53 protein-coding genes, 1 pseudogene and 1 riboswitch (1 of these 55 running past the window's edge) are annotated in these 55586 nt (G+C 68.2%); of the genes and pseudogenes, 18 read left to right on the forward strand and 36 right to left on the reverse strand.

From position 1 onward, the window contains the following. Positions 1-104: 104 nt before the first annotated feature. From mobF to ACSU1G_RS19515, 4 genes are all read right to left on the reverse strand, one after another. On the reverse strand, positions 105-3395 hold the full coding sequence (gene mobF, locus ACSU1G_RS19500) for a MobF family relaxase (protein WP_439281647.1): 3291 nt from the start codon (positions 3393-3395) through the stop codon (positions 105-107). A gap of 17 nt (positions 3396-3412) precedes the next feature. Continuing rightward, positions 3413-4261 (reverse strand): hypothetical protein, encoded by an 849-nt coding sequence (locus ACSU1G_RS19505; protein ID WP_439281648.1) that lies wholly within the window; start codon positions 4259-4261, stop codon positions 3413-3415. A 534-nt stretch (positions 4262-4795) separates the two neighbouring features. After that, complete coding sequence (locus ACSU1G_RS19510; RefSeq protein ID WP_439281649.1) at positions 4796-5209, reverse strand: TnpV protein; 414 nt, start codon at positions 5207-5209, stop codon at positions 4796-4798. Continuing rightward, positions 5206-5877, reverse strand: coding sequence for a recombinase family protein (locus ACSU1G_RS19515; protein ID WP_439281650.1), 672 nt, complete (start codon positions 5875-5877; stop codon positions 5206-5208). Before ACSU1G_RS19515 ends, ACSU1G_RS19510 begins: the two co-directional genes overlap by 4 nt. 263 nt (positions 5878-6140) lie before the next feature. Between ACSU1G_RS19515 and ACSU1G_RS19520 the strand changes: the two genes are divergently transcribed. Together ACSU1G_RS19520 and ACSU1G_RS19525 are read left to right on the forward strand one after the other, a co-directional pair. Then, positions 6141-6725 (forward strand): hypothetical protein, encoded by a 585-nt coding sequence (locus tag ACSU1G_RS19520; protein ID WP_439281651.1) that lies wholly within the window; start codon positions 6141-6143, stop codon positions 6723-6725. A gap of 297 nt (positions 6726-7022) precedes the next feature. Further along, entirely contained in the window at positions 7023-7937 is a 915-nt protein-coding gene (locus ACSU1G_RS19525; RefSeq protein WP_439281652.1) for a hypothetical protein, read from the forward strand. A gap of 96 nt (positions 7938-8033) precedes the next feature. Here ACSU1G_RS19525 and ACSU1G_RS19530 read toward each other — a convergent pair whose 3' ends face one another. After that, positions 8034-8576 carry a hypothetical protein gene (locus ACSU1G_RS19530; protein WP_439281653.1) on the reverse strand — a complete coding sequence of 181 codons (543 nt, stop codon included), beginning with the start codon at positions 8574-8576 and terminating at the stop codon, positions 8034-8036. A gap of 210 nt (positions 8577-8786) precedes the next feature. Between ACSU1G_RS19530 and ACSU1G_RS19535 the strand changes: the two genes are divergently transcribed. Then, on the forward strand, positions 8787-8960 hold the full coding sequence (locus ACSU1G_RS19535) for a hypothetical protein (protein WP_439281654.1): 174 nt from the start codon (positions 8787-8789) through the stop codon (positions 8958-8960). Positions 8961-9765: 805 nt separating this feature from the next. Then, positions 9766-9897: a hypothetical protein gene (locus ACSU1G_RS19540; protein WP_439281656.1), complete on the forward strand. Its 132-nt coding sequence runs from the start codon at positions 9766-9768 to the stop codon at positions 9895-9897. Between the two features lie 541 nt (positions 9898-10438). On the opposite strand, the gene ACSU1G_RS19545 is transcribed toward ACSU1G_RS19540, so the two are convergent. The 9 genes from ACSU1G_RS19545 to ACSU1G_RS19585 all read right to left on the reverse strand — a co-directional run bounded on the left by ACSU1G_RS19545 (position 10439) and on the right by ACSU1G_RS19585 (position 17439). Then, positions 10439-11113 carry a hypothetical protein gene (locus tag ACSU1G_RS19545; RefSeq protein WP_439281657.1) on the reverse strand — a complete coding sequence of 225 codons (675 nt, stop codon included), beginning with the start codon at positions 11111-11113 and terminating at the stop codon, positions 10439-10441. A gap of 31 nt (positions 11114-11144) precedes the next feature. Then, positions 11145-11798 carry a hypothetical protein gene (locus ACSU1G_RS19550; protein ID WP_439281658.1) on the reverse strand — a complete coding sequence of 218 codons (654 nt, stop codon included), beginning with the start codon at positions 11796-11798 and terminating at the stop codon, positions 11145-11147. A 7-nt stretch (positions 11799-11805) separates the two neighbouring features. Then, the gene (locus ACSU1G_RS19555; protein WP_439281659.1) at positions 11806-12885 is read right to left on the reverse strand and encodes a transglycosylase SLT domain-containing protein; all 1080 of its coding nucleotides are present in this window, start codon (positions 12883-12885) and stop codon (positions 11806-11808) included. 5 nt (positions 12886-12890) lie between these two features. Then, complete coding sequence (locus ACSU1G_RS19560) at positions 12891-14348, reverse strand: MinD/ParA family ATP-binding protein (RefSeq protein ID WP_439281660.1); 1458 nt, start codon at positions 14346-14348, stop codon at positions 12891-12893. A gap of 140 nt (positions 14349-14488) precedes the next feature. Continuing rightward, complete coding sequence (locus ACSU1G_RS19565; RefSeq protein WP_439281661.1) at positions 14489-14812, reverse strand: glutaredoxin domain-containing protein; 324 nt, start codon at positions 14810-14812, stop codon at positions 14489-14491. Between the two features lie 7 nt (positions 14813-14819). Beyond that, a complete protein-coding gene (locus ACSU1G_RS19570) occupies positions 14820-15305 on the reverse strand; it encodes a hypothetical protein (protein ID WP_439281662.1) in 486 nt (161 codons plus the stop codon). Positions 15306-15386: 81 nt separating this feature from the next. Further along, the gene (locus ACSU1G_RS19575) at positions 15387-16235 is read right to left on the reverse strand and encodes a tyrosine-type recombinase/integrase (RefSeq protein WP_439281663.1); all 849 of its coding nucleotides are present in this window, start codon (positions 16233-16235) and stop codon (positions 15387-15389) included. A 92-nt stretch (positions 16236-16327) separates the two neighbouring features. Then, positions 16328-16585: a hypothetical protein gene (locus tag ACSU1G_RS19580; RefSeq protein ID WP_439281664.1), complete on the reverse strand. Its 258-nt coding sequence runs from the start codon at positions 16583-16585 to the stop codon at positions 16328-16330. A gap of 104 nt (positions 16586-16689) precedes the next feature. Beyond that, positions 16690-17439: a hypothetical protein gene (locus tag ACSU1G_RS19585; RefSeq protein ID WP_439281665.1), complete on the reverse strand. Its 750-nt coding sequence runs from the start codon at positions 17437-17439 to the stop codon at positions 16690-16692. Positions 17440-17766: 327 nt separating this feature from the next. Between ACSU1G_RS19585 and ACSU1G_RS19590 the strand changes: the two genes are divergently transcribed. Continuing rightward, positions 17767-18609: a hypothetical protein gene (locus tag ACSU1G_RS19590; RefSeq protein ID WP_439281666.1), complete on the forward strand. Its 843-nt coding sequence runs from the start codon at positions 17767-17769 to the stop codon at positions 18607-18609. Between the two features lie 28 nt (positions 18610-18637). On the opposite strand, the gene ACSU1G_RS19595 is transcribed toward ACSU1G_RS19590, so the two are convergent. From ACSU1G_RS19595 to ACSU1G_RS19625, 7 genes are read right to left on the reverse strand one after another with little or no spacing between them, the layout of a single operon-like run. Next, complete coding sequence (locus ACSU1G_RS19595) at positions 18638-19942, reverse strand: patatin-like phospholipase family protein (RefSeq protein ID WP_439281667.1); 1305 nt, start codon at positions 19940-19942, stop codon at positions 18638-18640. Between the two features lie 5 nt (positions 19943-19947). Next, entirely contained in the window at positions 19948-20415 is a 468-nt protein-coding gene (locus ACSU1G_RS19600; RefSeq protein WP_439281668.1) for a hypothetical protein, read from the reverse strand. Beyond that, positions 20412-20906, reverse strand: a complete 495-nt coding sequence (locus ACSU1G_RS19605; RefSeq protein WP_439281669.1) for a hypothetical protein — start codon at positions 20904-20906, stop codon at positions 20412-20414. The genes ACSU1G_RS19600 and ACSU1G_RS19605 overlap by 4 nt, the downstream gene beginning before the upstream one ends. Beyond that, on the reverse strand, positions 20903-21856 hold the full coding sequence (locus ACSU1G_RS19610) for an acetoacetate decarboxylase family protein (protein ID WP_439281670.1): 954 nt from the start codon (positions 21854-21856) through the stop codon (positions 20903-20905). Before ACSU1G_RS19610 ends, ACSU1G_RS19605 begins: the two co-directional genes overlap by 4 nt. Beyond that, positions 21853-22929: an alpha/beta fold hydrolase gene (locus ACSU1G_RS19615; RefSeq protein WP_439281671.1), complete on the reverse strand. Its 1077-nt coding sequence runs from the start codon at positions 22927-22929 to the stop codon at positions 21853-21855. Before ACSU1G_RS19615 ends, ACSU1G_RS19610 begins: the two co-directional genes overlap by 4 nt. Further along, positions 22929-24812, reverse strand: coding sequence for a hypothetical protein (locus tag ACSU1G_RS19620; RefSeq protein ID WP_439281672.1), 1884 nt, complete (start codon positions 24810-24812; stop codon positions 22929-22931). Before ACSU1G_RS19620 ends, ACSU1G_RS19615 begins: the two co-directional genes overlap by 1 nt. Continuing rightward, entirely contained in the window at positions 24809-27280 is a 2472-nt protein-coding gene (locus ACSU1G_RS19625) for a GMC oxidoreductase (RefSeq protein ID WP_439281673.1), read from the reverse strand. Before ACSU1G_RS19625 ends, ACSU1G_RS19620 begins: the two co-directional genes overlap by 4 nt. Before the next feature lie 247 nt (positions 27281-27527). On the opposite strand from ACSU1G_RS19625, the gene ACSU1G_RS19630 reads away from it, so the two are divergent. Further along, entirely contained in the window at positions 27528-28187 is a 660-nt protein-coding gene (locus ACSU1G_RS19630) for a PepSY domain-containing protein (RefSeq protein WP_439281674.1), read from the forward strand. A gap of 4 nt (positions 28188-28191) precedes the next feature. Here the strand turns inward: ACSU1G_RS19630 and dnaG are convergent, their stop codons facing one another. Both dnaG and ACSU1G_RS19640 read right to left on the reverse strand, forming a co-directional pair. Continuing rightward, entirely contained in the window at positions 28192-30078 is a 1887-nt protein-coding gene (gene dnaG / locus ACSU1G_RS19635; protein WP_439281675.1) for a DNA primase, read from the reverse strand. 76 nt (positions 30079-30154) lie between these two features. Next, positions 30155-31624 (reverse strand): MFS transporter, encoded by a 1470-nt coding sequence (locus ACSU1G_RS19640; protein WP_439281676.1) that lies wholly within the window; start codon positions 31622-31624, stop codon positions 30155-30157. 329 nt (positions 31625-31953) lie between these two features. On the opposite strand from ACSU1G_RS19640, the gene ACSU1G_RS19645 reads away from it, so the two are divergent. Then, on the forward strand, positions 31954-32853 hold the full coding sequence (locus ACSU1G_RS19645) for an NAD-dependent deacylase (RefSeq protein ID WP_439281677.1): 900 nt from the start codon (positions 31954-31956) through the stop codon (positions 32851-32853). Beyond that, positions 32837-33562, forward strand: coding sequence for a DNA alkylation repair protein (locus ACSU1G_RS19650; protein WP_439281678.1), 726 nt, complete (start codon positions 32837-32839; stop codon positions 33560-33562). The genes ACSU1G_RS19645 and ACSU1G_RS19650 overlap by 17 nt, the downstream gene beginning before the upstream one ends. A gap of 14 nt (positions 33563-33576) precedes the next feature. Here the strand turns inward: ACSU1G_RS19650 and ACSU1G_RS19655 are convergent, their stop codons facing one another. From ACSU1G_RS19655 to dusB, 4 genes are read right to left on the reverse strand one after another with little or no spacing between them, the layout of a single operon-like run. Continuing rightward, positions 33577-33903, reverse strand: a complete 327-nt coding sequence (locus ACSU1G_RS19655; protein WP_439281679.1) for a type II toxin-antitoxin system PemK/MazF family toxin — start codon at positions 33901-33903, stop codon at positions 33577-33579. 2 nt (positions 33904-33905) lie between these two features. After that, positions 33906-34145, reverse strand: coding sequence for an antitoxin MazE5 (locus ACSU1G_RS19660; RefSeq protein ID WP_439281680.1), 240 nt, complete (start codon positions 34143-34145; stop codon positions 33906-33908). A 55-nt stretch (positions 34146-34200) separates the two neighbouring features. Further along, positions 34201-35523, reverse strand: a complete 1323-nt coding sequence (locus ACSU1G_RS19665) for a deoxyguanosinetriphosphate triphosphohydrolase (protein ID WP_439281991.1) — start codon at positions 35521-35523, stop codon at positions 34201-34203. Between the two features lie 58 nt (positions 35524-35581). Further along, positions 35582-36799: a tRNA dihydrouridine synthase DusB gene (gene dusB / locus ACSU1G_RS19670; RefSeq protein ID WP_439281681.1), complete on the reverse strand. Its 1218-nt coding sequence runs from the start codon at positions 36797-36799 to the stop codon at positions 35582-35584. A 122-nt stretch (positions 36800-36921) separates the two neighbouring features. On the opposite strand from dusB, the gene ACSU1G_RS19675 reads away from it, so the two are divergent. The 3 genes from ACSU1G_RS19675 to ACSU1G_RS19685 all read left to right on the forward strand — a co-directional run bounded on the left by ACSU1G_RS19675 (position 36922) and on the right by ACSU1G_RS19685 (position 40122). After that, positions 36922-37941: an LLM class flavin-dependent oxidoreductase gene (locus ACSU1G_RS19675; RefSeq protein WP_439281682.1), complete on the forward strand. Its 1020-nt coding sequence runs from the start codon at positions 36922-36924 to the stop codon at positions 37939-37941. Between the two features lie 196 nt (positions 37942-38137). Further along, positions 38138-38662, forward strand: coding sequence for a nucleotidyltransferase family protein (locus ACSU1G_RS19680; protein ID WP_439281683.1), 525 nt, complete (start codon positions 38138-38140; stop codon positions 38660-38662). Positions 38663-38934: 272 nt separating this feature from the next. Beyond that, the gene (locus tag ACSU1G_RS19685) at positions 38935-40122 is read left to right on the forward strand and encodes a hypothetical protein (RefSeq protein ID WP_439281684.1); all 1188 of its coding nucleotides are present in this window, start codon (positions 38935-38937) and stop codon (positions 40120-40122) included. 27 nt (positions 40123-40149) lie between these two features. Here the strand turns inward: ACSU1G_RS19685 and ACSU1G_RS19690 are convergent, their stop codons facing one another. The 4 genes from ACSU1G_RS19690 to ACSU1G_RS19705 form a co-directional block, all read right to left on the reverse strand. Continuing rightward, on the reverse strand, positions 40150-41562 hold the full coding sequence (locus ACSU1G_RS19690; protein ID WP_439281686.1) for a YibE/F family protein: 1413 nt from the start codon (positions 41560-41562) through the stop codon (positions 40150-40152). Next, a complete protein-coding gene (locus tag ACSU1G_RS19695) occupies positions 41562-42599 on the reverse strand; it encodes a GNAT family N-acetyltransferase (protein ID WP_439281687.1) in 1038 nt (345 codons plus the stop codon). Before ACSU1G_RS19695 ends, ACSU1G_RS19690 begins: the two co-directional genes overlap by 1 nt. Before the next feature lie 42 nt (positions 42600-42641). Next, the gene (locus ACSU1G_RS19700; RefSeq protein ID WP_439281688.1) at positions 42642-44033 is read right to left on the reverse strand and encodes a glycine--tRNA ligase; all 1392 of its coding nucleotides are present in this window, start codon (positions 44031-44033) and stop codon (positions 42642-42644) included. Positions 44034-44115: 82 nt separating this feature from the next. Continuing rightward, on the reverse strand, positions 44116-45315 hold the full coding sequence (locus ACSU1G_RS19705) for an alpha/beta hydrolase (RefSeq protein ID WP_439281689.1): 1200 nt from the start codon (positions 45313-45315) through the stop codon (positions 44116-44118). Between the two features lie 156 nt (positions 45316-45471). On the opposite strand from ACSU1G_RS19705, the gene ACSU1G_RS19710 reads away from it, so the two are divergent. Then, complete coding sequence (locus tag ACSU1G_RS19710; protein WP_439281690.1) at positions 45472-45759, forward strand: RNA-binding S4 domain-containing protein; 288 nt, start codon at positions 45472-45474, stop codon at positions 45757-45759. A gap of 34 nt (positions 45760-45793) precedes the next feature. Here ACSU1G_RS19710 and ACSU1G_RS19715 read toward each other — a convergent pair whose 3' ends face one another. Then, positions 45794-46516, reverse strand: a complete 723-nt coding sequence (locus ACSU1G_RS19715; protein WP_439281691.1) for an alpha/beta hydrolase — start codon at positions 46514-46516, stop codon at positions 45794-45796. A gap of 62 nt (positions 46517-46578) precedes the next feature. Between ACSU1G_RS19715 and ACSU1G_RS19720 the strand changes: the two are divergent. After that, a pseudogene (locus ACSU1G_RS19720) lies at positions 46579-47435 on the forward strand (SGNH/GDSL hydrolase family protein). A gap of 115 nt (positions 47436-47550) precedes the next feature. Beyond that, positions 47551-48111, forward strand: a complete 561-nt coding sequence (locus ACSU1G_RS19725) for a DUF2231 domain-containing protein (RefSeq protein WP_439281693.1) — start codon at positions 47551-47553, stop codon at positions 48109-48111. A gap of 267 nt (positions 48112-48378) precedes the next feature. On the opposite strand, the gene metX is transcribed toward ACSU1G_RS19725, so the two are convergent. Both metX and ACSU1G_RS19735 read right to left on the reverse strand, forming a co-directional pair. After that, positions 48379-49500, reverse strand: coding sequence for a homoserine O-acetyltransferase MetX (gene metX, locus ACSU1G_RS19730; protein WP_439281694.1), 1122 nt, complete (start codon positions 49498-49500; stop codon positions 48379-48381). Between the two features lie 16 nt (positions 49501-49516). Further along, positions 49517-50875 (reverse strand): O-acetylhomoserine aminocarboxypropyltransferase/cysteine synthase family protein, encoded by a 1359-nt coding sequence (locus tag ACSU1G_RS19735; protein ID WP_439281695.1) that lies wholly within the window; start codon positions 50873-50875, stop codon positions 49517-49519. A gap of 73 nt (positions 50876-50948) precedes the next feature. After that, a riboswitch (SAM riboswitch) is annotated at positions 50949-51063 on the reverse strand. Positions 51064-51233: 170 nt separating this feature from the next. Between ACSU1G_RS19735 and ACSU1G_RS19740 the strand changes: the two genes are divergently transcribed. Then, entirely contained in the window at positions 51234-51890 is a 657-nt protein-coding gene (locus ACSU1G_RS19740; RefSeq protein WP_439281696.1) for a VOC family protein, read from the forward strand. A gap of 96 nt (positions 51891-51986) precedes the next feature. Here ACSU1G_RS19740 and ACSU1G_RS19745 read toward each other — a convergent pair whose 3' ends face one another. Beyond that, entirely contained in the window at positions 51987-52880 is an 894-nt protein-coding gene (locus ACSU1G_RS19745) for a CPBP family intramembrane glutamic endopeptidase (protein WP_439281697.1), read from the reverse strand. A gap of 61 nt (positions 52881-52941) precedes the next feature. On the opposite strand from ACSU1G_RS19745, the gene zapE reads away from it, so the two are divergent. Further along, complete coding sequence (gene zapE / locus ACSU1G_RS19750; RefSeq protein WP_439281698.1) at positions 52942-54042, forward strand: cell division protein ZapE; 1101 nt, start codon at positions 52942-52944, stop codon at positions 54040-54042. Between the two features lie 8 nt (positions 54043-54050). On the opposite strand, the gene ACSU1G_RS19755 is transcribed toward zapE, so the two are convergent. Beyond that, positions 54051-54359 (reverse strand): hypothetical protein, encoded by a 309-nt coding sequence (locus ACSU1G_RS19755; protein ID WP_439281699.1) that lies wholly within the window; start codon positions 54357-54359, stop codon positions 54051-54053. Between the two features lie 233 nt (positions 54360-54592). Between ACSU1G_RS19755 and ACSU1G_RS19760 the strand changes: the two genes are divergently transcribed. Together ACSU1G_RS19760 and ACSU1G_RS19765 are read left to right on the forward strand one after the other, a co-directional pair. Beyond that, positions 54593-55057: a MarR family winged helix-turn-helix transcriptional regulator gene (locus ACSU1G_RS19760; protein WP_439281700.1), complete on the forward strand. Its 465-nt coding sequence runs from the start codon at positions 54593-54595 to the stop codon at positions 55055-55057. Continuing rightward, positions 55050-55586, forward strand: the 5' end (the start) of a protein-coding gene (locus ACSU1G_RS19765; RefSeq protein ID WP_439281701.1) for an MFS transporter. It continues 840 nt past the right edge of the window; only the first 537 of its 1377 coding nucleotides appear in the window; it begins with the start codon at positions 55050-55052; the stop codon falls past the right edge of the window. The genes ACSU1G_RS19760 and ACSU1G_RS19765 overlap by 8 nt, the downstream gene beginning before the upstream one ends.

Consider the following 55586-nt stretch of genomic DNA (forward strand, 5'->3'; position numbering starts at 1 on the left):
TGCTGTAGATGAAAGACATCCTCCGAAGAACCCCACCCGGTGCGCTACCGGATCCCTACCCGACTGCTACCCGATCGCTACACACCCGCTACCGAGAACCCCGTCTATACATCGATCCGATCCAGTCGGCCGTCGAGCTCCCGGTGAATCCGGGCCACCAGGTCTGCGGTGACCTCTCGCTGACTGGCGGGCGGATGCTCAGGCGCGGCCAGGGCTGGTTCCTCGGTGCGTGAGGTGCAGCGAGCCAGGATCTCCGGCACGGCATCCTCGGCACGGGTCTCGCCCTGGTGGTGGAGGGAAGGGTCGGCCCTGACCAGCTGCGGCCAGGTCGCGGCTTCGCTCAACCGGGCCACCGTCTCCGGGTCGTCCCCGTAGGCGTCCTGCACCCATTCGTGGGTGCGGGCCGAGCGGGCGGCCCACTTGAGGTAATCCAGTTCGTGGACCATCCGGCCCAGGTCATTGGACCAGGCCCGTTGGGCGTCGCGGACCTCGTGGGCGGTGTGCTCGGCGGATTCCCGTTTGAGCACGCCCTCGAGGACAGTCACCGGACGCTCGGCCGGTGGGGTCTCGGTGAGCAGGCCCCACTCGTCCGGAGAGTGCGCCTCGTGGTCGGCCCCGAAGTCGACGTAGGCGTGGTTGGCCTGGCGGCCGCGGGTCATGGCCACGTAGAACAACTCGCGGGACAGTCCGGCGCTGACCACGGCGTGGGCAGAATACACGGTGACGCCCTGGGAACGGTGCGCAGTGGTCGCGTACCCGAGTTCGGTGGAACTGGCGAGGTAGTCCGGGTCCAGGGTGAGCACTCCCCCGGTGGTCTCGTTGCGTGCGGTCGCGGATCCGTCCGGGTTGATCCCGGTCAGGGTCAGCCGGGTGCCGTTGGCGATGAACGCCCCGGTCTCATCGCGCAGGGACCGGTCGTTGCGCCGGGCCAGCACCAAATCCCCGGCCCCGGCGGTGGCCTCCCCACGCAGGGTGACGGTCTGCTCGACGTCCACGTCGCCACTGGTCACGAGGTCGGCCTGGGCGCGGGTGTTCAGATCGGCCACGGTGGCGTTGTCCGAGGCGATGAGGATGGTGGAGAGCCCGGCCCGTTTGTCGGCCAACCACGCCGAATAGGCGGAGTCGGCAGCGTCCTCCCCGGGTGCCCCGTGGATCCGGTCGTTGGCGGCGTACTCGTTGAGCACGGTGGGGTCTCCGGTGCGCAGGCGTAGGGAGGCCTCCCGTTCCCACTCGTTCCGGAATCGCCACACCATGTCCAAGCGCTCCGATGCGGCCTTGCGGTCCATCCAGCCCAAGAATCCGCCGGCGTCCACGGCTTCCAGCTGGGCCGGGTCCCCCACCAGCAGGACCTTGGCCCCAGTGGCCTCGGCCTGGCGGGCCAGTTCGGCCAGCTGGGCGGTGGAGACCATGGAGGCCTCGTCCACGATCAGCAGCTGGTTCTCGGCCAGGGTGTAGCGGGCCTGGGCGGCGTGCTGTTCGGCCAGCTTCGCAGCCAGGCGTTCAATGCTGGCGGCGGTGCGGTCGCTGGTGCGGCGGGCCTGGAGTTGGTGCAGCCGATTGGAAAGTTGCTGGACGCGCTGGGCGCGGCGGGCGGCCCCATCCCCGACGGACTCGTATAGCCACTTGGTGGTGTTCTCGGTGACCACCCCGAGCTCGTCCCCGAGAACCCCAGCGGCCACCGCCGAGGGGGCCAAACCCACCACGGAGGACGGCCCGTGGGTTTCCGACCACAGCTGGGCGACGGCGGCCATGGTGGTGGTCTTGCCGGTTCCGGCCGGGCCGATGATTGCCTGCACCGCCCTCGGGGAGGACAGCACGGCTGCGGTGGCTTCGGCTTGGTCTCGGCTCAGCGGGTGGCTGGCGCTGGTGGTCACCTGCGCGACCTGTTCGGTGATGGTGTCCGGGTCCAGGTGCGGTCCGGCCGCCTCGGTGGCCCGACCGATGAGGTAGGCCTCGTCGTCGATGACCTGCCGTGTGGTCCACAGTCCGGCTTTGCGTTGATGGTCGAACACGGATTGGCCGTGGTGGGCGACGGCCGGGTCCTCGGTGTCCGGGGCGATGGAGCGGGTCGGGGTCAGCTGCACGGCCTGGGCAACGGCGGAGTCCACGAGCCGGTCGGTGGCCGCGTGCCGGTCGGCGGCGGTGCGGTAGCGGACCAGGCGGGTGATGCGTTCGGCCGAGGCGGTCACGTTGGCCCGGGTGAAGGTGGCCCGCCGGGTGGCCGCGTCGGCCAACGTCCAACCGGCCAGCTGATGGATCACGTCGTCCGTGAGCTGGTCGCCGGTGATGGTGGTGTCGGAGTGGCCGACGGCGTTGGCCACCACGGTCGCCGGGTCGTGGCCGGTGGCCAGGGACCGTTCCCGCCAGCCGACCATCTTCTCCGCCAGCGACAGGGACTGGTCCTGCTTCGGAGTGCGGGTTTCCAGGGTGGCCTGCTGGCGCAGTTGCAGCAGAATGGCGGCCGGGGGTCGCTGGCCGTGGGTAGTGGTCCAGTCAGCCACGAGTTCGTCGGTGCGAGCCTCAATGGCCCTGCTCCGGGTGGAGAACTCCTCGATCAGGCTGTCCGGGACCCCGGCCAGCTCGACCCGGTGGCCGATGGTGTCCGGCTGGGCGGACACCTCCTCGGCGGTGGCCATGGACAGGGCATCGGCCAGTTGCTGGCCGTCCTCGGAGTGGGACTCAGGCAGGGCGCCGATCTGCTGGTGGAGCCGGTCGAACAGCAGCGAGTTATAGGTCTCGGAGATGGCCACCACGTGCCGGTGCAAGGTATAGCTGTCCAGGGTGGCCCACTGGCCGTCCAGGACCCGTTGGACCCGGTTGGAGATCACGGTGTGGGTGTGCAGTTGCGGGTCTCCGGCCCGGGAGTCCCAGTGGTCGAACTGGCTGGCCACCAGCCCGGCCACCGGCACATGCGCAACCCCACCGTGTCCGGCCCGGGATTGCAGGACGTTGGCCTCGACCCAGGCCAAGGTCTCGTTCATCGCCTGCTCGTGGGTCTGCTGGATCTGGCCCTGCAGCGCCGGTCCGGCCACGGCCCACAGGGCGGACACGGACTTGGGTACAGAGAAGGTCAGGTCGAAACCGGCCACCGCCTCCCGGGTGGCCTTGGCCGCCCGCCCAATGGGGGTCTTCGCATCCGCCGGGGTCATCTGGCTGGCTATCGGGGCCCGGCCCAGCAGATGCCCGGTGTCCGGGTCGCGGGCTTGTTCGTAGAGCATCACCGCATCCACGCGGGTGACCTCTTGGCCAGCCGTCAGGGAGGTGCCAGCCAGCCCGGAGCCGACCCAGCGTCCAGCCGGGGCCTTGGCCTCGGTGTAATAGGCGGTCAGGTCTTGGCGTCCGTGGTGGCGGTGGTCGCCGGTGGCCACAGAGTCTAGGTAATAGGCGATGGACATCTTTGAAATCGAAACAGTCACCGGACACCCCCGACCGTGGCCGCCTGTCCGGTCACCGGGGCTCGGCCACGGTTGCCGGTCGGGGTGGTCACGGCCTGCCGGAACCGGGTCCAGGTGGCCAGGATGTCCCTGTCAACGGCGGCGGCCGGCTGGCTACCAGTGGCCTTGTAGAGCCGCTTGCACAAGGTGTCCCACTGACGGACCAGGCCTTGGAGTTGCTGGCGTTCGGTTGCGGCCAGCTCGGCGGCCTCGGACAGCTCCTGGTACCGGGCGGCCAGCTGGCCGTATTCGTCTTGCAGGGTGGCCAGCTGTTGGCGCAGGCCGGTCACCTCTGCCGTGGCCATCCGAGCCTCGGCCGTGGCCGACCAGTTCCGGCGCAGCGCGGACAACTCCCTACTGACCGTGGCCAACCGTTCCCGGACACCGGCCGAGTCGTTGGCTTGGCTAACCAGGGCCCTGGTCGCTGACCGCCGCGCCTTTGCCAACTCGGCGCGCAGCCGGGCGATCTCGCGGTCACGAGCCCAGAGGCGGCCACGGCTCTGGGCCAGTGCCGTCTCGGTCTGGACCAGCTGGGCGGACACGACGGCCAACAGGTCCCGTGCGGTCGCCCTCTTGCTGGTGGTCGCAGCCGGACGGGTCCGGCAACGGGAGCCGGCCTTCTGGCAGGCCGCATCGCAGAACCGCTTGTTCTTCCGGCTGCCCTTCGGCAGCCGCTTCCCGCAGCTCTCGCACCGCCGCCCAACCGGCGCAGCGGGCTGGCCGTAAGCCTGGCGGCGGCAGTCCTCGTCGCAATAGCGACGGTTCGCCCGGGCGCCCCCAGGCAGCGGTTGGGTGCAGTTCTGGCACCGGCGCACGGTGTTTTCCATGCCCCGAGTTCGTCGCCGGCTGGGGTTCGCGTATGTCAGAAACCCGGACACAATGTCTGAGAGTGCACCTTGGTGCCAGAGGTGTGATGACTGAATGACCGATCTGCTCGTCGAGCAGATCGGTGGGCGGGTCAGTAATGACGGGCTTCGGGCAGGGCAGGGGTGCTGCCATGTCCGCGCCAATCGACTTGAAGGCGCAAGTCGCGTTCAGCACTCAGTCGGAGACGGTGATTGCTGTGCATTCCTGCGCAGACTTTGCCTCGACTGGGGAGACACGCGAACCGGTAGACCTATCTCGGTGGAGTGCGGACTGACTTCTGGACAACCCCGGACACTCCCCTGGCTGGTGCACCTGATCCATTTGGATCACCTGAGCCTAGAAACACCCATGCAACCCGAGGTGCCAGATCACGACTCAAAGCCGAGCTAAGGGGTGCCCGGTCCGGCCTCGAAGGTTCGGCATTCCCTTCCTTCCGAGACGGGCACCGGAGGGCAGGGACGTCTCACCAGATTCTGCGGGCGTCACTGCCTCGACTACCGGGACAGGTCCGGCCGATCGCGGTCCAACTCGATCTGGTTCAGCTCCTCCACCAACTCCCGGTGCAGCGGCCGAAACTCCCGCATGAACTTTAGGTCGATGCTGATCGGGCTGGGCTCGTCCTCCGAGTCCTCGTCCTCGTCCGTTGAGTCCTGATCCTGAGGTGTCAGCATCTCGGCCCCAACGATCTCCTCTGCCTGCGCCCTCGCCGCGTTCAGCCGCCCGACCTCCTGAAGGCAGGTCTCGCCCTTCGGGTCCGGGCCGGCGATCTGGACCAAAAGATCCCCCACGCTGGTCTCTGCGTCCTCCCCCAGCGTCGTGAAGTACGCCTCAGGGTCCGGGATCTGGGCGTACTGGGTCGGGGCGAGTATCTTCCAGGTCTCCTGTGCGTGCTTGCCGTACTTGTTCATTGCGAACCTCCGCGAGTTCCGGATGAGGAATCAGGGTTGTCGTCGGCGTATCCATCCCCGGCCAGGCCATCCTGGCGCAGGGCGCGGATCACGGTGGACCGACTGACTTTGAACTTGGTGGCGATCCGGTCCAGTGACCACTGTTTGTCTTCGCGGAGCCGTCGCGCCTCGCGCACATCATGAGGTTGCAGACGCATGGGCCGGCCGCCCTTGCCTGAAGCTGCGGCCAGTCCGGCCATGGTGCGTTCGCGGATCAGCTCCCGCTCCATTTCCGCTACCGAGGCGATGATGTTGAACATCAGCCGGCCCTGTGGGGTCGTGGTGTCGACGCCCTCGGACAAGGAGCGGAATGCGACGCCGCGCTCCTTGAGCGAGTCCAGCAGTTCCACCAGGCCGCGCACGGTCCTGCCTAAGCGGTCGAGCTTGGTGACCACCAGAGTGTTTCCCGGCTGCAGCGCCCGTAGGCACTGCTCCAACTCCGGGCGAACCATCGTCGCCCCGGACTTGCCCTGATCCGCGTACACCTCATAGCAACCAGCGGCCAGCAATTGCTGTCGCTGGGACACCAGGCTCTGCTCCGCGGTCGACACCCTGGCGTACCCCAGGGACACACCCTCGGGAACAAGAATCGGTTCCTCGGCGTCCACCAGTCGTTCCGGCCGGTTCATGCGCCCTCCTATCGGGTCAGAATCCGTCTCAGACCCTCGGGGCGAGCATACATATTTCGTACTTGGTTTGTGACCACATCAGGGGCTCACAGCCGCGTGTCAAAACAATGCGTCGACAAACGGTCGTTTATGGACGCCTTGACAACGAGACGCTGCCCTAGTCGCTTGAGCGGTGCCTCAAAGACCACAACAGCCCCCGTCATCGAGGACTGCCGATATGACCGTGGAGCACGCCCAACAAGCGCGCGTGGCATCCTGAGCAAATGAATCAATCAAGAGCAGTCGCCGAAACGGAGCGGCCGGATACCGATCCTCCCAAGGATCAAGCCGCGGCGCCGTCTGCCGGAACGCTCAAAGCGAAAGAAATGGCTTCGGCCGGCGGGCGGAAAATCAGACACAAGGCCTCGGGTGTCCTCGTGGTATGCGTCGTAGTTGTGGCGGCCCTGCTCTGCGTTGCGCCGACGGTAGTCCTCGCCGTGTGGCCCCCCGGATGGAGCGACTTCACGGTGTTCATTGTCGATCTAACCCTCGCTGTAATTGGCCTGGGAATTGCCTACCGGGCTCCGGACGGCAAACCTAGACACGACCTCCGATCCCTGCTCACCCTGCGCTTCGCTTCGGTACTCCTGGGCTTTGCAGCCCTCGGCCGAGCAGGTGCAGCCATCCTTGATCCAACCGCCCAATTACTGGAGTCGGCTCCTGAAGGCCTCGTGACATGGGGGCCCTCATTAGCACTCTTCCTCGTTCTCGCAATCATCGCTGGAATGAAGATCAATAAGGATCTTCAGAAACTACTAGAGGAGCGGGAAGCCGATAGCCGGCAGGTAATTGACGAATCACTGCCCTGAGAATGCCACCGGGTTTGAAGCGACGACTAGAGCGATATCAAACGGATGTCACTTCGCTATCCGTTGACTATCACCCTCGGGGGACACGGGTGATCGATGGGCGTCATGTGGTGTCGCTAGGACGCGACCGACACCACCCGCAGGGCAACCGCTATTGCAACGGTTTTCGCCTATGCGCCATTGCCGTGCCGGTCGACATAGTGGCTGCTTTGGTCTGCGGTCAACCGACCGTCCCCAAACATATCGGGCGTTTTCGTGATGTATCTAGTCAGAACAGCATCTCGTGTCATTATTAGAGTGTTCAAGCAACTTCAAACAGGAGCCATGGCCTTGTCCAGAATCCCCTCTATAACGCTGACCGTGGCTGCTGCAATGGTCCTCCTTCTCACGGGATGCGCCGCCGATGTGAGGTCCGCAGGGACGTCGGATTCCTCCCCTGCGACATCTGCGACTGCACAGAACACCGAAGTTCTGCGAGACGACGCCGACATTGAATTGGATGCGCTGGTTGCTTCCTGGGAGGAAGCGACCAGCGAAACATGCTTGATGGACCTCAGGACAGAGCTGCTATCTCATATTCGTAGTGCTGTTTACTGCGGTGCTGAAGAGACTGAGCTGTTTTTAACGTTCGATAATTCTGTTGACCATCAAGTCTTCCTGAACGGATACGAGGAAGACGTTCAGGAAGCGGAAGGAAGCGCAGCGGTACTCGACGGTGGAAGTTGGGTCTTTGGCCAGTCAGATTATGACCTAGAGAACTTGCAGCCTGTGATCGGTGGAGCGATTCTCCATCTTGGTGACACGGAAAGCGAAACACCAGAACCAGAAGAAAGTGCCGAAGGTGACGCCGGCGAGAGCGAGGAGGTGTCACGGCCGGCATGTCAGTCGGTCGAGCACGCTGGAGCCTTCGTCAGTTTTTGGGATGACTATGTCAACGGCGCCACGGAAGATGAGCGCTCTATGGCATACGGACTCCTCAAGATGGTTCTCGAAAGTGAGAGCGACGAGGATTCAGCTCAGCAGCACAAGAGCCCAGTGGGGTGCTCGGGAAGCGTGGAAATCGCAGCCCTTGAGGCGTGGGTGGGCATGCTAGAACTGGCCAACCTGACGCCAGACGGCGTAAACGCTGAGGACCTCACTCAGGTCGCGGATGCCGGAGATGAATACTTGAAAGCTGTCGGCAGAGAAGACCTCGAATTTGCGCGCCCTTGACGTCAAGAGGCAAGAGGGCAGATCAAGCTAGAAGACGCGGCTTTCTGGGATCATCTCTCCGAATCTGGCAAAGAGCAGTTCTTGGCCTTCGAATACCTACCCCAAGCGTTCGTCCGTCATCACGAAGGGCTTAATGGTTTTGTTCACCAGCACCCAGACCTTACGTTTTTCGTTCTCAGTCAACTCATGCCGCTGGTTGAACCCATCAAGAAGGAACTTGTAGTCATTGTCTCCGTTCGCCCGATTGAACTTGTTCGCAGGAAATGCTCCGTTCTCCCACAGGTAGGCGAGCACCCCTCGTGAGAAGTACTCGCTCGTGAGATCAACGCGATCGCCGGCGGCGTATGCAGCTCGCAGCTTCAAGAGCTGCTCGAGCACGTTAACGCTGGTGTTTAGCTCATCGACCTCAAATAGGCGGATGCACTGACTTCCGATCGGAACCAGAGACTGCTGAGTTTGCCGGTTAAAAATTGTGTAGAGATAGAGAAGTCCGGTCTTGCCGCAGACGCAGATTCCGGTCCGGCGCTGGTCTTCCTCAACGCCGACTACTTGCCACTCTTCGACGGCGTCCGACCAGTTATCCGATAGCGATGCGTCGATGACAGCGCCGCGCAACGTTCCGAAGTTGTGTGTATTCATTCGCACCTCATAGAAGGAATCTAGCCTAGGCACCTGCTCCAAGTACGGGCGTTAGTAGTCGACCTATCCCTCCCCTCTGATGGTTACTGCTCGGAGCGCGCGGCAATCATGATGACAGGTTTCCCTCAAGAGGATGATTCTCTTTTCTGTGACGACTGGGTCGACGAGCCACGACGGGATCTTCCACTCAGGGCAACATATGCTGGCGGGGTGAAGATCATCGGCCACATCGAACAGCTCCCGGAGGACATGTCCGGAAGCGCGCCATCCCAGGTCCGGGAGCTATCCATGGAAGCCGAGACCTACGAGAAGGCCGTAGCCGGCCTGCGCGATCAAGTCCCCGACGGCTGGCGTCTCATGAACCTGCGTCGGGGTAGCGATTAGCGGTCTCGGCGCACGTCCCACCAACCGAGGGCTTCTTGTCGCTTCTCGGTGTCGATCGCGCTCCGAGGCGTTTCACCGCTGCCTCATAGGCGCGAGCGTGACGCTCGGACCGGGGCTTGTAGCTCGCGCGGCCGCGGCGATCGAGCACTCTAACCAGGACTTCCATGGCCAGTTCGAGCCCACCGTCGTTCACTGACCAGAACCCGCCCAAAATTCCTCGGGAGCTCGCAAGCAAGGCCGTTCCCCGATCACGGTCCACCCAAAGGCGCCAGCTAGGAAGGACCAGTGCGCTGATTATGGGGAGGGGAATAGACACGACTGTCAGCCACACTCCCCCCAGCGATCGGCCATTCGCCCTCGAGAAACAGGCCGACTCCGAGCAACACAGCACCGGCCAGTATCCCCAGGGTTCAGTTGCCGAGAAAAGTCCGGGCCGCCCGCCCTCCGCGCTCAGGCCTGCGGATCTTTGCCCACTCTGCTCGGTAGATGGTGGGCAGTAGGCAAGGCGCTAGCCACCAGGGGAGGCGCTGTGCGGAGCCCGTGTTGTTCGACATGTTGAGTCCTTCGGGTTATAGGCGGTCTCTGGCCGCCCCGGATTCACTCCCGGGACTTCCACACCATGTCTGCAACTGGGCTCCTACGGCATCTGCGAGTTCACCAACATCAAAACCCTATGGGTCGGCCCCGTCGCCGAACCGACCAGCTGACCGGCACACCGAACCCCAGGTCCGGTGTCCCTTCTCCCAGGGAGGCCACTGGACCTGGCTTCTCCCGCTCCTTTCCCCTTCCGTCACAAGAGACCCCGATGACCAAGATCCAGGCCCAGACCAACTCCGTGGACGCGGTGATCCTGCGCCCGGCTCAACTGCCGACCAAGGACCGCGGCAGCATCATTCCAATTTCTTCAACGACTCATCCCAGATCGTCCTCGTCATGAAGATCCCCTTGCTCTCGCTTATCCCGTCGGTGGCACCCCATAGGTTCAGCCATGGTGCTACCCACCACTCACCGGCTTATCCCTTCTTCCCAGAAAGCGGGGATAGCACCGTACACATCAACCAGAGCAGGAAGAATGGGAACAACAACAAGATCGATCGCAGTCCGGTTGGCCACCGATGGGACCCCGCTCCGCATAGAGTTGGACGGCTGCACCTTCTCGGTGGCCGCCCAGCCTGTTCGCTGGTTTGAGAGGCGCAAATGGTGGATCGAGGAACACCGCATCGAACGAGGTAGAGGCGCCGGCATTGTGGATCACGAAGTGTGGCGACTTCAGGTGCAGCTGGCTCCTCGGACACCCCTGCACACAATCGACGTACAGCACTATGAATACTCCGGGCGCTGGGAACTCATCCGGATCCACGACCACGGACAGTACCGGGCCAGGGCCTGATGGATCGGACTGTGGCCCTTCCGACCCAGCCATCACCGACGGTGTGATGACCATGCCCTCATTCGTGGCGATCGCCCCTGTCTTGGAATTAGAAGTCGACCGGTAGCGGCATGTTGCACCATGTCCAACCGAAGTAAACACCGTCGGGATTGGTAGCAGCTGACGCGTCGAGGGGCGCTTGCGTTCCGCAGACAGGCTCGGGAGGAAGTCCGCCAAAGATGTCTGCGATGTCGACGATCACGGTGGGGGCGTGCTCGGAGCATACGTACAGGGCGTTGATTGCGCAGTGAATGGTGCCGGGCTCCCGGCCTGGCTCCAAGTAGGCGTGGGTGATGACTTCTGCAGCCTTCGACCAAGCTAGGACCGTGGCCTCACGCATCATCGTCGGCGTGATCAGTTGGGTGTAGGGGTTGCCCACGGTCAGTTCTGGGTGTTTGTCGGCTAGAGCGAACCAGTCGATGCGATGGTCGATGCTGGTGGCCCAGCGGGGTACCGGGTCGGATCCTGGGTGTATGAACCAGGTCCGGTTGAGTTCGCTGCGCAACCACTCAGGCACGACGGCAGTTGGGTTGAGGTAGTCACCAGTGTGGGAGCCCGAGAGTGGAGGTCTGGCTACGGCATTGCGAACTTCTATGACGGAATGCCACTGGTCACGTGACCATTGCTCGAAGAATTGCTGCGGGGTGTCGCCGACATCGTTGACGGTCAGTAGCCACGACAAATGTTGAGCGAGGTCGTTTGCGCGATGCTGGTCGTTTGTCATGGTGGTCCTTCGGCCGGTGTGGGTAAGGGTGCTATTGAAGCTGTTGGTCCGTCCAGTTCTGGATGACGTAGCCGGTTTTGTCCTTGGTGACTTGGAAGGTCATGTACTTCGGTTCAGGGGTCAGTGTCCATCCGTGATCGTTCTGCCAGGTCCAGGAGGCGACGACATAGTAGGTCGTGGTGTCGCCCTGGGGGTAGGTGTCGGTGACCTGCACTTCGGGTCTGCTGGTCGCGTCGTGTTCGGCGGCTTCCCACCAGTCTTCGGGCAGAACGGGTTTGGCGGGGGTGACGAAGATGCTCTTGTACTCGTCCACGAACAGTGGCAACGCTCGGCGGTATCCGTCGGTGGGTGAGATATCGGTGGTGGTGTCCCAGGTGGTCATCACCTCGGCCGCCGTGTTCACCAGCTCATCGGCACTGAGCCCTTTACGCTTCAGCGCTGCGGTCGGGGCTGCCGTAGGCGTTGCCGGCGGCGCGGTCGTCGCTGGGGTGGCGGCTTGCCACGCTGAGCTTGTTTCGGTGGTGGACGGGGAGGACGAGGGGGCCGCTGTTGTCACGGACGCGTCGGTGGGGCCTGCGACATGGGGGGCCAGCGGTCGGCTGAAGAGGGCGACGATCCCCACGATCAAGATGGTGACGACGGTGATGACGGCGACGAGGGCGATGGTGAAGCGGGCTGAGCGCATGAGTGGATTAGTCCTGGGTGGTGGCGGGTAGGCGGATGTATCCAGGGACCTCGCTGATGGGCGTTCGGGTCACCGAGTAGGTGTTGGGGGTGTCGAGGTTGTAGTGCTCGATGATGGCGTTGTCGCCTTGGACGGCTGCGACGAAGCCGACGTGTCCGTAGCCGCCTCCGATGTCGACGTAGCCCCACCAGGCGATGTCTCCGGGGCGGGGATCGCTGGTGTGGACGCTTACTCCGTCGACTTGGGTGAGGATGTCTTTCCAGGATCCAGCCCCGGATTGGCCGGGCCCGTAGCCGACGCCAAGGCTAGCGAAGGTGAACGGGGGTTGGCCGCCCTGATCGGGGGGCCATCCCATGGCCTGGTTGATGCGCCACATCACGAAGTCGGTGCACTGTCGCTGGGTGTGGCCGAAGGCGCTGCGGGCATGGCCCCAGCCGTCGACTCCGACTGGCTCTCGGTACGGGTAGTCGTCTTCGCCCACCCCGTCGATGCTGATTTCGCCAAGACTGTTACAGGCATCGGCCCCACCGGTCCCCCCGGCAGCAGTAGTGATCGTCTGGACGTACTGCTGAGTCTCCTGGAACGGGGGAATGCCGTTGTGCGCCAGGACGGCTCCGGGTCCGGCGTTGTACGCCGCCAGGGTCAGACGGATCGCCTCGTTCCCATCACCGGACAACGAAGACATCTGGTCGTAGAGATGCTTCATGTACCGGCCCTGGGCTTCGATGGCGGCGTGGGGGTCGAAGGGGTCTGCCCCGTTACCCCATTGAGCCCACGTGGCGGGCATGAACTGCGCGATGCCTTGTGCGCCGGCCGGCGAGACCGCCTCCGGGTTCCACCCTGATTCCTGATCGATCTGAGCGGCCAGGACACTGGAGGGGATCCCGGAATGGGCCGAGGCCTCCGCGATGGCCTGTCGATACTCCCCCGGTATGGACTCGTCGCCGGTTTCCGGTCGGCAGACCCCGCCGGCTGAAGCCGGGCCTTCAAACATCGAGAGCGTCAGTAGCAGCAGGACGGTGCTGAGGACCAGGCCCAGCAGGGCTGCCCCCAGGCATCCGGCACCGGCGGCGGTCTTGTACGGCATTGGAGCTACATTCCCTCGATGACGTGGGCGGTGGCCTGCAGGTAGGCCTGTCGGGTGGAGTTTGAGAGTGATTCCCAGACGATCTGGCCGCCGTCGTCCAGGGCCCGGTCGAAGGGAATGACCGTAACGGCCCGCACTAGGCCCTCGAGGGTGTCGGTGATGTCCTTCAGCCGCTGCGGTGATGCGGTGCGTGGCTGGGTGATGATCGCCACCGCGTTGTCCAGTTTGTCCCCGTGCCCCTGGTTGCGCAGGGCATCGATGGTGGTGAAAGCCCGCCGGGCGGCATCTTCCTTGTTGGCAATCGCAATGACCAGCACATCCGCGACGTCGATGGCGGCCTGCCAGGTGGGTGCCGTGGAGGCGTTCCCGGTGTCCACGAGGGCCAGGCCGTAGAACTGGCGCAGAGCGGCGTGCATGGTACGGAAGGCTTCGGCGTCGATGACTTCGGTGTTGCCGGCTTCGTTTTGGGATGCCAGGACGTGGAACTTGTTGTCCCCCTGGGGGCGGACATAGCCGGCAAGCCGGTCGGCGTGCTCGGGGGTCGTGAAGTCCGCGATCCGGTCCAGCAAGTCCAGTGCAGTATGGGAGTGGGCGGCGGGCAGTGCGCGGTCTGCCAGGTTCCCGGAGTTCTCGTTGTTGTCCCAGGCCAGCACCATGCCTCCGCGGACGCGCCCAAGGGTGGCCCCGAGCAGGTAGGTGGCCGTGGTCTTGGATGCTCCGCCCTTGATGTTTACCACGACGGCGGTGCGGTGCCCGGCCAGGCCCTTCTGGATAGTGGTGTGCAGATGCCGGGTGTGCTGCTCGCCCCTTCCGGGAGCGATGGACAGACCCACGGCATTATTGAGTGTTCCTCGCCACCCGGTCCGCGCCGGGCCGAGGGCCTGTCGACGGGTCTGTGTGCGGGTCGCGAAGGCCTGTGCGGTCGACATCGGCCGGTCCGCGTCCACCGTGCCCGGGAGGTCCTGGTCAAGGTGCGGCACCCAGGATGGGTCGCCTGTTGCGGCGTCGTGGGCCACGGCTGAGGCCACGTCGCTGTCCGCGGTGGTGTCCGTGGCCGGGGCGTAGCGGTGGGTGCGGACACCGGGCAGGTCGCTGGTGATGGTGACGTCGTGGCCGGCTCTGGTGGCCACGGCTTGGCCGATGGTGTCCAGGCTGGCAGGGGTGACCGGGGACAGACGGCCGGCCTGGTCGTCCAGGTGCCACTCCGTGTATTCCAGCAAGTAGTCCGGGACGTCCGTCTCCGGTGCCGGGCCAAGATGGCCCTCGACCAGAGCCCATGGTCCAGTGTCGAAGCTCGGGTCAGTCTCGTGCTGCGCGGACAGCCCCAGCACGGGGGTGGACTGGTGCGCCCGCCCGGCGATCAGTGCCATAGCCTGCTCCAGACTCCCGGCCGGGACGCGGGTGCCGGTGCGGTCGACCAGGGTGACCTTGGCGGTAAGTTTCACAATGCTCGCGGCAATCATGGGCCGGCTCCTCGGATTCGACGGGGGATGTGTGTCACAAACAGTTCGGTAATCCAGGACGGGGAGTGTGTCGCCCCGTGCGGAACGATCGAGGTGGCCACCGGACGCCTCAATTCCAGCGCCGGTGGCCACCACGTCGTTCACGTCAGTGCACGCCCGGGGCCAGCCACGACAGCACCCTGGGTAGCAATGGCTGCGCGGACCTCGGCGACAGCCTTCTCGATACGGACCGGGTCGAACCCGGTGAACCGTTCAGTGGGCGACTCAATGACCGGTATCTGCTGGAACCCATCAGCACGGAGCGCTGCCAGCTTCTTCGGGTTCTCGTCCAGGTCAATGAACTCATAGGGCGCGTCCCTCTTGTCCAAGAGTCGGGTGGCGGCCTGACATTGCACGCAAGCCTTGGTGCCGTTAACGGTGATCACGTTGTCCTCCGCGGGAAATAGTGCCGGCTGGGTGATCATGCTGTCCTCAGAACGGGTTCTCGTTGATGACGGCGTCCGTCTCGTCGATGGCCGTGGTGATGAGCTCAATCAGGTCCTCGACGTCGAGGTCCTTGTCGGTGGTGTTGTCCAACCACCAGCCGGCACGCGTCAGGGATTTGACCGCTTCAACGACCTGGTCGGCCTCGGCCCGGTCCGAGTCGGTCTCATCGGATCCAATGATCTCGGTGAGCACCTGGTCCCGGTTACGGGTCGCCCACGCGATCTGCTTGTCCGACCCAGTCAGTTCGGGCAGCCCGTGCTCTTCGTCGAAGGTCTGGGCGTCGATGAGCTGCTGCCGGTTCTCCCGGTTTCGTTCTTCCCGGTTGGAGGACCGGAAGCACTTGGAACAGACAAGATTCTTGCCGAGGCCGAAGGCCTTGGCCTTGCGCTTGCCGGCCAGGGTCGAAGCGAGGTCTTTGGTCTCGATGTGGCCGCAGGTGAACCTGATCGGGAACTTTGTCGGGATTGACATGGATTGTCCTTTCATCGGTTGTCCCAAGTTCGGCCAGCTGGGTCACCGCGTGTGTCGGCTGAGAGATCCGCGGGCTGGGAATCAGGCGACGGGCTTGAGGCCGGCGCGCACCCGGCGGACATCGATGATGACGGGGAGGTCGGAGACGCTGGCGGCGAGCCGGTCTGTGCTGACCTTGGTGTAGATCATGGTGGTGGACACGTCGGCGTGGCCCAGTAGATCGCGGAGGGCAAGCAGGTCGGGGTTCTTGTCGTAGTACTCGGTGGCGAACCGGTGCCGCAGGGTGTGGGCAGACCAGCCCGGATCGAGGAGGTCCGTGATGCGCTGGGCGATGGATCCCGGCAGGTAGTGCCCGGTGGGGTTCTTGCTTGAAGGGAACAGCCAGCCGGTGCTGACTTGGTTGAGCGGTTCGACGAGTATGGGGTGGATCGGAACGAGCCGGACATGTCCGCCCTTGCCGGTAATGCGCAGCCCGGAGCCGATGATGTCATTGGTGTGCAGGGCAGCGATCTCCGAGACCCGTAGCCCTCCGTAGGACCCCAACAGCAGCATGAGTAGGTCGATGTGGCGGGTGCAACGCTCGGAGGCTTTGCGGAGAACCCCGTCCGGGGCCGGGCGAGGAAGGCCGCGCGGTACGGTGATCCGCGGCAGATCCCTGGCCGGGTTGGCGGCCGTGTGACCGGTCGTGACGGCCCAACGGTAGAACGTACTGATCGCGTCAGCGGCGTTCTTGCGCGTGGAGGGCGACTTTCCGATGGTGAGCAGCCACGCGGCCAGGTCCTGGACATTGAGGTCCCAGGGGCTGGCACCCCGGTCTTGCGCCCAGGTGATGAGTCGGGTCGCGTAGTGGACCCGGTTGCGGACTGTCTGGGGTCTGCGGTGCGAGAGCAGCCAGTCACGGTAGGCCGGCACCAACAGTTCTTGATTCATTCGGGATCACCTCGTTCTGAAACGAGACTGCCCGATTATTACCTCATCGTCTACCGCATGCTCTCAGCTTGTGAATGACGCGCCGTATATGGTCACTTGTGGAGTGGACGAGATCCGGATGACGCGGTCCAGCGAAGCACAGTCGTCAGGAGCCAAGTTCCGCCGCCAACGCCGGTATACCAAAGGAACACAGGGTCTCGAAGGATGGCGAACCAGCCGATAACCCCGAACGCCAGGGCCAGAAGCGAGACAGCCTGGATGAGGCTCAGCGTGAAACTGATCGGTCGCGTGGCGATGGCTACCAATATGGCGGCGGCCGCGCCGAGAGCCGCGATGTACAGCCAGATCATGTTGGGTTCCCTCCTGGGTTGTCGTAGCCTTGCTCATGGTCGCATCAGCCACGAACGAGTTAGTCGTTTCTTATTCCATCCGTATCAAGTTCATGGCCTGTTGTTCATCGGAGGGCTTTTAGCGCACGGGCGGTGTAGGTCAGCCCTGCGCGACGCAGCGCGTCGGCCGGGATACCTTCCGTCCAGTCCGGGGGTCGTCCGGTCATGGGCAGAGGTGTGGACACGCGCGCTGCGGCGTCCAGTTCGTCGGCTACTGGATCCCAAGGGGTGGCAACCTCAAGCGATGTCTCGGTGACCTCGACTCCGCATGTGAGACCACGGGCAGTCAGTACCTGGCGCACTGTGGCGGTGTAGGCCTCGCGGTAGGCAGCCTGGTCCCGGTCCCACAGTTCATAGATGGCGTCGACGCGTGCGCTAGCTTCGACGATCTGCTCCTCAGTGAGACTGTCGTCCTGCTCGTGTTTGATCGCCTTATCGCGCTCTTGGCCCCACATCCCTTCCAACCCGAAGTCGTAGAACGTACCTTCAAAGTCCACGACCAGGCGCACCGGCCCTGTGCGGAAGCGCAGCAGATCGGCATCTTCGTGGCCGGCGGTGCTGTAGACGATTTGACGCACGTAGTCGGCTTCCCACGATCCGGGTCGGCCGGCCAACAGGGTTTCGATCCCCCCGGCGTTGGCGGCCACGGTGGTTATGACCTGGCAGACGATCTCTGCAAGGTCGACCGGCTCTCGGTGTTCGTTCGGAGTTCCTCGTCCGATGACGCGCGTACTGCTGGCAGCGGCTGTAAGGGCCTCGATTGCTGCGGTGATCGGGTCTGGGTCAGTCTTTGCCTCGGTTCCGACGGGGTTCATGACTCCTCCTTGGCCAGGATTATCGTCAGGTGCTGCATGAGGGTGTTCAGGCCCAGCAGAACACGGACGTGGATTGGCGTGCTGGCGTTATCCACAGGCCAGGAACTGGACCAGTAATCGAAGGGTTGCTGGTTCGAGTCCAGCCGCGGGAGCTTCTTCTGGCCCTCGTCCCGCATCGCGGGGCGGGGGCCAGACTCGTATTGGCACGTTCGTCGTTTTCTCCCGCTCCCGGATTCCCGCCAGGGAACCTTGACACTCCAGGAGACGAGGCCTGTACTGGTTCGATCAGGGGAGCAGACGACTTCCCCGGCCCTGCGAAGGAACTTGATGGCTGGGACGGATGACGAGAAACCCGTGACGCCAGAGCGCAAGCCGTTCTGGAAGCGGCCCGTCACGTGGATCGCCGGAATCGTGGTCGCAGCCCTGGGCACTGTGCTCACAGGAACCTTGGGGAGCTTTCTTGAGGACAACCTCCCGGCGCTTCCCTCCACGGGCGATCCGGTCGCGGTCAGTCGCGTGTCGACGTACCGGTCGGACCTGTACGGCAACGGCGTGGCTTTTCCTCGGGGAACCACTTTCGGAGACGCGGCCCTCGCCGATCTGAACTCGATGGGTGCCGAATCCACGTCCTGGTTGGAACAACGTGGTGGCGCGGCCCTCGGTTCGGTGTTCTTCCAGATCGTGCTGACCGGCAACCGCACCGATGGCGTGCGGATCCTCGGGGCAGAGGCCAACGCGGAGTGCGGACCTCCTTCTGACGGTCTCCTCTTCAGCAGTCCGCCGGCCGGTGCTGAGGAGTCCATCGGACTGTATTTTGATCTGGACAGTCCGAACAGCCGCGCCCTGTCTGCCGCTGATCCCTCCCAACCGTACTTCCCCGCCAACTCGATCTCTCTGACGGACGGAGAGTCATTGGTCTTGCTGATCGAGGCACATACGGACCGGCAGTACTGCGCCTTCTCGATCGACCTCTCCGTCTTGGACGGGGAACGAGCGTCTGTCCAGCAGGTCACGCTTCCCGAGGGCAGGCCGTTCGAGGTGACGGCGTTCATCGAGGAGTCCCGGTACGAGCAGGTCTACTTGGGAGGGGTCATCTGTTCGACCTGGGTCCAGGCGAATGAGGCCTACTTCGCCGGGGGCCTCGACGGTTCACAATGCACCGGACCGTAGACGGGTCAAGCACACCTCATCCACCGACTCACCCGAGAAGCAAGGCCGAGAGGGCCGCGCCGGCCCCTGCCAGCGCCGCAGCGGCGCGCTCCCGCACGCCGTGGGCGCCGAAGGGTTCGATCGAGGTCGCCAGGTGGACGGCGTCGCGGGCGGACAGCCTCACCGGGAACCGCTCGGCACCGATGGTCAGGGCCGCGGTGCGGCCTCGGCACCCAGAGCGTGCTGGTTCCCGGGAGACGGAGACCTCGACCCAGTGTCCCCCGCGGCGTATCCGGCCGGAGTAGGTCCACGGTCCGCCCGCGCGAGAGGCCGTGAGGGCCCCGTCCGCCACGGCGGCCGGCGCGTCCCAGTCCGAGAGTCCCACGAAACCGGTGACCGACGCCGGCCGCCCGGCCTCGGTGGGCAGCCAGACCGTGATCCGGGCGAGGGCATCCCGCGAGGACAGCCGCTCCGTCCAGCGGGCCCCGGGCGGAGGGTCTGTCATGGCGGTGCTCGTGTGGTCCGCGGGCACCCCGCCGCGATCCGGGCCGGACAGGTAGGCGACGGCGTCCCGGTATCCCATCCCGATCAGCGTCTCCGCGTCGATGCGGCCCAGATAGAACTCCGGGTCCAGGGGCAGTGGATGCGCCGGCTTGATCACGTGCAGGACGAATTCCCGGCCGGCGGCCTGTGCCACGGCGAAGTCGGCGAGCAGCGCCCCCGTGGCGCTCATCTCGATCATGTGCACGTACTGCTCCAGCGGCCCGAGTCCCCAGTACGGGGAGTTTCCCACGCACCAGATCAGCCACACCTCCTCGGCGCCACGGTCCAGTGCCTCGGTGACGTTGGCATCGCGGATCCAGGCGGCATCCGTCCAGACCGTCTGCCCCTGTCGGAACGGGGTCATGAAGATCGGCAGGCTCATCCCGGCCGCCAGCAGATCGGCGTCCACCGCTGAGGCGTCGAGGGCCACGCTGGTCTTCCGGGTGAAATCGGCGACGTTGAAGGAACCCTGGATCGAGGATGACCTGATCCGGTCCACGTCAATCCCCAACGCAGGGAACACCGAGGTCGTGATCCCGGCCGGGCTGCTCAGGGCAGGCAGGTTCCACGGACCCCGCAGGTAGTCCGCCATCGGCAACGGGGCGGCGAAGTCGCGGACCCGGACCGTGCGCCAGCGGCGCATCAGCTCGTCGGCGCGGACACCCGAGAGGAGGGCGGCGCCGTTGAGGATGCCCCCGGACGTGGCATCCACGTGCGCGAAGTCCAGCCCCTCCTCCTCCAGCGCCTTGAGGACCCCGGCCTGCCACGCGACCCGCATGCCGCCCCCGGCCAGCACCAGCGACCGTTTCATGGCCGTCAGCCCGCCCGGTGTCCCGGCAGAATGGCGGCACGGCCGGCCACCCGCTTCGCATAGGCCGCCACGAGCCCGGCCGAGAGCAGATCGAAACCGGCGACCGCGAGCGCCCGGGGGCGGAAGACCCCGCGAGCAGCGCCGGTCCCGACAGCGGCCACGGCGCCGACCTTCTGGGCGGCGGCCCAGACGAGCGTCACGTGGGGCGGGGACTCCTTGAGGGTGGCGTGGGTCAGCGAGCCGCCGACCACCACCATGAACAGGCCCACCGTGGCGAACAGCTGCTTGGAGGTGGCGGTGCGCTCGGCCCCCACCAGGCCCAGGACGAACCCCGGGGCCACGGCCTGGACGGCCCCGGAGAGCACGGTCACGGCGCCGATGCCGCAGGCGGCCAGCCGCAACGGGTCGCTCCCCCGGGACGGCGGTCCTGCCGCGAACAGCGCGGACGGTGCGGACGGTGCTGATCTGGTCATGACAATCCCTCCCAGAGATGGACGGCGCTCACCAGGAATCCCATCGCGGCGAGCCAGTAGATGACGGTGACGATCACCCGGAGGGCGTTCCGGCGGTTCCATTCGATGATGAGGCGCTGCACCTCTGCGTCCTCGGTGATCCCTCCGGAGAGCAGACGGGTGTTCACCGAGGCGATCGGCGTGACATACCACCCCACCAGGAAGACGTAGCAGCCGGCGGCGATCCAGGCGAAGGTGACGGGGAGTGGATGTCCCCAGCCGGACCACACCAGCAGTCCGCCCGAGACCAGGAAGGGCACGGACATCGCCTTGAGGAACCGGGTGGCCACGCTGATCGGCACCTCGAAGAAGCCGTGCAGGGTGTCCACGGTCAGGAAGCCCCACGCGGGGCGCAGGAACATCCACACCACCAGTTGCAAGCCCATGTAGAAGGACGCCGCGAAGGCGGTGAACAGGGCGTTGGCCAGCGCCAGCCAGACGATCACGGTCATCGCGGCACCGGCCGTCCGGCCCACCGTCCGTCCCGCCGCGGCGGGTCCGGCCATCCCTCGCCCCGGCCCAGGTGGGCGACGCTGTCCAGGCCGTCGCCGCCGTCGGGCACCCGGCCGTGACCGTACTGGAACCAGGACTCGACATGGTCATCCAGTACCCCGTGGGAGTCCGGGATGTAGACCGTGAACAGGGGCTGGCCGAGGGCTTCCGCCCCGGCCAGTCCGGCCAGTCCGGCCACCTGCGGCAGGGGGCCGAAGTCCAGGCGGGCACGGGCGGCCCGGCCGAAGGCGACATCGGCGGTGCCGGCGAAGTAGATGGTCGACTGGTACAGCATCCCGCGGAAGGTGCAGAAGTTCACCGCCCGGATCTTCACCGGCAGAGCGGTGGCCGGGGGGCGGTCCATCTCCACGAGGGCGCCCTGGACCCCGTCGATCTCATAGGCGCTGGAGACGGTGGCGTCCGTGACCCGGAAGTCCAGGCTGGCCTGGTGCTTGGGCATGCCCCAGATGCCCTTGCCGCCCTTGACCGAGACCTCGGTGCTGACGGGCAGGTCCACCACGTACTGGCCGAAGTCGAGGCTCTTCTGCAGCAGCAGCGGGAGCAGTGGCGGGGCGGGCCGGGCGCCGCGCGTGACGGCGATCGCCAGGGAGTACTCGATGTAGGCACCGATGTCTGTGGCGAGGTAGTTGATGACCGTGACCATCAGGATCCCTTTCCCGCCCGGCAGCCGGACGGGGTGCAGCTCCGCACCGGGGAGCAGTGCCGCGGCGGATGGTGCATCGACGGGGAACGCGGCCATCAGGACCGGGGAGGGCTCGGAGTTCACCGGCAGGATGTAGTCGATGCCGTCGACGGCGGCCATCGAACCGTCCACGCGCCGCTGGCGCGCGGGGACGACGGAGGGCATGCGCCGCAGGACAGCGCGGACGGGAGGCAGCAGGCTGATCATGATCGAAGCTCCTCGAGGATGGTGGGGTAGACGTCGCGCCAGGCATTCCGGCCGAAGATCATGTCCAGGTGCCCGTACCCCGGGATCAGGTGCAGCGCGTCCCGACCGGGACGGTGCCGCGAGAAGAACTCGAAGCTGCGGGTCTGGCTGTCCGGCAGGAAGCACCGGTTCTGTTGTCCAGCCATGAAGACGAAGCGCGCATCCGTCCGCGGTGCGCGGTCCACCAGGCTGGCGGGGATCTCCGGGACCGCGCCGGTGGGGACCAGATGCCCGGCCGTGGCACACCGGGCCATCTGGTGGAAGAACGACAGGGGCGCACCGGCGAACTCGCCGGTGATCCAGTCGTGGGTGGCGTCCTCGAGGTTCTCGTGTGACCACAGCGCCGGCCGGCCGCTGCCGTAGGTGAAGCTGACCATCCGGCACACCGTGTTCTCGCATTCCGGGTGGGTGGCCCGCACGCCCGCCCGCACGAGGCGGGAGAAATACCCGTTGGACTTGTACCCCCACCGTGGCGAGAGCGAGGGGGTGAACGCGTCCAGCAGCGGGAGCATCCGGGTGATCTTGGCCTTCGAGAGCACCGGGAGGGTCAGGTGCAGGGAGACGGCATTGGTCACGACCGTGCGGACCTGCGGCAGCAACCCGGAGACGGCGGCCATGGTGAAGGACGTGGAGCCCTGGCAGTGCACGAACGCCGCGAGGGTGTCCGCCCCGGTGGCCTGCAACACGTGCCGGACGGCGGCCGGGTGGTCGTAGGCCGCCGCGTCGTCAAGGGTCCAGGGCACGGGGTCCAGATCGATGGAGGCCCGCCAGTTGGGCATCCAGACGTCCCAGCCGTCATCGAGCAGGGCATCGACGAGGGACCGGTGCACGGGAGGCCGGAAGATCTCGGCACGGACGCCGGCACCGTGGACGAGCAGCACCGGGCCCCGCGGCGCCGGGCCGAGGTGCGGGTTGGTGACGTGGACGAGGCTCAGGGGCAGTCCGTCGTCGGCGGTGAACGGGATGACCTCGGTGGCGTGGTCCCGGCGGGTGGTTGCACGGGTCGATTCGGAGACGGCTTCGTCGGCGCGCATCAGGACTGTCCTTCCGGTAGATCTTGGTTCCCGGCGCCCCGGTGGCCCCGGCCCGAGCGTGAGATGACCACCGGATCCTCGAGCAGGCGCATTCGCGGCAGTCCGGCGGCCGGCACCGGTATGGCCCGCCCGCCGGGTGCTGACCGGATCTCCCAGTCGCTCACCACGGTCTCCATCAGCAGCGGGTACAGGGTCAGCTCGCCGTCCGGGGACAGGTGCATGCGGACGAAGCCCTTGCCGCCCTCGTAGGCCAGCCCGGTCATCTTCAGGTCACCCATCTGGCCGGGTGGGGCCATCACGAGATGCAGGGCGAAGGCCTCCGAGCCTGCCAGGCAGCCGGCCACGGCCACCACGCCGAGGACGGCGGGCAGGGGCAGCTGCGCCACCTCGGCCATCCCGATGACGAGGAGGAGGACCCCGCCGGACACCATCAGCTGCACCACCAGGAACAGCAGTGACTGCCAGCTGGACGGCGGAGCCCGGCGCAGGCCGGCGATCACCATGAACAGCGCGACGGGGAGCCCGTAGACCCAGCCGAGGATGGCCAGCGCCTCCAGCAGGTCGGTGTTCCGGATGGCCGCCGGGAGGCTCAGGCGGCTGGTGATGGCGATCCCGGCCGCCAGCAGGATGAACAAGACGACGTGGGCGGCCCCCATCCAGAACCCGAACCACGGATTGCGCAGGGGCAGCCAGTGCCGGTCGAAGGGGTTGAGCAGACGCCGGTGCAGGGCCCGGGCTTCCGTCCGGGTGGGGTAGACCGCCGGCCCCAGGGCGTACGGCGTGTGGTCCGGCCTCCGGCGGCGCATCCGGGATTCCTCGGGCGGCAGGATGATCGTCTCAGCCAGGCGGTCCGTCCCCATGAGATAGGCCCCGCCCAGCCCGCAGGTCACCAGCTGGGTGGCCCCGGGTTGTCCGTCCCCGGCCGCGGCCCCCTGCGCCTGCTCGGCGTACCGGGCGTAGTGGTGTTTGTCCCCGCTGATGCGTAGCCGGACGGCGGCACCGGTGGGTTCGAGCGTGCCCGTGGCCGCGTCGCGCCGGTTCAGCAGGTAGTTGTCCTCGAAGAACGCCAGGGAGTTGAACGCATTGGGGTCCTCGGCGGTCGAGGCCCACGTGGGTGAGGCCGCACACAGGATGATCGCGTCCCCAGGCGCCAGTCGGGTGGTGACCGCCTGGTGGAAGTACTCCAGTTGGGGGCGGTCGATATACGAGCCGAGCTGGCTGTCCAGTCCCACCAGCCACCAGCCAGGCTGTAGCCGGGCGGCGAAGTAGCTGCGCGACTGCAACGTCTGCCAGCGGCCCACCGCCTCGCCCTGGCCGAACATGCGCATGAAGGACGTCAGACCGTCGTACCAGTCGTGGTTGCCGGGCAGGGCCAGCAGGGCGGCCGTGGCGCTATCGCGCGGGGCTGCATTGGGGGTCCCCTCGGTGGGATCGGCGAACGGGTCCGCCGAGGCGGCCCGGTAGGGCCCGACCATGCGGTCCTCATAGGCCTGGCTGGACGCCGTCGGATAGACGAGGTCACCGCCGAGGATGAGCAGCTGGGACGTGGGCAGGTCCACCGTCCCGTCCCCCGGGGTGGTGGCCGTGAGGCGCTGCTGGCACAGTTGCATCGCCACGGTGTAGGTCGCGTCGAAGCCGTCGCCCAGATCTGCCACGAAGTCGATCCACCAGTGCCCGTCGGCGGACCGGAATCGATCCACGTCCAGCAGCTGCTGCGGCATCACGGCCTGGGTCTCGCGGCTGTCCGCATAGGAGGCGAAGGTCTGGGCCACGAGGACGCGGACGCCGCTGCGCACCAGCTCGGGCGGAGACAGCCAGCGCACCTGTCCGCGGGGCCTGAAGCCGAGAGCCGACTCGAACCGGGCGAGGGCGCCGGACCTCACGGCGCACCTGCGGTCCGGGACGGGGCGAGGTAGGTCTCCCACAGCGAGTCCAGGAACAACCGGCCGAAGCGGAGCAGCCCGGCCCCGCCGTCCGGTCCGCTCGTGGTGAAGGTCGTGAGCTGCTTCGCGAAGTCCAGCGGTTGGATGTAGAGGATCCCGGCCCCCAGCACCGTCGGGTCCTGTGGCTTCAACAGGGGCGTCTGCACGGGGAGCAGCGGTTCCGGGGGCGGCACGTGGCCATCCAATACCTGGACGTAGAGCGTGGTCGTGTCCTGCCAGACGTCCAGGCCCGGGCCGTCGTGGACCTCCTTGAACCCGACGAACGTCAGCGCCACTCCCCCGGGGCTGGTGAGGAACAGGCGGTAGAGCATGAGTCTGCGCGTGGCGTCCTGCTGCATGAAGAGGTTGAACCACCCGCGCTCAACCTCGCACCGGCCGCCCAGAAGGTCCGCGTCCAGGTAGCCGGTGGCGACGCCGGGGTGTGCCGGGTCGGCGACGAAGCCGTCCACGTCCCCGGTGGTGATCGTCAGCTCGAACATCATCCGCTGATCGCGCAGCCGGGCCTGCGCATTCGCCTGCCGGGGATCGCCCAGCCCGAGGGCGAAATTCCCCTTCATGCGTTCGGTGAAGGAGACGCGCGTGGGCACCCCGCCGGAGGGTACGACGCCGGCCCCCGCGCCGCCGTCGTGCCCCTCACCCGGGTGCCGAGAGACGCCCGCCGGCCGGGCCGCCGCCCGGACCACCGGACGCGCCCACAACCCCTCGAGCATCCGCTCGCTGGCCCGGTCCGCACAAGCGGCGATGGTCAGCGCGGGATTCGTGCCGACGGGCCCCGGCATGGCCGATCCGTCCACCACATGGAGCCCGGGCTGTCCGTAGACGGCGGAGTAGGGGTCGCAGACGCCGACCCCCGCATGGGCACCCATCGGGGCACCTCCCAGGGGATGCACCGTGATGACCCGCTGGGCCATCCACAGCGGGTTCTCCCGGTAGTCGGCGCCCAGCTGGTCAGCGAGGTCGCGCATGGTCGATTGGACGCGGTCGAAGTAGACGCGGGAGGTGGACAGGGTCCAGTCGACGGCGAGCCGTCCGTCCCGCAGGAACATCCTGCCGTCCGGGATGTCCCGGCCCATGCCCAACAGGGGCAGCGAGGTCTCGGAGAAGCTCCCGGTGCCCAGGAGCGCGGCCAGATCGGAGGAGATGTCGGTCCGGTGCCCGCCGAACAGCCGGTTCGCCACGATGCGGGCGGCGAACTGGGCGAGCCGGGGAACGGCGGAGCGGATCTGGGAGGCCTCCATGAGCCAGTTGATGAACCCCGGGTAGCCGGCGTCCTCGATGTAGTAGCCGCGTCCGGTGCTGCCGTCGCCGTCCGCCGCGTCGCCGACCCGGATGGCCGTGGTGATGACGGGGCCGGTGCTACCCAGCATCCGCCGGGGTCCCTGCAGGTCCGAGGCCAGCTGCGTGGCGTTCATCAGGAAGCCCATCAGGTCCCCGTTGCCGCTGAACCGCGTGCCCAGTGCGTGGCTGAGTCCCGGCAGGGTGGCCCGGTTGCGCAGCAGCAGGAAGGTGGTGCCGAAGGTGCCGGCCGCGAGGATGAGCCGGGAACAGCGGATCACCCGTTCGGCGAGGTCCGCCGTCGCCGAGGGCTGGTCCGGGGTGTGCACCACGTAGCGGACCAGCCAGGTGCCGTCGCCGTCCCGGCGGAAGGTCCGGACCTCGTGCAGGGGGCGGATGTCACAGTTCCCCGAGGCCTGCGCCGCCGAGAGGTAGGTGTGGTCCAGGGTGTTCTTGGCACCCTCGTTGCAGCCGATGTCGCACTCCCCACACAGGGTGCAGGTCCGCCGGGGACGGCCGTGGTAGTTCCCGTAGTCCGGTGCGGGGATGCCACGGCCGGGTGCCGGCACCTCCCCGGAGCGCGAGGCGAAGGTCACGGCCAGCGGCGGTCTCTCCACGCTCAGCCCCAGAGCCCGAGCCGCTCCCTCGAGCGCCTCGGTCTTGGGGGTGTCGGTGTAGGGGTACGTGGCGGTGCCGATCATGTCCTCGACGCGCTGGTAATGCGGTTCAAGGTCCTCGCGGGTGAGAGGCCAGCTCTCGTAGCCGCCGCCCGGCAGGGGGGACTCGTTGACGAACCAGTGTTCGTCCTTGCGCAGCAACACATTGGCGTAGATCAGCGAGCCGCCGCCCAGTCCGCTGGAGACCAGGCTCTCGAGGCCTCGCATGGTCCACGCGTTGAAGAGCCCGTGGAGCCCGGCGCTGGGGTCCCAGAGGGCCTGACCGAACTCGGACGGGGTCCGGGCGAAGCTTCCCGGCGGGTAGGCCCGGCCCCGCTCCATGACCACCACGTGCTTGCCCTGCTCGGAGAGCCGGTGGGCCGCGACCGAACCGCCGAAGCCGGAGCCGACCACGACGGCATCGACGAAGTCCTCCGCAGGTGGGGAAGAGGCCCCACCACCATCCGCACCGCCCATGGGCCTGTCCCTGCTCCATCAGCTGGGCCACACGGCCTCTGTATTGCTGATATCGGCTACCAAGGAGTGAAAGAGAAACGACAAAAACACGTGACTGAATGGGCCTCAGCATACGGCGGAGGAGGGCGGGGGAGACAGGTTCGGCCGCCTGCGGGATGACCGCCCGACGTGGTCCGACGGCGGGACTCTCATCACCGCTTCACCGGCCTCTCATCTGCGGCTCATCCGGTTTTGGCACACTGAGGCCATGACACAGCACACCGGAACCCAGCGCACGTACACCAAACCCCTCATGATGACCGGGGGCGGCATCCTGGCCCTGGCGCTGCTGACCGGTTGTTCGGTGGCCGATCCGGGCAGTTCGGACTCGGAGACCAGCACGGCCGCGACCGCCGAGTCCTCCCCCGCGACCGCCGAGACCTCGCCGTCCTCCTCGGATGAGGCCGGCACTCCGCCCGCTTCCGGCTCCTCCGCTTCCTCCAACGCCGAAGGCACCGCGACCGGCGAGGACCCGGTGTTCGCGGCCATCGATGCCCTGCTGGCCGAGCACGCCGACGCCGTCATCGTGCAGATCGACCTGGACGACGACGACTCCGTCTACGAGATCGAGGCCGTGATCGGCGACCGCGTGGTGGACTTCGACGTCCGCGCCGACGGCTCGGTCCGTGAGGACGACGACGACCGGGACGACGACGACATCCGCCGGGCCCAGGAGGCCACCGTCACGGCCGAGGACGCCGCCCGTGCCGCCCTGGAGGGCCGCGACGGCCAGAGCATCGACGACATGGAGCTGGACGAGGACAACGGCACCCTGCGCTGGGAGATCGACCTGGACCGGCAGGGTGGTGATGACGGAGACGAGCTCTACGTCGATGCCGCCACCGGTGAAGTCACCCAGGACAACTGACCCCTCAGTCCCGGGCGCGCAGCGAGCGGCGCTTGGCCTCCAGGTCCATCAGCTGGCGGTTCAGCGCGGCGAACTCCGCCGGGTCACCACCGGGACCCAACCGCTGCAGACGGCCCATCAGGTCCCCCTTCTGGTGGGTGATCTGCAGTTCGAACAGTCGGTTCATGATGTCCCGGCAATAGCGCACCAGGTCCTCGTCCGTGCGGGCCGGCAGCGGGGTCACCGCGAGCTCGCTGACCAGCGGCGCCAGCTCGGCAGGGACCTCCTGACGCACCTGCTCGACCCACTGCGAGGGGGTCGCCCCGGCCATGCCCGCGGCGCGGATCCCGGAGTGGAGCACGGCCAGCGCCGGCACCTTGAAGTCGGCGGCGTAGAAGGCCTGCCACTGCTCGGCGGAGAGCAGGATGGGCTGCTGCAGCACCACCTCGAGGGCCTCCTTCTCCATGCGGGCCGCCGGGTCCCGGGTGTCCGGGCGCTGGAAGCCGGGCCGGCCCTCCCCCGGTGCCCGGCCGGCGTCGTGCCCCGGCTGTGGTTCCCGGCGGTTTCCCGACGACGGCCCGGTGCCGGAGCGCTGCGCGTTCTGGACCGCGCGGTGCACGGTGGCTGGTTCCATGCCGAGCCAGCCGGCCAATTCCCGCTCATAACCGGGGCGCACCACCGAGTCGCGGATACCGGCGACGATGGGGGCGGCGTGGCGTAGCGCCCCGGTGCGGCCCTCCACGGTGTCGAGGTTGAAGTTCTTCATGCCGGCCTTGATGGCGAACTCGAACAGCGGTCGGCGGGAGTCGATCAGGGCCACCACCGCCTCGGGGCCTTTCTCCTGACGCAGGTCACAGGGGTCCATGCCGGACGGCTCCACGGCCACGAAGGTCTTCGCCAGGAACTTGCTGTCCTCCTCGAAGGCCCGCAGTGCGGCCTTCTGCCCGGCCGCGTCACCGTCGAAGGTGAAGATGATCTCCCCGCCCGTGCCGTCGTCCGAGATCAGCCGGCGGGCGATCTTGACGTGCTCGGAGCCGAACGCGGTGCCACAGGTGGCCACCGCCGTGTCCACACCGGACAGGTGCGCGGCCATGACGTCGGTGTAGCCCTCCACCACCACGAGCTGGCGCTTCTTGGCCACCTGCCGTTTGGCCGCATCGATCCCGTAGAGCACCTGGGACTTCTTGTAGAGCTGGGTCTCGGGGGTGTTGAGGTATTTGGGGCCCTGATCGTCCTCGAAGAGCTTGCGGGCGCCGAAGCCGATCGTGGCACCGGTCATGTCCCGGATGGGCCAGATGAGCCGGCCGCGGAAGCGGTCGTAGATCCCCCGCTGGCCCTCGGAGAACAGGCCCGTGAGTTTGAGCTCGTCCTCCCGGAACCCCTTGCGCTGCAGGTGTTTGAGCAGGTTGTCCCAGCCCTGCGGGGCATAGCCGACGCCGAACTGGGCGGCGTGCTCGGAGGTGAAGCCGCGGCCGGCCAGGAACTGCTGTCCGGTGGCCGCCCCGGGGGTGCCGAGTTGGGAGCGGAAGTACTCGTCGGCGATCTTGTTGGCCTCGAGCAGCCGCTGCCGCCGGCCGACCTGCGCCTGGTCCGGGCCGGTGCCGCCGTCCTCATAGTGGAGCTCGATGCTGGCCTTGGCGGCCAGCCGCTCCACTGTCTCGGCGAAGGTGGAGTGCTCCATCTTCATCAGGAACGCGATGACGTCCCCGGACTCACCGCAGCCGAAGCAGTGGAAACTGCCCACGGAGGGCCGCACGTGGAACGAGGGGCTGCGCTCGTCGTGGAAGGGGCACAACCCCTTGTAGGACCCCACGCCGGCGCTGCGGAGCGTGACGAAGGCGTCCACGATCTCCTTGAGGTCCGACCTCTCGCGGACAAGGTCGATGTCCTCACGTTTGATCAGGCCTGCCATGGATCCAGTCTAGGCCGGTTGAGGGCTGCTCCGACCCGACCGTCCACAGGCAGGGTCCGGCGGAGTCGGGGTGGAGCTACACCGAGGCGGAGGTGCGCTCAGGCTGGGCGGTGACCGGGCCGGCGTCGTGCGCCGTGCTGGCCCCCATGCCGGTGCCGCTGCCGCTGCCGGCGGTGTCCGGAGACCGGTCCCTGCGCTGGTCCCTGCGCATGGTGCGCATCCCCGAGACGGCCAGCCCGCCCAGCGCCCCGGCGATCGCGAAGCCGAAGAAGCCCCAGGGGTAGGCGATGCCGGCGGCCATCATGGTGCCACCCATGATCGGTCCGGAGATGGCGCCCAGGCGGCCCACCCCGGCGGCCATGCCGAGGGCGGTGCCGCGGACCTTCGGCGGGAAGTTGGTGGCGGCGAAGGCGTAGACAAGGTTCTGCGCGGAGAAGACGAAGCAGCCGGTGAGGAAGATCATCACGTAGATGCCCAGCAGGGGCAGCTTGATGGCCAGTGCGGCCAGCAGGATCGCGGAGCCGATGAACCACAGGATGGCGGCGTTGCGCGGGGTGATGGCGTCTCCCACCTTGCCGGCGATGAACAGGCCGATCACGGCGCCGGCGTTGAGCACCACGAGGAAGCCCAGGGAGTTGCCGAGGTCGTAGTCGGCGGCGCGCATGATCTGCGGCAGCCAGGTGTTCAGGCCGTACACCAGCAGCAGGCCCATGAAGGAGGCGAGCCACATGAACACGGTGTTGCGGCGGTACTTGGTGGACAGCAGCAGTGCCGCGCCGGTCTTCTCGGGCTCAGCGATGGCCCCGGAGCCCGCCGGGGTGGCACCGGCGAAGGCGCGCTCGGGCTCCTCATCGATCTCGACGCCATAGTGCGCGGCCACGATCCGTGCCTCGGCAGTGCGCCCCCTGGAGAGCAGGAAGTCCGGGGACTCCGGCAGGTAGCGCCACATCAGCGGCACCAGGACGAGGGCGGGCAGCCCGCCGATGAAGAACATCTCGCGCCAGCCGGAGACGGTGTTGGCGGCGGCCCAGATGGCCAGCAGCGCGGTGATGACGGCGCCCACGTGGTAGCCGGTCATCATCAGGGTGGTGGCGTTGGAGCCCTTCCTGGCGCCCGCGAACTCGGTCACCATGGAGATGCCCGTGGGCAGGCAGCCGCCCAGACCCAGACCCGCCAGGAAGCGCAGCACGCCGATGGTGGTGGCGTCCTGGGCGAAGCCCGTGACGAAGGTCAGGACGGAGAAGGCGATCACGGCGCCGATGAGCAGCTTGCGGCGGCCGAACTTGTCCGTCAGCCAGCCCATGCCGAGGGCGCCGACCATCATGCCGACCAGGCCGACGGTCGCCACCACGGTGGCGGTGCCGTTGTCGATCCCCATGGCTGCATCCGAGGTGAGCATGGGCATGATGGCGCCGAGGACCACGGCGTCGAACCCGTCCAGCAGCACGGCGAACCAACACAGCGGTGCCACCCAGGCACGGCCGCGCAGAACCGGCGGCTGGGGCGTTCCGGACCGGCCGGGGCGGGTGGTGGTGGACGTTGACATCGGGCCTCCGAGACGGGATACGGCGGTGGTGGTTTGAGGGGGTGGTTTTGGACGGTGCGCAGGCGCTGGAAACGAGTCCTGCGTCATGACCGTCCATGACGGCGCTCACACGATCGTTGAACACCTTACCGTACGTATACGAATCTTTGTAGTCGAGGTCACAGCAGGGCGAGACGCCGCCCACGGCCAGAGGATCACGGCACCGCCCGAGGATCACGGCACCGTCAACTGTCGATCGGCTCGGCGTGTCTCGACGACTGGCGCTCTCGTGATGCGGGGGCTGATGCGGGGCTGAAGCGGAAGCTGAGGGAAGCTGATGGAATGGCCTCATGGACTTCGCAATGGACCCTGAGATGATGCCCGGGCTCGCAGAGGCCGCCGAGCTGGCCCGGACGGCCCGGCGCGTGGTGGTGCTCTCCGGCGCCGGCCTGAGCGCCGAGTCCGGTGTGCCCACGTTCCGGGACGCGCAGACCGGGCTCTGGGAGCGCTACTCCCCCGAGCAGCTGGCCACCGAGGACGCCTACCGGGCCGATCCCGAACTGGTCTGGGCCTGGTACCAGTGGCGCGCCCGCCTGGTCCGCTCCTGCGCACCCAACGCCGGACATCACGCGGTCGCCGCCTGGCAGCGGCGGCTGTCCGGTTCCCCGGGAGCCGGCACCGGGCACGACGCCGGCCCTGCGGGCTCTCGTGGCACGCTCACCATCGCGACCCAGAACGTGGACGACCTGCAGGAGCGGGCCGGGGCCGAGGTGATGGCCCACCTGCACGGTTCCCTGTTCGACTACCGCTGCGCCGACTGCGGTGAGCCCGCCACACACGACCCCGGCACGGCGACTGCCGACACCGCGGGCGCCGGCGGTCCGGGGTCGACCCCGGACCTGGAGTCGCTGCTGCGGATCGCCCCGCCCCGGTGCGCGGTCTGCGGTGACGGGATGCTCCGGCCGGGCATCGTGTGGTTCGGGGAGATGCTGCCGGCCGATGCCCTGGCGGATACGATCGCCGCCCTGGAGGACTGCGACCTGGCCGTGGTCATCGGGACCTCGGCCACCGTGCAGCCGGCCGCCTCGCTGCCGTACGCGGCGCTGGGAGCCGGCGCGGCCGTCGTCGAGGTCAATCCGGAGGTCACCGATTTCTCGACCGCCGCCACCGTGAGCCTGCGTGGCCTCGCCGGGCAGGTGCTGCCGGCGCTGGTCCCGGCCTACGATGGACACCATGGCCCCTTCCGCTAAAACCGGCACCATCATCGAACCCACCGTGGCCGCCGTTCAGGCGGAGTTGGCCGCGCTCGAGGACGCTGGGATGCGGGCCGCGAACGAGAAGCGCGGGGACGACCACGGGGTGAACCTGTCGAAGCTGCGCGGGGTGGCCCAGGCTGCCAAGACGGATCCGGCGTCCAAACAGCAGCTGGCCCTGGACCTCTGGGCCACCGGAGACACCGCCTCGAGGCTGGTCGCCCTGCTGCTCGTGTTCCCGAAGAAGCTCGGGGCGGAGCAGATCGACGCGATGATCCGCGAGGCCCGGGCGCCCAAGGTCCATGACTGGCTGGTGAACTACGTGGCCAAGAAGTCACCACACCTGGAGGAGCTGCGGAGGACGTGGACCGAGGACACGGACCAGCTGGTGGCCGCCGCCGGCTGGGATCTCATCAGCCACCAGGTGTACAAGAAGCCGGAGGTTCTGGACCTGCCCGCACTACTGGACACCATCGAGGCCCGGATGAAGGATGCCCCGAAGGACCTGCAGTGGTCCATGAACAACACCCTGGCCGCGATCGGGATCGAGGCCCCGGAGCTGCGGGGGCGGGCGGTGGACATCGGCGAACGCCTCGAGGTCCTCAAGGACTACCCCACTCCCCCGAACTGCACGTCCCCGTTCGCCCCGCTCTGGATCACCGAGATCGTGCGGCGCAACGAGCAGGCGGCGGCCGCAACGGGGTGATGGCTTGCCGCCCGTCACGGTGCGCACCCTGACGCCACGGCCAGGGCGTCGCAGGCTTTCCGCATGGCGTCGTCGCTGAGACGGCCCAGCCTGTGGGTGAGCACCTGCACGGGCAGGTCCGTCACGGAGTCGAGCTGGGCCACGCAGGGCCGGTGAACCGGCTCCTCCCCGGGCTCCAGCAGCAGCTCGCTCGGCAGATTCCGAATGCTGGTGCTGCAAGGGGCCACGATCGCGCGGCGGCGCCCCTGGATGGCGGCGTCCCGGCTGATCACCACCACCGGCCTCGCCCCGGCATCCGAAAGATCGGCCCACCAGAGTTCGCCCCTCGCCGGAAGTTCCATGCTCACTGCCTGGCCGCGGCGTCCAGGAAGTCAGACAGGCTGCCCCACTCGTCCACCGAGTCCGCCGGACTGTCCCGATAGGCCCTCCGATACGCACGGTCGACCTCAGCCGATCGGTGCTCGCGGAGAAGCGACGTCAGCGCAGCTTCCAGCAGCGATGCGTCCGTGCCCTGGCCGTGGAGGCGGCGTGCCCGCTCCAGCAGGTCCCGGTCCACCGTGGTGCTGATCCTCACCTTGGTCATGCCACGATCATGCCACTGTGATGCCATGCACGCCAGGGGTGGTTCTTTTGGACCGTCAGACCCAGCTGCGGCGGAACGGCTCGCCGCGGACCAGGGTGGAGTGCCACTCGATGGCCGTGGAGTCCGTCAGCGAGGCCACCTGATCGATCACCACGCGGCGGCGGGCGGCGTCACCGGCGGCCTCGCGCCAGTCCCCGGCGAAGAGGGGGTCCAGGTAGCGGTCCCCGGAGTCCCAGAACAGCTCGACCAGGTCGGTGAGGATCTCCCGCTGGCGCACGTACAGCGGCTGGCGGGCCTCGGAACTCATCACGTAGGCCGCGGCGATCCCCTTCATGGTGGCGATCTCGACGTCCGTCTCGCCGGGCACCACCACGTCCGCCTCATGGCGCGTCAGGGGCTCGTTGCCGAAGACCTCGCGGGTGGCGTCGAAGGCCGCATTGGAGAACCGGCCGATCAGCTGGCTGGTCATGTCCTTCAGGGCGGCCCGGGAGCGGCGGGTCCCGTCCGCCTGGCGCACCCATACCGGGGTGGCCTCGAGGCGGGCCAGTGCGGCCTCGATCTCGGCCGGGTCGGTGTCCGGCAGGTACCACTGGCGGGTGCGTTCGATCACGAGGGTCCGGTGATCCGGATCGGCCAGCCAGTGCAACTGGAACTGCCCGTTGACGATCCCGTCCTCCACATCGTGCACGGAGTAGGAGATGTCATCCGCCAGGTCCATGACCTGGGCCTCCATGGACTTCCGGATCCCGGTCACGCCCCGGCGGAACCAGTCGAAGACCGGCAGGTCGTCCAGGTAGACGCCGAACTTCCGGCTCTGCGTCCCGGCGGAGGTCAGCGGCGCCTCGTCCCGCGTCCAGGGGTACTTGCAGGAGGCGTCCAATGAGGCCCGGGTGAGGTTGAGTCCGGCGGAGGCGCCGTCCTCGAAGAACTTCTTCGTCTCCAGCCGGGCCAGCAGCCGCAGGGTCTGGGCGTTGCCCTCGAAGCCGCCGATGTCCTGACTCAACGCATCCAGCGCCTTCTCACCGTTGTGCCCGAACGGCGGGTGGCCGAGGTCATGGGAGAGGCAGGCGGCGTCCACCACGTCCGGGTCACAGCCCAGGGACCGGCCCAGTTCGCGGCCCACCTGGGCCACCTCGAGCGAGTGGGTCAGCCGGGTCCGGGCGAAGTCGTCCTCATCCGGGGCCACCACCTGAGTCTTGGCCCCGAGCCGGCGCAGCGCCGAGGAGTGCAGGATACGGGCACGGTCCCGCTCGAAGTCTGAGCGGTAGGAGCTCTTGGTCGGCTCCGGCAGCCAGCGTTCACGGTCGGAGGGCCCATAGCCGGGCAACCCGGCGGGCCGGCCCGCGTAGGGCGGACGCCCCTCCGGGCCGAAGAGCACCGCCTGGTGGTGGCGGACCGTCGGGAATCCCGGGACCGACGCCGGCCCGGTCGCCTGATCACCCACCGGAGACGTCCAGCTCGGCCGAGGCGATCATCGCCTTCTGCTCGGCGTTGAGCTCCCGGGAGTCCAGCCAGCCCTGCGGCAGGTGGGGGCGTTTGGGCGAGCCGGCGCGCCCGCGCGGGCCCTCGGCGTCGGCCCCGGGATACGGAGCGTCCGGGTCCAGCTCGTCCAGCAGGACGCGCAGGGTGGCCAGGTCCGGGACCTGGGCGAGGCGGGCCCGCAGCTCGCCGCCGACCTGGTAGCCCTTGAAGTACCAGGCCACGTGCTTGCGGACGTCCCGCAGGGCCTTGCCCTCATCCCCGCCGAACGTGTCCACGAGCAGCTCGGCGTGGCGGTAGAACGTGTCCGCCACCTTTGCCAGCCCGGGCCGGAAGCGCTCGTCCGAGCCCTCGAAGGCATTCTGCAGGTCACCGAAGAGCCAGGGCCGGCCCTGGCAGCCGCGGCCGACCACCACGCCGTCCACCCCGGTGTGCCGGACCATGGCGATGGCGTCCTCGGCGGACCAGATGTCCCCGTTGCCCAGCACCGGGATGTCCGGCAGGGCCTCCCGCAACCGGGCGATGGCGTCCCAATCGGCCTTCCCGGAGTAGTGCTGCTCCATGGTGCGTCCGTGCAGCGCCACGGCGGCCACACCCAGCGAGCGCGCGGCGCGGCCGGCGTCGAGGTAGGTCAGGTGGTCCTCGTCGATCCCGCGGCGCATCTTGATGGTGACCGGGATGTCCTTCTTGGACGCCTCACGCACGGCGGCGCCGATGATGGAGGCGAAGAGTTCGGACTTCCACGGCAGGGCGGAGCCGCCGCCGCGCTTGGTCACCTTGGGGACGGGGCAGCCGAAGTTCAGGTCGATGTGGTCCGCGCGGTCCTCCTGGACCAGCATCCTCACGGCCTGGCCGGTGTGGACGGGGTCCACGGAGTAGAGCTGCACGGAGCGAGGGGTCTCGTCCGGGTCGTGGTGGATGATGCGCAGGGACTCGGCCCGGCGCTCCACGAGCGCCCGGGCGGTCACCATCTCGGAGACGTACAGTCCGCCGCCGTACTCGCGGCACAGGCGGCGGAAGGCGTTGTTGGTGATGCCGGCCATGGGGGCGAGCACCACGGGGGTGTCGATGGTCAGCGGGCCCAGCCTCAGGGCGGGCAGGTTCAGGCGCTCCGGGGTCTGGGCCGTGGATTCGTTGCCTTCGGTACGGTGCGGGGCGTCAGTCACGGCGGTCATTCCACCCATTATCCCAGAAGCCGCGGATTCTCGCGGGCCGGAGGTGGAGGCCCGGGCAGACTGCGGCAGACACCACAGCCCAACACTGGAAGAACGCAGGTCGGTGTGGTGTTGTTCAAAACATGAAGAAGATCGGATTCCTGAACTTCGGGCACTGGAGCTCCGTGCCCGGCTCTCGCACACCGGACGCCGGCGCCACGCTGCGCCAGACCATCGAGATGGCCGTGGCCGCCGAGGAGGCCGGCATGGACGGGGCCTGGATCCGGTCCCACCACTTCCAGAACATGCTCTCCGCACCCTTCCCGCTACTGGCGGCCATGGGCGCGGCCACGCAGAGCATCGAGCTGGGCACCGGGGTGATCGACCTGCGGTACGAGAATCCGCTGTACATGGCGGAGCAGGCGGCGACGGCGGACCTCATCTCCAGCGGTCGGCTCCAGTTGGGCGTCTCCCGGGGCTCCCCCGAGGCGGCCCGGGACGGCCAGCACCAGTTCGGCTACGACCTGGAGCCGGGCCAGTCCTGGTCCGAGCTGGCCCAGGCCCGGGGCCACCGTTTCCGGGAGGCGATCTCCGGTGCGGAGGTGGCCCACGCCGATCCGGACTCCGGTTGGGCGCAGCCCGGCCAGGAGATGTTGGCCATCCAACCGCAGTCCCCCGGCCTGGCCGACCGCATCTGGTGGGGCTCCGGCAACATCGTCTCCGGTGTCCGGGCCGGCGAGCAGGGCTACAACCTGCTCTCCTCCACCCTGTTGCTACAGGATGACGGCCGTCCCTTCCACGTCCAGCAGGCCGATCAGATCGCCCAGTATCAGCAGGCCTACGCGGCCTCGGGGCACACCACCGGCGGGATGACCGCCGTGACCCGTTCGGTGTTCCCCCTCGTCTCCGCCCAGGATGACATGTACTTCGGCGGCCGCCGCGAACGTACGGACTCCTCCGGCCAGCTCGAGGGCGGCAAGGCCCGCAGTGGGCCGACGTACTCCGGCACGATGGACGAGGTCGCGGAGCTGCTGCGCACCGACGAGGCCGTCCAGGCCGCGGACTACCTGCTCCTGGCCAACCCCAACCAGCTCGGGGTCGAGTACAACGCGCACCTGTTCACCCAGTGGGTGGAGCTGGCCAAGGCGCTGGGCTGGAAGTAGGACACCAACCCCCATCTGCCGAATCGTCGCTGCTACCACATAGTGCATCTGCCTGTACTATTGTGCAGGTATATGCACTATTTGAAAGGGTGTGAAACAAGTGCGCCTGCAGAACCCGATCTCAGCTCTCACCCCCACCGTTGACGCTGCGGTACTCCACGTCCTGTCTGGCGGCGACGCCGCCTTCACTGCGCCCATGATCCACCGGCTTCTTCCCGAAGCACATTCTGAAAGTGGGGTACGGCGGTCGTTGGGGCGCCTCGTCAAGCAGGGCATCGCGCTGGATCAGGTTGCCGGCCAGACCCACACCTACGCCCTGAACCGACAACACCTCTTGGCTGCTCCGGTCATCGCTATGGCCAGATCTCGGGACACCCTCCTTCAATGGATACGCGAAGAGATCGATACCTGGTCGTTTACCCCACTGGACGTACGAATCTTCGGCTCCGCCGCACGGAACGAGATGGGAGACGACAGCGACATCGACCTCTTCGTTGTCCTGCCTGAACAGCTTGATGCCGGAGAACCTCAGGACTTCGTCGCCAACCTTGCTGAGAAGGTCACCGCATGGACCGGCAACGATGCCCGACCACTCGTCTATGCGAGCAACGACGTGCGGGCTGATCCCCTGATGAACAACATCGCAGCGGATGGACTCAGGGTGTTTCCATCCTGCCGGTGGCTAGAAGATCACCTGCGGGTCGCGAGAGCCGCATCATGAAGGGAGACGCCGGTGACGAGGTCCGGAAAGGAAGACTTGCCAAGGCAATCCAGTTCCAGGACCATCGCGGGGCCGGCAACCTGCTGAAGAAGGCAGACCATGAATCGGCCCGAAATCTGGACCTCCTCCTGGGCGTCAAGACACGGGCTGGCTACGGATACGATTCAGTCTCCGTGGCTCAGCTCAGAAGGACCATGCGTTCCATGGATGCCCTGGTCGAGTTCGCGAGGCAGGGGACCCGATAGGTCAGCCTCCCCCGGTAACCTGATCCCATGGAGTTCTGGCTCATCATGCTCATCGTCTGCGCCGTGGTCCTCGGTGTGGGTGGCTGGGCGTCCGTGGCCGCGATCCAGCGCCACCAACTCCACGGCCGGCAGGAGCGCTGGAAGGCCTTGGAGCACCGGTTCCACCAGGTCACCCTGGACGCCGAGCGGTACGAGCGCAGCCCCACCGACGCCCTGGCCGCACCCGGCTGGCTGGACCGCTCCAGCCCAGTGGTCCGCGGATTCTCCGGAACCCTCAAACGCGCCCAGCGCGACCGTGCCGAACTGGAGCGTTCCGTGGCCCCCGCCCCGGGCCGCGCGGGCCGGGAGATCACCAGCGGGAGCCAGGGGCCGGCGTCGCGCCTCAATCCGACCGAGACGGACCTGCAGGAGTTGGAACTGCTCGTGGAGCGGCTCGAGGACGCCTACCGGGACACGGACCGGGCCGTGCGCACCACGGGCTGGAGCTCTCCCGGCACCCTGCAGGTGGCCCACCCGCAGTTCCTGCTGGACCCACGGTGGGGACGGCCCGCTGTGCTCCCCCGGCTGGGCGCACTGGAGGCGAAAGGCACGCAGACCCCCGTGCAGACCGTCAAGGACTTCCTCGACGCCGCCTATCCCCTGCGCCGGGCCACCGCCCTGAAGGTGCTGCGGGAACGCTCCGGAGGCGCCGGCAACGCGTATCGGGCGCAGAAGGCGCTCGAGCAGCTGATCCAGACGCGGCGTTACACCACCGACCGCCACGGCTTCCTGTGGCCCGGCTCCACCGTGATCGAGCACTGGGGCGTCTACCGCACGTTGGGGCGTGAGGCCGATCTGAAGCCTCAGGACGTCCCTCCCGTGGAGGTCGCCAACGCCCTGTGGGCCCTGTTGCCCGAGGACCGGGGACTCCCGGACGAGGAGTTGCTGGCTCTGGCGCAGGAGCACCTGGCCTTGACGCCCGGCTTCGCCTCCGGGCTGACGCAGAGCCTCAACGAGGGCATCGCGCGGGGGTTGAAGGCCCTGCCGGAGAACGTGCAGCGGACCCTCGGCGAGGTGGCGCCGAACGGGGTGCAGCTGCCCGCCGCCAAGGCCAAGATCCACCAGCTGCTGGTCGAAGGATTGCACGAGGGTCTGATCACCGGCCGCCTGCAGCGCCACCCCGATGGGCTCGTCCGCCGGCTGCGCGTGCAGTGGCCGAGCACCTATCGGCGTTGACCGTATGGCGTCGAGGGGACGGAGTGCTCAGCGGCTCGGCCGGGGAGCCCGCACCGGGGCGGGAGCGGGCACGGTGCCGGCGCCGGCACCGCCCGCCTGCACCGTGGTGGCCACGGCCACCGCGATGGCCGTGGTGACGGGGATCGCCAGGACCAGGCCGATGGAGCCCACCAGGATCCGCACGATCTCCTCCACAAGCTCCCCGGACATCAGGGTGTCCCACAGGCTGCGGTCATAGAGGGAGACGACCATCAGCACGGGCAGGGCCGCACCGGCGTAGGCGAAGGCGATCGTGTAGACGGTGGAGGCGATGTGGTCCCGGCCGATCCGCATGCCGGAGCCGAAGAGCTCCCGCCGGCCGGCCAAGGGGTTCGCGGCCCGCAGCTCCCAGATGGCCGAGGCCTGCGTGATCGTCACGTCGTTGAGCACACCGAGCCCGGCCACCAGCAGACCGCACAGCACGATCCCGGACAGCCGCACCTCCGGGGCCACGGTGGCCAGGATGTAGGAGTACTCGTCCCCCAGGCCGGTGAGGTAGGCGGCATCCGTGCCCCACAACGCGAGCACGGCGGTCAGGGCCAGCCCGATCAGGGTGCCCAGAAGTGCCGTGGTGGTCCGCAGGGAGAAGCCGTGGGCGAAGTACAGCACCACGAGCATGATCAGACAGCAGCCCACCAGCCCGACCCACAGCGGCGGTCCTCCCTCCAGCAACGCCGGGATCATGAACACGAACATCACCGCGAAGGCCAGTCCCAGGCCCACCACGGCCCGTAGGCCACGCCACCGCGCCACGGCCACCACCACGAGTGCGTAGAGAAGCGCCAGCAGCACCACCGGCACCGTCCGCTCGAAGTCCACGAACACGAAGTCGCTCTGGCCGGCCTGCCCCTGAGCCTCGCCGCCCGGCAGGCCGGACAGGTCCAAGGCCTTGAGCCGGTCCCCCACCCACACGTCCATGGAGGCACTGATGGAACTCGGGATGGGCACCAGCGCGCGGTCCGTCCCGCCGCCGTCGGGGTCCATGACGGCGTCCACGCACTGCACCTGGGCCGCCGCCGGGTCCCCGACCATCCCCCCACCCGGGGTCTCCACGGTGCCGACCTCCGGCCCGCAGTCCCGCGGTTGGACCGCGGTCACCGTGCCGGTGACCATGCTGACGCCCTGGCTGGTGCCATAGGGGTCGGCCAGGGAGAGTTCGCGGTGCGATCCCGAGGGCCACAGGGCGATCATGGCGGCGATGAGGACCACGGTCAGGGGCACCAGGATCGCGGCCAGCACCACCACCACGCGGCGACGACCGGAGCCGTCCGCGCCGGTCAGCGCCTCATCGGCTCCGGGGCCGGCGGGCAGCCCGTGTCCGTGCCCGGCGTGCCCGTGGCGGCCGTCAGCTGCCGGCGCAGTGGCCTGGGATGGCTCAGGCGGCCGGGGCTGCGGCGGCATCAGGTGGCGTCAGTGGCCCAGATCCGGGTATCCAGCAGGACGCGGGCGTGTCCGCTGGCGAGAAGCCGGTCCAGGACGGGGGCGAGGACGTCCATGGCGTCGTCCACCTCGAGCTGCACCGGGTACTGGGCGGTCAGCAGGGCCAGCAGGGAGACGGCCGCCGTCTGGGCGTCCGCGGCGGCCAGCTCCGGGTTCCACCCGAGCAGCACATCGGTGGGGTCCTCCGAGCGCTCGGGTGTGTAGGAGATGGCGAAGGCGTCGATGCTCCCACCCTGCGCCTTCGGGGCGGACCGCAGGACCACGGCCCCGGAGGCACCGGTGGCCGGCCCGAGCAGCAGCTGCTGGGCCCGTCCCACCGTCATCTCGGCCGGGTCCCAGCCGTGGGTGGCCTGGTAGAACGCGGCCACGGCGCGGGTCAGCTCCACCGACCCGGTCGCCAGGTCCTCCACGGCCAGTCCGGTCCCGTCCAGTTCGGGGGCCTTGATGACCCCGGGCCCGACGGCGATGCGCCGGGATCGCTGCAACGGCGCGAATCCCTGCCCCGCGAGGAAGGCCGCGGCCGGGTGGTCGGCCGGGTTCTCCACCAGGTGCGAGGCGGCGTCTGCCGGGGTCTCGGGCAGCTCCGTGGGGACCACGGCGAAGCGCGTCTTCAGCTCGCCGGTCACCACGGTGCCGGCGGACCGGGCCTCGGCCGTCTCGGCGCGCAGTGCTGCGGTCAGTGCTGTGGCGATCCCGCGACCGCGTTGCTCGCGGGCGGTCTCCGCGTAGAACCAGAGCCGTTGCGGGTGCACCGAGGAGGCGTAGACCACGGCCGCCGCCACGGGGATGCCCTCGTCCTCTGCCACGAGGCAACGGGCCCAGGGCTGCCCCTCGCGGCTCTGCCCCGTGCTCGAGGGCCGGAGCATCGCCCGGTCCTGGTGCTGCTGGGCGTCCGTGGGGTCGCCCCAGAGCTCCAGCAGGCGCAGGTCGTCGCCTTCAGCCCACGGGCGGAAGGTGACGCCCGCTGGAAGCTGCGGGCCGGCGTCGGGAACCGTCATGGTGTTCTCCCCCTACTTCGCATCGCTTCGCATCGCTTCGAGTTACTTCGAGAGCCGCTCGAAGAGCCAGCCGCGCACCTGGTCCAGTGCCACCCGCTCCTGCGCCATGGAGTCGCGTTCGCGGATGGTGACGGCCTGGTCCTCGAGGGAGTCGAAGTCCACGGTGATGCAGAAGGGGGTGCCGATCTCATCCTGGCGGCGGTAACGGCGGCCGATTGCGCCGGCGTCGTCATAGTCGATGTTCCACGCCCCGCGCAGTTCATCGGCCAGGCGTTTGGCGGTGGGCACCAGCTCCTCCTTGCGGGAGAGCGGCAGCACGGCGGCCTTGACCGGGGCCAGCCGCGGGTCCAGGCCGAGCACGGTGCGCACGTCCGTGCCGCCCTTGGTGTTCGGGGCCTCCTCCTCGCGGTAGGAGTCCACCAGGAAGGCCATCATGGCGCGGGTCAGACCGAAGGACGGCTCGATCACGTAGGGGGTGTACCGCTCCCCCGAGGTCTGGTCGAAGTACTGCATCTTGGTGCCCGAGCCCTCGGTGTGGGAGTTCAGGTCGAAGTCCGTGCGGTTGGCGATGCCCATCAGCTCGCCCCATTCGGAACCGGCGAAGCCGAACTTGTACTCCAGGTCGATCGTGGCCTCGGAGTAGTGGGCGCGTTCGCCGTCCGGGACGTCGAAGCGGCGCATGTGCTCCGGGTTGATCCCCAGATCGATGAACCAGTTCCAGCAGGCCTCCACCCAGGTGTCGAAGTGCCCCTTGGCGGCCTCGGGGTGGGTGAAGTACTCGATCTCCATCTGCTCGAACTCGCGGGTGCGGAAGATGAAGTTGCCGGGGGTGATCTCGTTGCGGAAGGCCTTGCCGATCTGCCCGATGCCGAACGGCGGCTTGCGACGGGAGGAGTTGACCACGTTGAGGAAGTTCACGAAGATGCCCTGGGCCGTCTCGGGGCGCAGGTAGTGCAGGCCCTCCTCGTTGTCCACGGGACCCAGGAAGGTCTTCATCAGGCCGGAGAAGTTCTGCGGCTCGGTCCAGGACCCGCGGGTGCCGCAGTCCGGGCAGACGATCTCGTCCATGCCGTCTGCACCGCCCTCGGGTTTGCGGCCCTTCTTCTTCTCGAAGCCCTCGATGAGGTGGTCCTGGCGGTGGCGCTTGTGGCAGGAGGTGCACTCGACCAGCGGGTCGGTGAAGGTGGCCACGTGGCCCGAGGCGTTCCACACGGGCGTGGGCAGGATGATGGCGGAGTCCAGGCCGACCATGTCCTCGCGGCCGCGCACGAAGGTGTTCCACCACTGCGTCTTGATGTTGTCCTTGAGCTCCACGCCCAGGGGACCGTAGTCCCACGCCGAGCGGGAACCGCCGTAGATCTCTCCTGCCTGGAAGACGAAACCGCGTCGCTTCGCGAGGGAGATGACCTGGTCGAGGGTGGTCTTGGGGGCCATGGAGGCATCACATCCGTGTCTGTTACTTCGGCCGCTGGCGGCGGTCGGTGCATTGGGGCTTGCGAAAGGGTACCGGCTCAGTCTAAGGGCCGTGGTGCCCTCGGGTGTCCACGCCCCGCGAGCGCACCCAGGCCGTGAAGGACTCGATGCCCTCCACCACGGCGGCGTTGCGGAAGGAGTGGAAGAGATCGAAGGCGTGCTGGCCGTAGGGCAGTTCCGCGAAGACCACCGGCTCGCGGGAACCCCGGCGCAGGTGCCCGACGGCGGCCCGGGCCGTTTCGATGTGGGCCAGGGAGTCCCGTTGGCCGTGGGCGATGAAGAACGGAGGAACGTCCCGCGCGTCGTGCCCCTGGGCCCCGCCGTCCGATGCCGGGCCACCCACCTCGTAGTATCCGCCGTACCAACCGTAGAGGGCCACGGCCGCCGTCACGGAGGTGTCCGCACCGGGGCAACCGGGCTGGAAGCGGGGTTCGTTCTGGGTCAGAGCCGCGAGCATCGTCAGTTGGGCGCCGGCCGAACCGCCGGCAAGCACCACGGTGGTCGGGTCCGCACCGTACCCTCCGGCGTGTTCGCGTGCCCAGGCCAGGATCCGCTTGACGTCGTCGAGGTGGCCATACAGGTCCGTCTGCGGCCGGAGCCGGTAGTCCGCGCTGATCGTCACCCAACCCTGCGTGGCCAGCCGGAACACCAGCGCCCGGCCCTCGAAGTTCTTCCGACCGGAGGTGAAGGACCCGCCATGCAGATACACCAGCACCGGGGCGCCGGCCGGTTGGTCGGGCTGGTGGTCGCGGCGGTGGAAGAGGTCCAGCCGATGGCGGCGGCCGTCCGGCCCATACGCGAGGTTGCGGTGCGCCCGGACGGTGACCGGACAGAACACGAACGGCATCAGCACGATACGCAGGACCGGGGTCCGGCGCCGCAGGAGCCCGGCAAGCCCGGGGTCGATGTGCTGCCACCAGTCCGGGCCCAGGCCGTCATCGAGCGCCTGGCGCACCACGGGACCGGTCAGGGTGCCCCGCCAGACGATGACCAGCAGGCCGGCGACCAACGCCAGGTTGAGGCCCCAGGCCACGGCATCGGTCGGTGCCACGGGTCCGCCGTCCAGGGCCGGCAGGACGGTGGACAGGACGATGAGCCAGATGAACAGGAAGGGTGCCTCGTTGTAGGCGACGGAGACGGCGAAGCCGAGGCGGGAGAGCCACCCCGGACGGCGGGGCGCCACCAGGGTGAGGGAAACGAGCGCCGCCTGCGCGAGGAACCCGATGAGGAATCCGATGGACATAGCGCCCGCACGGTACCAAGGTCGGAGGGCCCGGAGCGATGTCTCGTCGTCGTTCGGGGTGGGAATGGCGGACGGACAGCTCCTGGCCGGTCCGCGGAGGGTTCCGGCGGTGCCGGGCTGGTGCACCGGCACGGTACTTCGGGCCACAATGGAGTCATGTCCGCACATCCTGCCCCTGAGAACCACGGAAACCACCGTCAAGCCCCCGATGCTCCGGCCGCCCACCCCGCGCCGCTGGAGATCCGCGACGAGGTGATCCGCCTGGGCCAGGCCCTCAAGCTGGCCAGCCTGGTGGAGGACGGGGCGGATGCCCGGGTGGTGATCGAGGCCGGCCTGGTGCAGGTCAACGGCGATCCGGAGACCCGCCGTGGCCGGCAGCTGCGTCACGGTGACGTGATCGAGTTCTCCGGCGAGGCCGTGAAGGTGGTCCCGGCCGGGCGCTGACCCTCGCGTGCGGGCGGCGCTGCCGGGGACCGGGCTATTTCACCGTGTAGTCGAGGAATTCCCCCACGTGCCGCAGCTCCTGCGGCCCGATCCCGTGGCCGATCCCCGCGTAGAGCACCTTGGTCATGTCCACGTGCGCGTTCATCCAGGCGTGGGTGTACTCCACCTTGTCCTGCGTGATGACCGGGTCGGCCTGGTCCCGACCCCAGAAGACCTTCGGCCGGGCGGCCTTGACCGCCTCGTCGTCGAAGAAGCCGGCCAGGGGGCCGGTCCCCGCGCCCACCCCGGCACCTTGGGCGGGGTCCGGGTCGATGGCGAAGCCGGAGAGCCCGACGATGCACGCATAGGCCTCCGGGTCCAGGCGCAGCAGGGAGGTGGCCATGGCCATGCCCATGGAGAAGCCCAGCAGCGAGGTGGACTCGAAGTGCGGCCGCTGCGCCGCGACCCACCACTGCAGGTCCTCGATGGCGGCCCGCACGGCCAGGGGATCCGAACCCATCTGCGCGTTCAGCGGGAACCACGTGTACCCGCCGTGGTCCATGACCAACGGCGCCCGCACGGAGGCGAACGTGAACTTCTCCGGCAGCTCCGGCACGATCCCGAACAGGTCATTCTCGTCCGCACCGTAGCCGTGCAGGATCACCAGCAGGTGCGTGCCCGCGCGCTCGGCCTCGGGCCGGGACCAGCGGACGAACGGCTCGGTGGGCCCAGCCGGGGTGGATGCAGGGGATGGTGCGGGGTTCTGTGGTTCGGTCATGGATCCCAGCGTAGGCGAGGACCGAACTGACCCACGGGTAACCCGGGATCTAGGATCGAGACATGTCTGATGCCGTATCCACACCACACTCGACCGCTGCCCTGCACCCGGTCCACCCCTGGCGCCGCTATGTGGCGCTGGGCGACTCCTTCACGGAGGGCATCGGCGATCCGGACCCGCACCACCCCGGCGCCCACCGCGGATGGGCGGACCGGGTGGCCGAGGAGCTCGCATACCGCGTCCGGGAGGGCGAGGACTTCTCCTACGCCAACCTGGCCATCCGCGGCCGGCTGATCGCGCAGATCGCTGCCGAACAGGCCGGGCCCGCGCTCGACCTCCAGCCCGACCTCATCACCCTGTGCGCCGGCGGCAATGACGTGATCCGTCCGGGCGGGGACCCGGACGGATCACGCTCACCCTGGACGGGCTGGTGGGCCGGCTGGCAGCCAGCGGCGCCACCGTGGTGCTCTTCACGGGCCCGGACATCCGGGACACCCCGATGATGGGGCGGATCCGGGGCAAGGTGGCCATCTACAACGAGAACGTGCACACGGTGGCCCTGCGCCACGATGCCGTGGTGGCAGACCTCTGGGCGCTGCGGGAGCTCACGCGCAAGGAGATGTGGGCGGCAGACCGGCTGCACTTCTCCCCCACCGGTCACCACACCATCGGCGCGATGGTGCTGGAGACGCTCAACGTGCCCCATGACCTGGTGCCCTTCGAGCCCAAACCCGCGGTGCACCAGAGCTGGCGTCAGGCCCGGACCGAGGACGTGCACTGGGCCCGAGAGCACCTCATGCCCTGGGTGCTGCGCCGGTTGCGGCGCCAGTCCTCCGGAGACGGCCTGGCAGCCAAGCGCCCCCTGGCCGAGCCCATGTTCGGTCATCCGATGGTCCAGGGCACCGACCCTGGCGAGTAGAGGACCGGCGGCGGGCACTGCCATGACGCGGGAAGCGGTGGGATAATTTCCAGCGGAGGGAATCGTTTCGAGATGGGGTCTCCGCACTCGAGGTGGGGACCAGGAGGTCATCATCATGCCCCCGACTGCAGATGTCCGGTCCCTCCCGGCAGCGGTCTTGCGGACACTGGGCGAGAGCCCGGTCGCGGACCGTCTGGCCGCAGCCCAGCGGTTCGCCTACGGGCCGATCCTCAGGTGGGTGCGCCACAGTCCCTTCCGCACCGATGTCCTCGGCCACTCCGTACACCCGCCACTCACCGATATCACGCTCGGCAGCTGGATGGGTGCTTCCATCCTCGATCTGGCCGGGGGGAGCCAGTCCCGGCAGGCCGCCACGCTGCTGGTCACGACCGGTGTGCTGGCGGCGGTGCCCACGGCTCTCGCCGGCGCGGCAGACTGGGCGGAGACCAAGGGTCCGGAGCACCGGATCGGTGCCGTCCATGCGCTGGGGACCGATGCCGCGCTCTTCCTGTTCGCGGGCTCCCTCGTGGCGCGCCTCCGGGGGCGCCACGCTTGGGGGGCTGGTCTGGCGGCCGGCGGAAACGCCGTCGCGTCAGCGGCCGGATTCCTCGGCGGACACCTGGCACTGGCCCAGGGCACCGCTCGCCGCACCCGGCCGGCCCCGCTCGAGTCCTGACCGACATCCATCCCGTCCTGCGGCCGGACGGCGTGTTCCTGGTGGTCGTTCTTCAGGCGGGGATCCAGGGCCGGGAGCATGGGCGGGGAACCCGGGCGGGGATCCAGGGCCGGGAGCATGGGCGGGGAACCCGGGCGGGGAACCCGGGCGGGGAACCCGGGCGGGGAACCTGGTGGAGGACATCAACGACCACACTGATCCTGCCCAGCCACAGTGATTATTGCTGTGGCAGGGCAGGATGGGTGTGGCTGGGCAGGATCGGTGTGGCTAGAGCCCCAGGATTCGCGTCATGTCCGCGGCCACCTGGTCCAGATCCGTCAGGAAGCCGTCGTGGCCGATCGGCGAGTCGATCATGTAGACCGGGACCTCGCCGGGCAGCTGCCGCGCCAGCTCCTGGGACTGGCCCGGGAAATACAGGCGGTCCGACTCCACAGCCGCGATGAACGGCGCAGCGGTGATCCGGGCCAGCACCTCGGCCTCGGTGCCACGGCCTCGGGAAACGTCATGGCTCATGAGTGCCTCGGTCAGCACGAGGTAGCTGTTGGCGTCGAAGCGCTTGACGAGCTTGGCCGCCTGGTAGTCCAGGTAGGACTCCACCTGATAGCGCCCCAGCCGCCGCAGCGACTGCCCGAAGGGGTCCTCCTCGGCCTGGGCGCCGCGGCCGAAGCGGCCGTCCATGTCCGGTTGGGACCGGTAGGTGATGTGCGCGATCTTGCGGGCGATGCCCAGGCCGCCGTCCGGCGTCGGGCCCGGGTAGTAGTCCCCGCCGCGGAAGTTGGCGTCCAGCGTGATGGACTGGATCTGGGCCTGGGCGAAGGCGATCTGCTCGGCGGTGGAGTGCGCGCCGCAGGCGATGACGGCCATGCCGGCCACGCGCTCCGGGTAGGTGGCGGCCCACTCCAGGGCGCGGGCCCCGCCCATGGAGCCGCCGACCACGGCCTGCCAGCGGTGGATGCCCAGGGCGTCGGCCAACCGGGCCTCGGCGTGCACCGAGTCACGGATGGTGGTGAACGGGAACCGCGAACCCCACGGGGTCCCGTCCGGGTCCAGCGACGACGGGCCGGTGGTCCCGTAGCAGCCGCCCACGATGTTGGGGGCCACCACGAACCACCGGTCCGTGTCGATGGCGCAGCCGGGCCCGACGATGCCCTCCCACCAGCCCTCCTCCGGGAGGGCGTCGGAGGAGGCCACGTGCGTGGATCCCGTCAGGGCGTGCAGCACCAGCACGGCGTTCGAGCCCGTGGCATTGAGCGTGCCCCATGTCTCGTAGGCCAGTTCCACCTCGGGCAGGTGGCCGCCGGTCTCGAAGTCCAGGGCACCGATGCGCTGGGTGTGCAGGCCCCCCTCGGGGAGGGCCGTGGCCGCGTGCTGGGCGGTGATGGCGGTCATGCTGTCGACTCCGTCCCTAGGCACTCACGTCGGCAGCGGCGAAGCCGTTGTCGAGGTCGGCGAGGATGTCCTCGATGCTCTCCACGCCCACGGACAGCCGCACCAGGCCGGGCGTGACGCCGGCGGCGCGCTGCTCGGCCTCGTTCAGCTGGGAGTGCGTGGTGGAGGCGGGGTGGATGACCAGCGAGCGGACGTCGCCGATGTTGGCCACGTGATGGTGCAGGCTCAGCGCGTCCACGAACCGGGCGCCGGCCTCGCGGCCGCCGACGATTTCGAACGACACGAACCCGGCGGGGCCGGCGGGTAGGTACTGCTGGGCCCGCTCATACCAAGGGCTGGAGGGCAGGCCCGGGAAGATCACGGACTCGACCAGGGCGTGGCCGTCCAGGTACTCGGCCACCCGGCGGGCGTTGGACACATGTCGCTCCATGCGCAGGGAGAGCGTCTCCAGGCCCAGGTTCAGCAGGAACGCGTTGAAGGGGCTGATGGCACTGCCGAAGTCCCGCAGCAGCTGCACGCGGGCCTTGAGCACGAAGGCGAGGTTGGCCCCGAGGATGCCGTCCACACCGAGGTCCCGGGCGAAGACGATGCCGTTGTAGGACTCGTCCGGGGTGTTGAACCCGGGGAACTTCTCCGGCTGCGTGGCGAAGTCGAAGGTGCCGCCGTCCACGATCACCCCGGCCATGGCCGCGGCGTGACCGCCGAGGTACTTGGTGGCCGAGTGCACCACGATGTCCGCGCCGTGCTCGATGGGACGCAGCAGGTACGGGGTGGCCAGGGTGTTGTCCACGATCAACGGCAACCCGGCCGCGTGGGCCACGTCCGCGATGGCGCGGATGTCCAGCACGTCCCCGCGCGGGTTGCCCAGGGTCTCGCCGAACAGGGCCTTGGTGTTGTCCCGGATGGCGCCCTTCCACTCGTCCAGGTTGTCCGGGTCCTGCACGAACGTGGTGGTGACTCCGATCCTGGCCAGGGTGTGTTTGAAGAGGTTCTGGGTTCCGCCGTAGAGGGAGGCGGAGACCACGAGGTGGTCCCCGGCGCCGGCCACGTTGAGGATGGACACGGTGGTGGCCGCCTGGCCCGAGGCGAGCAGCAGGGCGCCCACGCCGCCCTCGAGTGCGGCGATCTTGCCCTCCACCGCCTCCTGGGTCGGGTTGCCGATGCGCGTGTAGATGGGGCCCAGATCCTTCAGCGCGAAGCGGTCCGCCGCGACCTCGGCGGACGGGAAGTCGAAGGAGTTGGACTGGATGATCGGCAGCACGGTGGCGCCGTAGGGGTTCTCCTGCGGGATGCCGGCGTGGATCTGCCGGGTCTCGAAGCCCCAGGCGCTGGCATCGGTGGCGTCCGTGGCCGGGGTGGTGGGGGTGTCAGTCAAGTGACGGCTCCTGTCAATCCAGGGCCACCCGCGGGTGCCAGCGGGCGTGATCCGTCAACCCGCTGCGCCGAGGTGGCCGCGCTTGCAGATGCCGGTCGGCACCTGCCTGGTCCTCACCCGGGGCACCCCACCGCGAGCTGGAGGGTTGCCGGCCAGCAAGCCGGGGCTTGATGCTGGCACTCATGACCTCAATCCAGTGTGCCAGATCGGCCCGGACGATTCATCCCCCTACGTCGCAGAGCGACATCAGGGCGACATCAGGGCGACTCGGGGATGAAACCAGGCCAGGGCTGTGAGGTGCGCCACGTTTCAAGTGAGGTTAACCTAACCTGTCCGAGGCCTAAGAAAGTGCGACGATATGCACATGATGCGCTTGGATCACGTCTCGTACGCCGTTGGACCCGAAGAAGGCCTTGCCGCCACGGTGGCCCGTCTCGCCGATGCCCTGGGCATCGAGCGGGTCAAGGGCGGTGTACACCCCCGCTTCGGCACCCGCAACGCGATCTTCCCGCTGCGCAACCGCCAGTACCTCGAGGTCGTTGAGGTCCTGGACCACCCCTCCTCCGTGAAGGCCCCGTTCGGTCAGGCCGTCCGCGCCCGCTCCGAGATGGGCGGCGGCTGGATGGGCTGGTGCGTGGCGGTGGATGACCTCGCCCCGTTCGAGGAACGCCTAGAGCGCCAGTCCGTGCCCGGCAACCGGAAGTTCCCGGACGGCCGCGAGCTGACCTGGCGCCAGATCGGCATCAAGGGTCTCATCGCGGATCCGCAGGTGCCCTACCTGTTGCGCTGGGATGACCACACTGAGGAACTGCACCCCTCCCAGGCCGCCGAGCCCCAGGCCGAGCTGTCCTCGATCACCATCGCCGGCTCCCGGGACCGCGTCCGCGATTGGCTGGGCATGTCCGATCCGGAGGAGATGGTCGGGGACCTCAACGTGGTCTTCGAATCCCCCTCCGGCACCCCGGGCCTGCTCGAGGTCACCTTCGAGACCCCCCAGGGCACCGTCACGCTCTAAAAACCTTTCGTTTTCAGTCGAGTCGGGGGGGGGGGGGGGGGGGGGGGAAAAAACCCCCCCCCCCCGACTCGACTGAAAGCCGGGGGTGAGAACGGATCAGGTCCCGAACAGGCCGGCCGCCGCCAGGAGCGGGTAGGCCACGAATCCTGCGGCGTCCAGCAGGAAGTGCGCCACCACCAGCGGCATCACCCGCCGGTACCTGAGGTAGAACGCCCCGAAGACCAGCCCCATCAGCAGGTTGCCGATACCCGGCCCCACCCCCTGATACAGGTGGTACGCGCCGCGCAGCACCGCACAGAGCACCACCACGGCGGTGGGATTCAGGGGAACGACGGCGCCACTCACCCAGCTGCGCAGCCCACCTTTCGCTCCGGTCGGGTCGACGGATGTACTGACGGGCAGGACCGGCTGCGCCCCGGCCCGCAGCTGCTGCAGGTAGCCGAGCCGGTCGAACAGCCAGGCCACCACGATCACCTCCTCCAGCAGTCCGTGGCGCAGCGCGGAGAACAGCAGCACCGGGGTGGTCCACCAGTACTCGTTCAGCGCACTGCCGACGATCGCCGTGGTGAGCCCCGCGGCCCGGCCGGCCGCGTAGACGGCCACGGTGCCCAGGCCCATGGCGAGGAACAACCCGATCCCCCACGCCGCGTCCCGGCCCGGACGCCGGAAGTCCAGGCCGAAGGCACGGAACGGGTCGCGCCCACGGATCCACACCAGGTGCAGCACCAGCAGCACCGGCACCAGGGCGAAGCCGATGTCCAGCAGCTGATAGGTCAGGTCGAAGAACTGCCGGTCATCCAGCGCCGGGTTCAGGGTGGTGGTCTGTCCGGACAGGGGCGCCTGCGTCCACTTGTCGATCAGGTTGACGAGCGCGTAGACGGCCGAGCGGCCCAGGGACAGCGCCAGCACGATCACGATCTCCCAGCGGACGGTGCGGGCCGAGGGCGGGACGGTCTGGGCGGGCGGGGATGGCCGGGCGGTGGTGGTCACCGCACCAGTGTAGGAACCCCTGCTGGCCGGCAACCCCACCCGGCCGCGCTAGCGTGGATCCATGACCTCCGCCCCGAGCCCCGACGACGTCGCCACCGCCCGGGCGGGCGGTGGCCACGGAGGCCTCGTGGCGCGCCGGGCCCATCCGGTGAGCGGCCGGCGCAGGGCCCGGGATCCGTGGCCGCGGCTGCGGGAGGCGGTGCTGCTGGAGGCGCTCCAGGCCGGAGGGAAGGTGCTGGACGCGGGCCAGCGGCAGACCGTGCGGCTGCTGACCGGAGGATCCGGCACGGTGGGCCGCGGGGTGTACCTGCACGGCGGGGTCGGGCGGGGCAAGACCTGGATCGCCGGCCAGTTCTTCAACGCCCTCGAGGTGCCGAAGATCCGGCTGCACATGCACGCGCTGCTGGGCCAGGTGAACCAGGTGGTGGCCACGGCCCAGGCCGGGACCCCGATCGGGATCGACGACGCGGTGCAGCACCTCATCGGCGACGCGCGGCTCGTGTTCATCGACGAGTTCCACGTGCATGATGTGGGCGACGCCATGCTGTTGCGCCGCGTGGTGCCGGGGCTGCTGGCCCTGGACGCCGGGTTGCTGCTGACCTCGAACTACCCGGCGGCCGAGCTGCTGCCCAACCCGCTGTTCCACCACACGATGGCCCCCGTGATCGAGATGATCCAGTCACACCTGCGCCAGTGGCGGATCCCGGACGGCGTGGACTATCGGCCGCTGAACGCCGGGACCGGAGGTTTCGCCGCCGGCTCCTGGACGACGGCGGCCGGTGCGGCGGGAGCGGACGCCGCCGGGCCGGCGTCGGTCCCGGTGGGGTTCAGTGGGACCCGCTCCCTCGAGGTGACCGCCGCCGATCCGGTCACCGGGGAGCTGGTGGCGAGTTTCGCGCAGCTGTGCGAGGCGCCCGTGTCCGTGCAGGACTACCTCGGCCTGACGCGGACGTTCTCGTACTGGACGCTCACGGAGGTACCGGGGCCCGAGGAGATCGGCCCGCAGGCGTTCCAGCGCCTCGCCTTCCTGGTGGACGTGTTGGTGGATGCGGACCTGCGGTTGGACGTGACGGCGTCCATGCCGCTGGACGAGTGGGCGCGGGCCGAGCGGCTACCGCGGGATTCCGGCCGGTTCCTGAGCCGGCTCAGCCTGCTGGGGTGACCGGAGCCCTACACGAGGTCCCTGGGGATGCGCCGATGCCAACTCTGTGAATACACGCGGGGGTCCCCCCGCTGGGCGTCCAGCTCGTAGGCATCCAGGTTGGCGTCCACCACGAATTCGGTCGGGGTCGAGGTCAGCACCGTGTTGGTGGTGACCAGCGCCCCCCAGTCTGTGCGTTCCACGCGGCGCACGGTCTTGATCTCGCCGCGGACGGAGTTCACGTCATTCCAGCGGAAGCTGTACCATTCCTCGGTTCCGCGCCGGAACTCGGTGTCCGTGTCCTCGTCCCGGCGGCGCCGCACCGGTCTCCAGCTCATGGCGCTGGATCCAGGTCATGCCCAGGACGTGGATGTTCTTCGCTGCCATCACTCACAACCTCTCGTCGGAGTCGGCTCGGGGAGAGCCTGCCTGCCACGGTAGGCACGGCAGTGGCCCAGACACCATCCGGCACCCGATCGCCACCTGGGTGGCACCTGTGCGGCACTGGTGCATCGTGTGGCGATCCCCATCTCCGCAAGCAACTTGATCAAGTTGCTTGTAGGGTTTGAGGATGGCTACCGACCCGCATCCTGACCCGCTGGCCGATTCGGCGCCGACCGCGGAACTGTTGGAGTCCCTGCAACCGATCCTGCGGCGGATCCTCGCCGAACGCACGCTGTCGCCGGGCAAGATGGGCATCCTGAGGCACGTGGCCGAGAACGGCCGGGCGAGCACCGCAGAGCTCGCGTCAACCGTCCAGGTCAGTCCCCAGGCCATCTCGCTGGCCACGCGGGAGCTCGAGGGCCTGGGCCTGATCCGGCGCGTCCCGGACGAGACGGACCGCCGCCGGATGTGGGTCCACCCCACCGAGGCCGGGCGTGGCCGGCTCGGCGAGGAGACCCTGGCCGGCCGTTCCTGGCTTCATCAGGTCATCCAGGATCGCCTCACGCCGGCCGAACGGCAGACCCTCACCCACGCCATCCCGGTACTCCGCAAGCTCACCGCCGCCGTTGACTCCGAGCCGCCCCGTGGTTGAGACCCGGCGCCTGGAGCCGGCGCTGATCTACGCCGCCCTCTCGACGGCTGTGGTCAGCTCCCTGGGCATGCTCCTGGTGCCCACGATCGCCGAGGCCATGGGCGTGACCGTGAGCACGGCCCAGTGGATGCTGACGATCAACCTCCTCGTGGGCGCCATCGCGACCCCCGTGATGGGCCGGCTCAGCGACGGACCGCGCCAGAAACGGCTCCTGATGATCTCCCTGTCGGTCATCCTGCTCGGCTCGGTGGTAGCTGCGCTGGCACCGAACTTCACGGTCTTCCTCATCGGACGGGCCCTGCAGGGACTGACCTACGGCATCGTTCCGGTGACCATCGCCCTGGCCCGCCGGTGCCTGCCCGCCGCCAGGGTCCAGACCGCGATCTCCGGGCTGTCCGTGACCGTTGCCACCGGACTCGGCATCGGCTACCCGCTGACCGGGATCATCGCCGGACTCCTCGACTACCGGTTCGCCTTCTGGTTCGCCGCCCTCTTCGTGGTCACGGCCCTCACGGTGGTCGCCCTCGTG

Source organism: Microbacterium sp. A93, from assembly GCF_051842835.1.

Coding starts and splice junctions, on each gene's coding strand:
- ACSU1G_RS19520 (WP_439281651.1), top strand. CDS start 6,141: ATGAATCAATCAAGAGCAGTCGCCGAAACGGAGCGGCCGGATACCGAT.
- ACSU1G_RS19555 (WP_439281659.1), bottom strand. CDS start 12,885: ATGCCGTACAAGACCGCCGCCGGTGCCGGATGCCTGGGGGCAGCCCTG.
- ACSU1G_RS19615 (WP_439281671.1), bottom strand. CDS start 22,929: ATGCGCGCCGACGAAGCCGTCTCCGAATCGACCCGTGCAACCACCCGC.
- ACSU1G_RS19570 (WP_439281662.1), bottom strand. CDS start 15,305: ATGTCAATCCCGACAAAGTTCCCGATCAGGTTCACCTGCGGCCACATC.
- ACSU1G_RS19760 (WP_439281700.1), top strand. CDS start 54,593: ATGGCTACCGACCCGCATCCTGACCCGCTGGCCGATTCGGCGCCGACC.
- ACSU1G_RS19630 (WP_439281674.1), top strand. CDS start 27,528: ATGACACAGCACACCGGAACCCAGCGCACGTACACCAAACCCCTCATG.
- ACSU1G_RS19710 (WP_439281690.1), top strand. CDS start 45,472: ATGTCCGCACATCCTGCCCCTGAGAACCACGGAAACCACCGTCAAGCC.
- ACSU1G_RS19645 (WP_439281677.1), top strand. CDS start 31,954: ATGGACTTCGCAATGGACCCTGAGATGATGCCCGGGCTCGCAGAGGCC.
- ACSU1G_RS19715 (WP_439281691.1), bottom strand. CDS start 46,516: ATGACCGAACCACAGAACCCCGCACCATCCCCTGCATCCACCCCGGCT.
- ACSU1G_RS19660 (WP_439281680.1), bottom strand. CDS start 34,145: ATGACCAAGGTGAGGATCAGCACCACGGTGGACCGGGACCTGCTGGAG.
- ACSU1G_RS19575 (WP_439281663.1), bottom strand. CDS start 16,235: ATGAATCAAGAACTGTTGGTGCCGGCCTACCGTGACTGGCTGCTCTCG.
- mobF (WP_439281647.1), bottom strand. CDS start 3,395: ATGTCCATCGCCTATTACCTAGACTCTGTGGCCACCGGCGACCACCGC.
- ACSU1G_RS19565 (WP_439281661.1), bottom strand. CDS start 14,812: ATGATCACCCAGCCGGCACTATTTCCCGCGGAGGACAACGTGATCACC.
- ACSU1G_RS19705 (WP_439281689.1), bottom strand. CDS start 45,315: ATGTCCATCGGATTCCTCATCGGGTTCCTCGCGCAGGCGGCGCTCGTT.
- ACSU1G_RS19585 (WP_439281665.1), bottom strand. CDS start 17,439: ATGAACCCCGTCGGAACCGAGGCAAAGACTGACCCAGACCCGATCACC.
- ACSU1G_RS19650 (WP_439281678.1), top strand. CDS start 32,837: ATGGCCCCTTCCGCTAAAACCGGCACCATCATCGAACCCACCGTGGCC.
- ACSU1G_RS19610 (WP_439281670.1), bottom strand. CDS start 21,856: ATGATCAGCCTGCTGCCTCCCGTCCGCGCTGTCCTGCGGCGCATGCCC.
- ACSU1G_RS19755 (WP_439281699.1), bottom strand. CDS start 54,359: ATGAGCTGGAGACCGGTGCGGCGCCGCCGGGACGAGGACACGGACACC.
- ACSU1G_RS19595 (WP_439281667.1), bottom strand. CDS start 19,942: ATGAAACGGTCGCTGGTGCTGGCCGGGGGCGGCATGCGGGTCGCGTGG.
- ACSU1G_RS19655 (WP_439281679.1), bottom strand. CDS start 33,903: ATGGAACTTCCGGCGAGGGGCGAACTCTGGTGGGCCGATCTTTCGGAT.
- ACSU1G_RS19545 (WP_439281657.1), bottom strand. CDS start 11,113: ATGACAAACGACCAGCATCGCGCAAACGACCTCGCTCAACATTTGTCG.
- ACSU1G_RS19590 (WP_439281666.1), top strand. CDS start 17,767: ATGGCTGGGACGGATGACGAGAAACCCGTGACGCCAGAGCGCAAGCCG.
- dusB (WP_439281681.1), bottom strand. CDS start 36,799: ATGACCGCCGTGACTGACGCCCCGCACCGTACCGAAGGCAACGAATCC.
- ACSU1G_RS19530 (WP_439281653.1), bottom strand. CDS start 8,576: ATGAATACACACAACTTCGGAACGTTGCGCGGCGCTGTCATCGACGCA.
- ACSU1G_RS19675 (WP_439281682.1), top strand. CDS start 36,922: ATGAAGAAGATCGGATTCCTGAACTTCGGGCACTGGAGCTCCGTGCCC.
- ACSU1G_RS19695 (WP_439281687.1), bottom strand. CDS start 42,599: ATGACGGTTCCCGACGCCGGCCCGCAGCTTCCAGCGGGCGTCACCTTC.
- ACSU1G_RS19690 (WP_439281686.1), bottom strand. CDS start 41,562: ATGCCGCCGCAGCCCCGGCCGCCTGAGCCATCCCAGGCCACTGCGCCG.
- ACSU1G_RS19600 (WP_439281668.1), bottom strand. CDS start 20,415: ATGACCAGATCAGCACCGTCCGCACCGTCCGCGCTGTTCGCGGCAGGA.
- ACSU1G_RS19640 (WP_439281676.1), bottom strand. CDS start 31,624: ATGTCAACGTCCACCACCACCCGCCCCGGCCGGTCCGGAACGCCCCAG.
- ACSU1G_RS19540 (WP_439281656.1), top strand. CDS start 9,766: ATGACCAAGATCCAGGCCCAGACCAACTCCGTGGACGCGGTGATCCTG.
- ACSU1G_RS19515 (WP_439281650.1), bottom strand. CDS start 5,877: ATGAACCGGCCGGAACGACTGGTGGACGCCGAGGAACCGATTCTTGTT.
- ACSU1G_RS19725 (WP_439281693.1), top strand. CDS start 47,551: ATGCCCCCGACTGCAGATGTCCGGTCCCTCCCGGCAGCGGTCTTGCGG.
- ACSU1G_RS19680 (WP_439281683.1), top strand. CDS start 38,138: ATGATCCACCGGCTTCTTCCCGAAGCACATTCTGAAAGTGGGGTACGG.
- ACSU1G_RS19560 (WP_439281660.1), bottom strand. CDS start 14,348: ATGATTGCCGCGAGCATTGTGAAACTTACCGCCAAGGTCACCCTGGTC.
- zapE (WP_439281698.1), top strand. CDS start 52,942: ATGACCTCCGCCCCGAGCCCCGACGACGTCGCCACCGCCCGGGCGGGC.
- ACSU1G_RS19685 (WP_439281684.1), top strand. CDS start 38,935: ATGGAGTTCTGGCTCATCATGCTCATCGTCTGCGCCGTGGTCCTCGGT.
- metX (WP_439281694.1), bottom strand. CDS start 49,500: ATGACCGCCATCACCGCCCAGCACGCGGCCACGGCCCTCCCCGAGGGG.
- dnaG (WP_439281675.1), bottom strand. CDS start 30,078: ATGGCAGGCCTGATCAAACGTGAGGACATCGACCTTGTCCGCGAGAGG.
- ACSU1G_RS19740 (WP_439281696.1), top strand. CDS start 51,234: ATGCACATGATGCGCTTGGATCACGTCTCGTACGCCGTTGGACCCGAA.
- ACSU1G_RS19605 (WP_439281669.1), bottom strand. CDS start 20,906: ATGACCGTGATCGTCTGGCTGGCGCTGGCCAACGCCCTGTTCACCGCC.
- ACSU1G_RS19510 (WP_439281649.1), bottom strand. CDS start 5,209: ATGAACAAGTACGGCAAGCACGCACAGGAGACCTGGAAGATACTCGCC.
- ACSU1G_RS19550 (WP_439281658.1), bottom strand. CDS start 11,798: ATGCGCTCAGCCCGCTTCACCATCGCCCTCGTCGCCGTCATCACCGTC.
- ACSU1G_RS19625 (WP_439281673.1), bottom strand. CDS start 27,280: ATGGGCGGTGCGGATGGTGGTGGGGCCTCTTCCCCACCTGCGGAGGAC.
- ACSU1G_RS19580 (WP_439281664.1), bottom strand. CDS start 16,585: ATGATCTGGCTGTACATCGCGGCTCTCGGCGCGGCCGCCGCCATATTG.
- ACSU1G_RS19505 (WP_439281648.1), bottom strand. CDS start 4,261: ATGGAAAACACCGTGCGCCGGTGCCAGAACTGCACCCAACCGCTGCCT.
- ACSU1G_RS19700 (WP_439281688.1), bottom strand. CDS start 44,033: ATGGCCCCCAAGACCACCCTCGACCAGGTCATCTCCCTCGCGAAGCGA.